Here is a 57,671-nt window from a genome sequence, read left to right on the forward strand (position 1 = left end):
CGTGGCTTTAATACCTATGAGGGCTTTGCCTCGATGATTTGCCTCGTTGCTGGTAAACTCCAACTCGCTGTCCCTAACCCTTTCTAAATACTCCTATCCACTAAAACGGGAGTAGAGCCTAAAATGTGAATATCAATTAAGCAAACGGTCTGCTTCGGCAGGCCGTTTTGCTATATATAGGTTCAGAAAAGAATTTCAAAAAACTTTCAAAAATTTTGCGACCAACGCCGATAAAATCGTACTTATAAGGTGAAAGCGTGTGTACGCCCATCTGCGGCTATGCGGCTGGTCGGCACAAACTTCAAAATACCGATACAGGAGGTGGAATTGGCTATGATGGTGTTTAACACTCTGTATGGGTTCACGCGTTGGTCTGCTTATTTCGCCCTCTGTTTCTGGAGGCTCCGATTGAAAATCAACAGGATTGGCGCATAACCCGTAGAAAAATCGTTTGGTTATGCGCCTGTTCCCTCATACGATTTAATTTTTGGGAGGAATTACAATGAAGTTTTTCGGCAAAAAACTCTTATCAATGTTACTTGCTATAACAATGGTGGTGTCGTTAGGTGTCACCGTATCCGCAGCAGAATCTACGAACGGCAATGACGAGTATATTAAAGTTACCGATGAAATTGTCGAAAGTATTGCTGTTGAGTGGGCAGAATATATTTGCCCTGGTCGGTCTTTCAATGTTTCAGCAATTTATGAATACTATAATCTTGATGATGAACTCATTGGCTACTCAGTCAGCGTGACAAGTAATGGTACACCTTACGGATATATTCTCCTTGATTTCTTCCAGGAGAATATTATCACTGAATTTGTCATTGAAGAAGATGTTGTAAATATTTGTGAAAGTGCTGTGACAGAATTGCAGAGCCATACCAGCACATATGGCCTACGAGGACAAAGTATTGATTCATCATGTGTTAGGCTTCACAAATATCTGCCGTTAGTCCACGCTGTTTCCGTTGAGGTTGGTGGAACCGAAGTATATGCAATCGATGATGAAGTTACTTCTCGTAATGAGTATGAGAAGTTTTGTAATTCAGTTTCCGCAACTCAAACCATTGAAGCAAATGTACGGAGCATTGATGAGCCCTGGGCTATCTATGATAAAAACTCCCAGAACGAAACCGTATATGGACATTGTGCGGACATCATGCTAAAATCAATTCCGACAGGATATACTGTTGTTGATAAGGATACTCGATTGGAAGATCGCTACTCTTTTTCTCAGTCTTGGGCAGAAACTAACACTGATTCGTATGCTTGTGCCATCATTGCCGGCTTGAATATTCTGTATCAGACCGACAGTTTGCTTAACGATAGTTCAGTAGATACCTATGAGTGGCTGTGGGATGAAACAGGTACAAAGGAAACAACTGCAAGCAAAAATGACACAACCAGCGACATTGTCTATGGCTCAACGACTATCGGTAAGATCGCGCCAGCAATCGTTAAACTTGCGAAGGAGCTTGGGAAAACGAACAGTTCCTATTCCAATGTGTCCAGCCCTACATATCAGACTTACAAAACTGCGGTTAACGCAGGAAAGAGTGGTGTCTTGGAATTTGGAGTTACAGTTTCAACAGATGATGGAACTGCGCGTCAAGGCCATACCGTTTCTGTTGTTGGCTTCCGCTCTGACAAAGATTCTAATTCTACGGTTCATCAGTATGTAATTGTTGCAGATGGTTGGGGTTCGTACAGATATATGGAATTATCTGCAATCGACTTCACCGATAAATCCGGTGCTACGATTGTCATTGGCTGACCGTCAGCAGAAATGGAGGAATAAATGAAAGGATTCTTTTGCTTGCTGCTATCAGCTTTACTCCTAATGACAACTGGCTGTTCGGGAAATTCCGACAATGCAAACGAGGGACACAATCAAAATGGTCACTTGTTGTCTGTCAATGTCAAAGTGGTTGAAATAGTGGAAAATAACGATAAACTATTCAAAGTTGAAGCTCTTGAAAATTGCACAGAAAAGATTGCGCAAGGCGATACCATTTTGGTTACTGCGGATTCTGCTGATATTTCAAGCATTTTAGAATCCTATCAGCAAAACAACAGTTTCCGCATATATTTTCCAGTAATAACGGATACAGCAGAAGGCGTAAGCGTTACTTGTTTTGACATCATACAGTATGATTCAACAGGTAAGATTGTCCAGAAATTTGAATAAATGAGAAACGGTCTGCTTCGGCAGGCCGTTTTGCTTTTAAGGAGGTGAACCCCCTATGGCAACCACACGCCTGATGCCCCTGCACACCGGCAAAGGCCGCACGGTAGGACAGGCAATCAGCGACATACTGGACTACTCCCAAAATCCGCAAAAGACGGATAACGGCAGACTGATAACGAGCTGGCAATGTGACAGCAGGATAGCGGATGCCGAATTTCTTTTTACTAAAAATCAGTACATCCAAAAGACCGGTAGAGTGCGCGGTGAGGATGATGTAATTGCTTACCATCTGCGGCAATCCTTTGTCCCCGGCGAGATCACCCCGGAGGAAGCAAACCGCCTGGGCTGTGAGCTTGCCAAGCGGTTTACCAAGGGCAAACACGCCTATATCGTCTGCACCCACATCGACAAAGAGCATATCCATAATCATGTGATTTGGAACTCTACCGCGCTGGATCAGTCACGGAAGTTCCGCAACTTTTGGGGCAGCACCCGCGCCGTGCGGCGGCTCAATGATACCATCTGCATCGAGAACGGATACTCCATCGTGGAAAATCCGAAGCGGCACGGCAAGAGCTATAACAAGTGGCTGGGCGATAAGAAAAAGCCCTCCCACCGTGAACGGATTTGCGCTGCTATTGATGATGCTCTGGCGCAAAAGCCCGAAAGTTTTGAAGCTCTGCTGGAGCTGCTACGGCAGGCCGGTTATGAAATCAAGGGCAAGAAAGTCCCGTCCCTGCTCGGCGGCGAACAGCAGAAATCCATTCGCATGGACACCCTGGGCGCAGGCTACACACCCGAAGATCTCCGCGCGGTGATTGCCGGTGAAAAGGAACACACGCCCCGAAAACGCTGGACGGAAAAGACCGTACCGGAAAAGCGCGGCGGGAATCTGCTGGTGGATATTCAGGCAAAATTGCAGGAGGGCAAAGGTGCCGGTTATGCGCGTTGGGCCACTCTGTTTAATTTGAAGCAGATGGCGCAGACGGTAGCCTATCTGCAAGATCATCAGCTTTTGGATTATAGCGTTCTCTCTGAAAAAGCAGCGGCAGCTTCCACCCGGTTCAATGAACTTTCCGCAAAAATCAAAGCCGCAGAAGCGCGCATGGCGGAGATCGCCGTGATGCGAACTCACATCATCAACTACGCTAATACCCGTGATACCTATGTTGCCTATCGCAAGGCCGGTTACTCCAAGAAGTTTCTTGCAGAGCATGAAAGTGAGATCACGCTCCATAAGGCAGCAAAGAAGTTTTTCGATGACCAGGGCATCCAGAAGCTCCCCACCGTTAAGAGTTTGCAGGCCGAATATGCCGCGCTGATGGCAGAGAAAAAAGTGGCATACGCCGAGTACCGGAAAGCCCGCGAGGATATGAAAGAGTTGCTGACCGCCAAGGCGAACATTGACCGCATTCTGGAGTTGGAAGAAGATTGTCAGGACGAGCGAGAAAAAAATCTAAAAAATTTTTCAAAAAGTTGCGACCAAAGAAAATAAAATCGTACTTATAGGATGAAAGGGAATGTACGCCGCTTGTGCTGTCGGCGTGGGCGGCGCATTTTCCTAAAACTACGATACGGAGGTGAAATCAGCTATGATGGTGTTCAACACTCTGTATGGAATTTTGCGCTGGTCTGCTTATTTCGCTCTCTGTTTCTGGAGGCTGCGATTGAAAATCAGCAGGATCAGCGCATAGCCCATCACAAAAACGGGTTATGCGCCAAATAGTTTTGCAGCAGTCAACAAAAGATTAACTTCAAAATACAGGAGGTACATAATGATGAAATTTACAAAGCGACTTCTTTCTGTTATGCTGTCATTGTGTTTGGTGCTGTGCTGTTCGATTCCTGCCCTCGCCGCTGAAACCACCACAACGGTCGGCACCCTTACAATTTTTTCGTCCAATGACGGCGGCAGTTCCTCTTGGAATCTGTCTGGTCATGCTTTTCTTGCATTTGAAAATACCAGTTCTTCAGACATCACAGTAGGCGGTTTGACGGTTGCCTCCGGAGAAGAAATTACATTTGGAACATGGGGAAATCAGGACGCGCATCATGGTATTTGGTATAACTTGGAATCTTATTTAATCAACAATCAAAACGATTATGCTAATCGTGCTTCTCTTTCGATGAGCGTCACTCAGGATGATGTTGATGAAATTAACACCATTATTGCCAATAATGATGCCTGGGCGTTGCTTAACAACTGTTCATCTTTTGCTGTCCGCGTATGGAACCAGGTATCCTCTATAACATTAAGTGCGGGTAGCCCCAATACCCCTACATCCTTACGCGCCAACATTCGTTCTAAGTCTGGTTATGAAACAGGGCGCAGCGTACAGAATAACACGAACATTGGATATGTCAGCGGTGGAGAGTTTGTCCCTGTTACTGTGAGCACTTCTGCACGATCCGCCGCTCCTATTGTAATGACCGCTTATGGAGTACAGTTTATTGTTCCTATCAACTTAAATCCCAATAGCTGTGATACGGAGGTGTGGCATAAGTGAATAGAAAAAAAGTGATTGTTGTTCTCAATGTTTTCCTGATCTGTGCAATGGTAGTCCATATATGTGTGAAAATATATCTGCATGGACAGCACCCGGAATACAGTTCCCCTGCCTATGTGGAGCTGTTCAATGCGGTGTATTATTTAATCCCTCTGCTCATCATTAACATTGGCAATCTTGTATTGAAAAAGAGATAACAGATTGCCACACAACATCACACATATCCTTTGGGACGCAGAATCCATTTGTGGTTTCTGCGTCCCTTTCATTTTTTATAGCGATTTGAAAAATCGCGTAGCCGCAGGATTTAGCCTGCGTTCCAGAACACAATTTTGTGTTCTGCGGGGATTGGGGCGGAGCCTCAACAAGTATGAAACTGCCGGTTTCCGCAAGAGCGGAAATTGGCAGTTTTCGCAAAGTGGGTACCGCTTTGCATTGCTTGCCGCTTTCTTCGTTCTTTCGTACCCTCCGTCCTCCCGAAAAATATTTTTCCAAAACTTTCAGAAATTTTGCGACCATCGCCGATAAAATCGTACTTATAGGGTAAAAGGGAATGTACGCCCCCTGGCGTCTGTGCCGAAGGGCTATATGAGCTTCAAAATACCGATACAGGAGGTGGAATTAGCTATGGTGGTGTTTAACACTCTGTATGGGTTTACGCGCCGGTCTGCTTACTTCTCCCTCTGTATGTGGAGGTTGAGATTGAAAATTAGCAGGGGTGGCGCATAGCCCATACTGAAAATGATTAGGCTATGCGCATTTGAAGCAATCCAACACTAACATAAAATGAGGTTAATAAAATAAAATTCCGCCAACAAGGCCAAATAACTTCATGGCTTTTATCTGTAAGATCACAAGGAATCTTTCTATAAAAAGGCTGGATTATAATAGGGCGAGAAAACGCACACCTGAATCGTTTGTGTCGTTTACTGAGTTGGAAGATGTTTTGCCGGATAACAACATAGCCGCCGGTGTTGAAAACGCAGAAATTGGTAAGCTGATTAGTGAGTTTCTAAACCACGAGAAACCAGCATCTCGCGCGGTCTTTATCCGTAAATACTGGTTCTTCGATTCTATCAGCGACATTGCAGCGAGATATTCATTTGCTGAAAGTAAAGTCAAGAATATGCTGTATCACTCCCGTAACAAGTTAAGAGAGTATTTGAAGAAAGAAGGTATCGAAGTATGAGAACGCCCAGAATAGTTGATGCAATGAATTATATAGACGATGATCTTGTGTCTTGGGCAGTTGAGTATCGGAGAGTTCCCTTTACTACCCGTCTTTTTCGTAAGCCATTTTTGAAAGCCTGTGCGTGTTTTTTAGTATTCGCCCTCTTATTTGGTGTTGCCTTTTTTCGTGGCAATGACGGCAATGTGGTATCTTCTCCGTTTGTTCTGACTGCCTATGCAGTTTCCCCCGAAAGCTCTGATGTGGTAACAACTGAGCTGGAAAAAGGCGCAAAGGTGCCGATCAGTTCGTTTGCAACGGAATCGGGAGTGTTTGGATTTGTGTTTTCCACGCCTAATACAAATGATGATATGCCTGCATCAATTTCCGTTATTACGAATGGCAATTATGATGCCTATATTCAAGAGATCACAGGAATTACAATCGACCCGGCACAGAACTACTATGTTTTTATTCCCGGAGAAAATGAAGTGCAACCGTACACGGTGTTTATCTCATCCATTGATTTAGGCACAGAGCTTGTATATGAGTACACTCTTTCAATCTCACTGCAGGGAGAGGAATACTATGCAGAGCTGGTGGATTGGTCACAAGAGATGTCATTATGAAATGATAATTAAGAGCAAAAGAAGGTGGTTCCGATGAACAGAGTATCATCCGTCTAATTCGCATTGGTATTTTACAGGAGGATTTTAATGAAACATCTAAATATTCGGAAACATCTGTCTTTTGTTCTTGCGTTGCTTTTATGTATGTCTTTGACAACTACTGCTTTTGCAGCAGAGGAACGAATTGTAAGTGATGCGGAAATCTCTGCTGTTATAGCTGAGATCAACAAAGAATACGGAACAAATATCCACATACTTTCTGCCGAAGAACTTACTTCCCTTGGTTTGCCGGTTTCTGAACCAGCACCTATGACTGCCACTGAACTTGCACAATTAGAGGATACTTTACGCCATATTGCCGAAACACAAATTCCTCAGTTCAAGAAAACAACACAGGAGGCAAATGCTGTTCTTGCCAGTATTGAAGCTGCCCCGGCCAACGCAGCACCATTCGCTGAATTGCAAAGCACAAGTGAACCAATTACAGCAACAAAAGAAATAGATTATGCTACTGCCGGTGCTGTGGCATACACATCTAAAACCATTTTGGGAAAAACAATTTGGGGCGAAATCCAGCATGGTTTCTGCGTTACAGATACCCAGCAGGCTACTTGGTTCCGCGCCACAAATCCGACAGTTACCCGTACCGATAGCAATCGCACATTGTATTGGGTTGGAACCGGCAGCTATTACTCCAATGTAAATGGGACACAGTATTATCTTTATAGTGGAACGCAATATGCATCTATGTCCATTGATGACTATACATAATTGACCGAGCTGTGCCACAGGCGTAAACGGCAAAAAGGCAACGGTGCGTACCGTTGCCTTTCGTATATCAATCTTCTTGGTTTTCACTTTCTGTTGGATCTATGGCGACTGACAGAGCGGCGGCATCCTCCACAATGGATGTAATGAGCTGCCGGAAGTCTGTGGCATTCAGAGAAGTGATAACTGGCCTGCCTGTTTCTGCTTCAAGAGCCTGCCGAGCAATTCCTGCAACCTTTCCACCTCGCCGTGCAATCTGCTGGTTTTCAGAAAAAGTTTGTGGCTGCTCTGCTTTTGAAATGTCTGTTGTGGAGGTTTCGGCAAGCATATTCAAGACAAGCTCCGTTGTTGTCATATTATCCCGAAGATTTTCCTTTTTCAAACCTTTTAGCTTCTTATACTGTCGCGTTGTCATGCCCGACCATGCACGAGTGATCTCGTCAGTCAGAATAGCGTATTCCAATCCTTTTTGTACGCCGCGATCCTGCCATTCATCGGTTAGTTCTTTGCGTACCTGGATTGCCTGTAAACGCTGATTGATCCACTCCCGTGTGTAGCCCTTTCTTGCATAGGTTTCAAGAGCGCGGTCAATGGTCAGTTCGGGATCAATGGTTTCCTCTATGCGCTCTCGCCCGACCTGTGCCAACCATAACTTGAACGGTTCAGCTTTAGGGGACGGTATCGACTGGATGATACGCAAAATACCCTCAATAGTAGCAGCATTTGTACGATAGCGTTTGCCATCCGATGCAGTTAAGGTAGTTAGGGTACAAATTGTACCCCACCTTGCATTAAGTTCTGAATCGCGAGAACGCATTTTTTTAATATACTGCTTCGGATCTGCGCTATCTGTCAGAACAGCAACAACATCTGCAACAGAAAAATACCATTTTTCCTGCACATCGTCCCATGCTGCGCGGATTTCTCTATTTTCAAACAGCTTTATGGCGTTTTGATTTTCTCCCATGGTATGTACCTCTCTTTTGAGCATATATAACATTATACTGCATATATATGAAAATTTCTACCATTTTCAGGTGGGGTACAAAATGTACCCTACCTGAACCGAAAAGCAAAACAACAGCGGATCACTCCGCTGCTGCTTCGTGCTTCTTCTCGATTTCAACGACTTTTTGTGCCGTAGCGGTGACAATCTCCAGTCCGGCATCGCTCATGCTATCCAGCAGAGCATCCAGTTGCCTCCGCTGCGTGTTCTTCTCTGCATCCTTGTTTGGAAAGAAAAACTGATCTACCGATATGGAATAACGGGTAACAAGTTCATAGAAAATCTGTAAGCTCGGCTGTTGCCCCTTGTTTTCGATATTGGCAAGGTAACGCGGAGAAATGTTCATTTCATCGCAGACATCTTTCCGCGATTCTTTCCGCTCCATCCGTGCTGATTTTATAGCCTGCCCAAAAGCGTTGAAATCATAAAGCGGTACTGGTCTTTTTGCCATTTTCATTTCCTCACTCGTCTTTGTTATTCCTACCAGTACATTTTACAGTTCACATTCCTGTTTAGATATGTCTCCACAATTCCTTTAGTTAGCTTAAATAATACAATATGCGGATATGATTTTCTGCTTTTCTGCAAACCTCATTGACAAAGCAGTAATAAGTTACTATAATATAAGCGTAACAAGTTACTGCTATTAGGAGGGCTTATGTGGAAAGAATTATTTAACCAATATGGTGACGATACCGAACACAGGATTCAAGCGATTTTTTCGAGTATTTTTGTCATGCAAAACAGGATGCAAACAGCAGGTGAAAAAATACAAACACAAATTTCAATGAAGCAGTGGCTATTGCTTACCATGACTGCCAGTTGCCCAGAGCCACGCACTTTGACAAATGTGGGAGCGCTAATGGGATGTTCAAGACAAAATGTTAAGAAACTGGCAATGGCATTGGAGAAACAAGGATTTGTTCGATTGGTTCTTGGCTCTAACAACTCTGTAAATATTGAACTTACTGAGAAGGTTGCTGAATACTTGCAGGAAATGGTTGAGCGGCACACTTGCACTTTGAGACTTCTTTTTGCTGACTTTTCAGAAGAAGAAATATCCGCACTATTCACACTCTACCAAAAGCTTTATGCGGGCATTGAACGGGTAGAAAACTATGCAAAGGAATTAGCGTGAGCATGAGAAAGACAGGTAAAAGAAAAATGTATATTTGGATTGGAGCATTGCTCGTTTTGATCGGTGGAATTTTGATTTGGTTTCACATTCCATATTCCCCTGTAAAAAGAGATTTCAAGAATGATGTTGCTGTATTGAAGGACAGTAATCAACTTGTCGAAAATGACAAGCTGTTTAAGTGTGAAGATTTTTCTCACTTACCACTTGCAATTCAGCGATACATCGAAAGCAGTGGATATATTGGTATGCCGAAAATGAATTACATGAAAATGGAATATCATAATGTTGATTTTATGCAAGGGAAAAATGGTCCCGCGCTGAAAATCGACTATACCCAATATAATTTTGTTGCAGCACCGTGCCGTATGGCGTTAATTGACAGCAGTATGTTCGGCGTTCCTTTTGAGGGATACGATTATTACCAAAACGGCATTGGTGGAATGAAAGGTGTTATTGCCAAAGGGATCACATTATTTGACCAAAAAGGCGCGGATATGGATAAAGCGTGTTTGGCGACATTTCTTGCGGAAAGTATGTTTGCACCATCCATTCTGTTGCAGGACTACATCACATTTGAGGAAATCAGCGATTATAAAGTCAAAGCCACGATAACCTTTGCCGGACAGACCGCGAGTGGTATTTTTACATTCAACGAACAATATGAAATGATTTCATTTACAACTAATGACAGAGCTGTGACAAACGGAGATGGTACAATGGAATATATTCCGTGGTCTGCTGTATGCGGTGAATATCAGTTTTCAGAAACCGGAATGAAATATCCTACCAAGTTTCAGGCGGTTTGGCACTACCCGGACGGAGATTTTATCTACTTTGATGGAAAAATCAGCAGTGTGATATACGGCAATATTTAGCTTTGAATATAGCTTATCAGGACTTGTAAACTATATTTTTCTATGATGTTACGCATAGCCGCATTGCCATGCGGTCAATTCTGCCCTGCCGCAAAGGAGCTGTCCAGAATTGCAAAATGCGTAACCGCTTTTTGAATAACAGACCTTTTGTGGCGGCACTCAGGAGGATGCCGCCGTGCTTGTTTTTGGTTTTCTACACAATACCCATGATCTTCACCAGCTAAAAAAAGCGTAGCTCCCCCTCCGGGTAACTCCGACATTGAATATGCACTCTCAAATCATGTAAATACTTCTTTGCGTTCATTTGCGCGCGCTCGTCATTCTGTACGGGCGCGCGCCTTTTGTCGTTTTCACAGCTTTTCTGTTGGCTGTCGTTCTCCGCCGTTTTGGGTTCGGTTCACCACCCACCCAAATCGAAACGGAGGACAAAAAATGTTCAACAAAAAAAGCAACTATGCGCTGAATAAGAAAGATGCCAGTGCCATCGTTTACATAGACGCCAACGACAATATCATCCGTCTGACCCGTGAGGACTTCGCCAGCGAAGAAGAATTTCAGAAATGGAAGTCCTGGTCGGATGAAAACTACCACACCGAGGATAAGTGCGATGTGGTAGAGGGCAAGCACAATAGCCTCCGTCGTTCTGCGTCCCGGCGGTGAGAGCTTGCCGCGCAACGCAGTACGTTTTTGCAAAAGCCGTTGAAGGCGCACCGTTTCTGCCATTCCAAACGCTCAAGTGAGTTTGTCATACGCTCACCCTCTTTCGCGCCCATGTGGGCGGGCATTGATTTCCCCTTTCAATACCCTCTCCCCCGATTTTTTGAAAATGCCAAACGAAACGGCGGTTTTTACGAAAAAAGTTGAAATATTTTTTTACAGCATAGTATTTCCTCCCGTCCAAATCATTGTGTAATGCGGTGGTCTGAACGGAACGCGGCGGGGAACGACAGCGTACTCCGCTTAAAACGGAGAAAAACAAAAAGGCGCACAAACAGGTTTTTAGTCCTGTCTGTGCGCCTTTTACGCATACATGAGCATGGATAAAGAAGCAGACGCGGTTATTTGCAGCGTCCGCTTGAAATTGTCTGCCAGTCAGCCGCACCGAAATGAGGAATTGCGAGAAACAAGCGACGTATTTTCTTTTTACACAAAAAGAAAAGGGGCGCGGGGCTTATTGCCCGCGCCCCGAAAGTTGAGATATTAGGGGTGGATAAGATTTACTTCGGCTTCCTCGCCGTCGCGCCGCCGTTTGAGCAGCGTCAGAACGGCGCAAGCCGCAAGAGAGAACAAGAGCGCGGAAGTCCAAAGTGATGTACTGGCGTCGCCCGTATTCGGAATACCAATCGTCCGTTTCGGGTCTATCCAGCCCATCAAGCCCGTTGCGGTGATACCTTCCTCCAATTCGTTCTTCTCGATGAAGCGGTGGAGCATGGCGGCAAACTCGGCGCGGGTGGCGTAGCCTTTCGGGTCAAGGATATTGTTGTCCTTGCCCTGTATCAGCCCGTAGCCGACCGCCCATTTCATAGCGTCAACCGCCCAATCGGATAGGTCGCCCTTGTCGGTAAAGCGGTCTATGCTGCCCGTTATGGTGGTGTCATAGCCTTTGTACTCGGCATAGCGGAAGAAGAACGCCGCAAGCTGCTCCCGCGTTACCGGGTCATTCGTGCCGAACAAGCCGCCGCCGTAGCCCTCGGCTATCTCGTTTTCAGCCGCCCAAAGGATAGCGTCGGTATACCATTCGCCGTTCTTCACGTCGGTAAAGGGATTGCCGCCCTTCGGCGCGGGGCTGCCCTCCATGCGCCAAATCGTCGTGGCGGTCATGGCGCGGGTAGTCGTGCCGTAGGGGTCAAAGAGCGTATCGCTCACGCCTACCATCAGCTTTTTGACAAAGACGAACATCACATCATCATAAAACCAATCGCTTTCCGAAACGTCGGTAAAGGGATTTTCAAAGCCCGTATTCGGGTTTGTCTTGTCCTCCCACCCGGCATATATGGTGGTGTTGCGGGTCAAGCGGATAGACACTATCTTGTTTTTCAAAGCCTTGTCCGAATACTACCCTGTAAACTCAAAGCCCTCGCGGGTTGGGATATATTTTGAAAGCGTTAAATCAACGGTGGTGTATTCGGATATTCTTGCGGAAGAAATCGCGCTGCCGCCGTTGGTGTCAAAGGTAAGGGTATAGTAATCGGTGGTATCGCCTCCACCGCCGCCTGTGCCGCCTGTTGCCGGAATTGCGGCTGTTTCCATGACATAGCCGCAAGCCGTACACTCCTTGTGCTTGCTGCCGTTTGCGCTTGCCGTAGCGTTGGTATCAATTATCCAATCACCCGCCGTATGTGCGCCGTAGCCGTCCTTTGCGCTGTTATCGGTTACGGGGCAGCCCGCCGTTTCGCACTCATGCCAATGGTGGGTGGCGTTGGTCGTCCAAGCCGTAGCCCATGAATGGGCGTGTGGCGCAACGCCCGCCGCTGTTATTTCAATATCCCCGGTGATTTTACTATTGGGGATTGTCAACTCGCCTGTGCCGCTGTTATAGGTGTAATCCGTTGTGGCGTTCAGCGTATTGCCGCCCACCTTGACGGTGATGCTTGCGGGAAGCGTATAGTTTGTATCGGCGGTCAGCGTTGCGTTGTAGTTCGCCGTTTCGCTCATAAGGCGATAAGCCGCCGTATTGTCGGTGCTGATATTCGTCAGATTGTTTGTTATCGCATAGGCGTTTTTCGTCTGCGACACTTCCACTAATTCGCTTGCATAATCGGTCAGCTTGGTATTATCGTCTGCGCCGCCGTTATACTGCTCGGAAAAGACATAGAGCGTTTTGCTTGTCATATCAATGCCGGAAAGGTCGATGTTCACCGTACCGCTTGCGTCTGCTGCTTCGGTGGTATTTTTCAGTCTGCCATAATGGGTAATATTGCCGCTGTTGTCTTTGATGATTGCGGAAATGTATTCATTCGCGCCTGTCGCCGCGCCGGAGTAGGAAAGGGTCAGCGTGTCGCCAGTTACCGCCGTTGTCGCTGCGGCAAAATTGCGGTCATCGTCTAAAAGCGTCAATTTCCACTCGTTACCGTAGTAATTGCCTATCGCCGTCAACCCGCTGTCCATGCCATTAGCGGATTTGCCGCCTACGGCGGCAGATGTGAAGAGGACAGAGTTCGGATCTAAATTAAAAGCGGGACGCACACCGAGGGTAGAGGCAATACTGTAGAAGTTGTTGTAGCCGTCCTCACGCACGCAAAAGGCATAATAGTCGTAGTTGCTAGAGGAACGGAGCCACCACCACCCGGCACTCCCTTCGGGAGCGTCTATACTTTTTGCTTTCAAAAGATTGTTGCCCCAAACTATGCTTTTCGCTTCACTAAATGACAAAGGAAATAAATATGCGTCAACCGTCGGCGTACTATCATCATACATGCTGTTTCCGGCAAGCGTAGTTTGCATTATTGCGCTTTGCTCCGAGGCCGTAAACAGCGTTGTACCGCTGCCGTTATACAGCCCGTCCATAACATCTTTTAGATTGCTGCTATCCGCTGTGTTGCTGTTCGTGCTGTAATTATAATAGCCCCAATCTTCCCAGTCGCGGAATGATGAGGTGCCTATGGTATATTCGGAGAGTAAAAAACCTCTGTCGTCAAGCGCAATCCACGGTACAACCGTTGTCCCTTTTTGCCCGAAATATACCTTGTTATTTTTTGCTATGCCGCCCGCGCCGGATTGTATTGCGCCCGTCCCCGCCGCAAACGCCGTAGTCGGTAATAATACCGCTACCATGCAAAGGCAAAGCAGTATCGCCATTATTCGCTTCTTCATTGTGTGTCCTCCCGTCCTCATTCACATTTTTTATCTATTACAGGTTTTTCACCTGTGATATTCGTATCGCTCTCGTTTTTAGGTGCTTTTGTTAAAACAAACCCGCTATACACCTTCGTTTTCAGCTTCCATGTATGCTCGTGTTTCAAATGCCCGTTGTAGTTTGCAAGGCTTTGTTTGATTGCGTCAAAGTCCAGTTCACCACTTCGGTATCTCTCCTTAAATGCTTTCAACCTCCGCTTAAACCGCCGCTTGTTGCTTGTCCGCAAGCGGCGTATGACCTTGCCCGTATCGGTCAGGTAAAAATGCCAACCAAGATAATCAACACCTTCCGATATGGGGAATATCTGCGTCTTTTCGTTAAACTCTATTTTCAGTTCCCTTGCCGCCACTTCGGATATTTCGGCGAGGCAGGATTGCAAATGTGCTTTATCCTCATGCAGCAAAATCAAATCGTCCATGTATCGCGTGTAGTATTTAATGCGGTATTTCTCTTTGATGATACGGTCTACCCTGTCAAGATAATAGAGCGCAAACCATTGGCTTGATTGATTGCCCATCGGCAAGCCCTTTCCTGTATCGCCGTTGAAGCTGTCGATTATCTGATAGAGGAAAGTCTTTATATCCTTGTCGGGATAACGGCGCAAAAGATATTTGGGCGCGTTATGGTCTATGCTGTCAAAATATTTTCGCACATCGCATTTGAGAAAGTAGCCCGCCGTTCCGTGTTCTTTGAAAAACTCGCGTAAAAACTCATTCAGCCTGTTCATGGCAAAATGCGTCCCCTTACCTTGACGGCAGGCGGCGCAGTCGTAAATCAACCGCTTTTCAAAGTGCGGTTTCAGCACGTTGTCGCATAAACTGTGCTGCACCACGCGCCCACGAAAAGACAGGGCCTGTATTTCCCGCTTCTTCGGGTCATAGATCATAAAGCGGTGATAAGCAGGCGTTTTATAGCGTCTGTTCTCCAATTCGTCGTGCAGCGTCCAAAGGTTTTCCGCAAGGTCTAATTCAAACTCGATTACCTCCGTCTTGCGCCGCTTGCTACGCGCCGCCATTTTGTAGGCGCGGTACAGACTTTCAAACTGATATATTTTTTCATACTCCGTCATGCGGACTATGCTCCTTATCGCGCCGCCGGGAAAGAACTTGTCAAAGGCCATAACGGGCGGTTCTCTCAAAGAAACCGAAAGCGTCCTGCCGGGCTTGCGTCGCTGCTTGCCCCGTCTGCGTCCAACTTCTCCGGCAGTATGTGTTTTTCCGCGCTCTGCTTCTCCATGACACCCCTGCGCGAAAGGGAATAGGGTTCCTTTGCCTTATGCAAGCAGACCGAAAACGGTCTGCACAGGTTTGCCCCACATGGGACAAACATCGGGCGATAAGGCGACGCGGGACGCACACCGAGGGTATTGTCAATATGGTTGATGTTGTTGTTGCCGTCCTCATTCACGCAAAAGGCATTATTGTTGTTGTTAGAGGAACGGAGCCACCACCACCCGGCGCAAAAAGTTCTTTCAACCCTATCCCTTATATGATATAAAGCCTTGCGGCTTATATCCCCAATCGCTTTCTATCGCTGTTCAGCCATGCGCCGAGCATATTTTGGCAATCAGCGACTTTCTTTGTTATCTGTTCGTATTGCTTCGGCAAAATACAACCTTGTTCCATTGAAAGCTGCGCCATATAGCCGAGCAATTTCAGTTCCGTAAGCGCATGGTGTTGATAGTCCACGCGCTGCGCCGCTTTTTCTTTGTCGCCCACTTTCACAAAAACCTCGTTTGCGCGGTACAGGTTTTCTATCGTGCTCAGCGCATAGCCTTGCAGCTTGGCTACAAGCGTAAAGCGGAAACGCTTGGGCGACTTGTCCGTTACGGTCATAATGTAAGAGCATAAATCCTTTGCCTTTGTTATGACCGCCAAATCACTCTGATAAGCTGCCATATTTTTCCCGCCCTCATTCGGATACAAATATCCACAATAAATTATACCAGAACTCGACGTATTTCTCAACTGCTTGCCGAATTTTATTTGTAACTTTTTAATGACGCAGGATTTTTCTGCGTCATTTCCGTTTTATCAGTCAAAAACTGCCGTTTCATTCGGCATTTTCAAAAAAACGGGGGAGAGGGATATAGAGGGAAAAAGTTTCGTAGCAAGCATAGGAAAGGGGTACCCTTTCCGTATTTTTGCCCGTCCGCGCTGTGCGGCGTCGGCTGAAAATTGCTTGTTGGGAAGTGTCCCAATCCCTCTAAAAAGCGGAAAGGAGCGCAAAGCATGGGCGGCAGAAAACGGACGGTACAAATCAAGTTTCGCGTTACGGAAGATGAACGCGATTTAATCCTTGAAAAAATGAAGCTCATACCCACCCGCAATATGGCGGCGTATCTGCGGAAAATCGCAATCGACGGGTATATCCTGCAAGTAGACCATAGCGACATAAAGGCAATGACAGCAGAGATACAGAAAATCGGGGTCAACGTCAACCAAATTGCAAAGCGGGTCAACGCGACGGGCAGCGTCTACCAAGAGGACATAGAGGAAATAAAGGGGGTGCTTAATGAGATATGGCGGTTACAAAGATTAAGCCTATTAAAAGCACATTGAGCAAAGCTCTTGACTATATCCAAAATCCCGCAAAGACAGACGAAAAAATGCTTGTGTCCTCGTTCGGCTGCTCTTTTGAAACGGCAGATATTGAGTTCGGTTTTACCATTTCGCAAGCGTTGGATAAGGGAAACAATTTAGCCCACCATTTGATACAGTCCTTTGCGCCGGGGGAAGCCGACTATCAGACCGCGCATGAGATAGGGCGGCAGCTTGCCGACGCGGTAACAAAGGGGCAGCATGAGTATGTTTTGACGACGCACATTGACAAGGGGCATATCCATAATCACATTATTTTTTGCGCGGTCAATTTTGTAGACCACCACAAGTACAATTCCAATAAGCGCACCTATTACGGTATACGGAATATGAGCGACAAGCTGTGCAGGGAAAACGGCTTGTCCGTCCTCGTTCCCGGCAAGGGCAGCAAGGGAAAGAGCTATGCGGAATACCAGGCTGAAAAGACAGGCGCAAGTTGGAAAGGCAAGCTGAAAATCGCCGTTGACGCGCTTATACCGCAAGTGTCAACTTTTGAAGAATTGCTACAAAGGCTACAAGCTGCGGGCTATGAGATAAAGCAGGGGAAATACATATCGTGCCGCGCTCCCGGACAGGAACGGTTTACAAGGCTGAAAACACTCGGCGCGGATTATACAGAGGAAGCCCTGACAGAGAGGATAAACGGCAAGCGCACACGCGCCGCAAAAGCTCCCAAGCAGCAGCGCGGCGTCAATCTGCTTATCGACATTGAGAACAGTATCAAGGCGCAAGAGAGTAAAGGCTATGAGCAATGGGCGAAAATCCAAAATCTGAAACAGGCGGCAAAGACGCTTAACTTCTTGACGGAAAACAAGATTGAGCAGTACGCGGATTTGACCGCAAGGATAGCGGAAATCGCGGCAGAAAACGAACGGGCGGCAGACGCATTAAAGACCGTCGAAAAGCGGCTTGCAGATATGGCGGTGCTTATCAAGAATGTTACCGCCTACCAAAAGACAAAGCCCGTCTATGAAGCGTACCGGGCGGCCAAAGACAAGGCGCGTTTCCGTCGTGAAAACGAGAGCAGCCTAATCCTCTTTGAAGCCGCCGCAAAAGCGGTCAAGCCCGCGCTCATCGGCGGCAAGCTACCGAACACCGCCGCGCTGCAAGCGGAATATGCCGCGCTGGGGGAGCAGAAAGAAGCCCTTTATGCGGACTATGGGAAGCTGAAAAGGAAAGTCAAGGAATACGGCATTATCAAGCAGAACATAGACAGCATTTTGAAAATAGAGCGTCAGCAGGAACGGGGCAAGGAAACGGAACGCGGCTAATGCGGTTTATATGGAAATGGGGCAAAAGCTGTGGTATGATAATGCTATCTGATACAGACAGGAGTTTTCCGATATGGAACAATCGAATATGCCAGATTATGAAACCATACGCGCCGCCGTCGCGGGTGAGAAATGGGCGGTCGAAAAGGTGCTTGAATGTTATGCGGACGAAATAGACCAGCTCGCCACTATTGAAAAGGAGCAGCCCGACGGAAGCGTAAAAAAGGAAATCGACGAGGATTTACGTCAAGCCCTTGCGCTGAAGCTCATAGAAGCTATCCCGTCGTTTCCGTTAGACAAGGAGTGATTGAATGACACGCGGGGAGATTTGGAAAGACTTTTTTAAGAGGACGGTTTTACCCGTCCTTATTGCGCTGTTCCTGTTTTCCATGTTCAAGAACGTGTTTACAGAGAACGGGGAAACCAATTACTTTTATATATGGCTGTGCTGCGGTATTCCTTTCGGTATTCGCCGTATGTTCGTGTGGCTTGTGCCGCATGGGTACGACATAGCCGGAACGGTGGGTATCGTCGCCCTCAACTTCATTTTGGGCGGGCTTATCGGCGGCGTCATTCTGATATGGCGGCTGCTCGTCGCCGCATGGTATATTCCTTTGACTGTCTATCGTTTAGCTACCATACAAGGCTTGTTTCCATAACGAGCAGCAATAGTTCGGGGATTTCCATAGCGTCAAGTCCGGCTTGCATGGACGAGAGGGCGGCGTCAACGTCGATATTCGTATCGCCGCCGATCACGCCCGCCGCGTCGGAAACAACGTGCTGCGCCATATCGAACACCGCCATAGTGATAGTAAAGGTGTGGGTAACGAGATACACCGCTATGCGTTCGCACTGCGGACACTGGTAGATACCAGCGAAAGCCAAACACTTTGTTTCCGCCCACTTGAGCCAACAATAAAAATTCAATATGGCCTTGCATGGAAACGGTATCCAATATTCTCTAAGGCGGCAGAGAAATTTATTGAACAGATAAGAGAGTTGATTGATGATCAATAAATATTAAAAAGGAGTTGGCAACCCATGTCAAAATTATCGTCGGGTATGCTCTTGTGTATCGCAGAGAGTAGAATACAGATTGTCAGAACTATGTGAAAATCTAATACTGGTTCTTGCTTTTATGTGGAATTGGGAAGAATCATATAAAGTTCAAAAAATAACGGGCACTTAATTGTTCCGTATAGCGAAAAAGGACAGCAGTATCAAACTGCTATCCCTGCGTTTTATTATAGCCGATAATGTATAAGCGTGGGTTCGTCATGTTTTAATGATATACAAAAAGCTTGCGATATTAATTCAGACATTTGGAAAAGGCAATATGACCTTGCAAATAAAACTGTTCACGCTTCACCCCAAGGTACATTTGGCAGGCTTTGTAATATGGGGACTCATCCCGTGATACCCGTAGGGCGAAGTGACTATGGAATTACAACACCAGGAGAACATTCTGCGATTTCTCTCGCTCAGGTTTCTACTATGTTTTTTACCCTTTTTCCGGAGAGTGATACGATCATTCAAATGCAAAATATCAACCATTGGATAGATGTAATTAGAGAGGCGTATTTCAAAACTCACGATGAAGTTTTTCCAGAAGATGAACCATTGTGGGATGAAAGTTTATTGCAAATAAATGAGCAGGAAAAAAATCAGATTTATGACTAAGAATAAATCGAAAATTATAAGTACTAATTACCTCATTGGGTACAAACGATAAAATTATTGATAGCCTTATTGTGTGGTTGAAGCAGATAGGTGATCTTTTTCATGTGGCTCGCTCACGCCGGCGCTTCTTCTTTTTCGTCATCTTTTTTAGCGCCATCGGACAAAAGAAAAAATGTCAGTCTGCGGCCGGTGTTTTTCGGCCAGGAGGAGGAAACAAAAACAGGGTGATACACAGGCATGTGTTTTTGTTTTGGCCTGCCGGGTGAGGTGACTGCGGCCTCCCTTTTTGGGAAGAAAGGCCCTCTTCGCTAAAAGCGAAGAGGGCCTTTGCAGCTATATGGAAATGATATCGAATTTATTCCTTCAGATTAGATGAGTAGGTAAGTGTAGAGCGGTTAACTTTCGAGTTGTACAGCGCAAGGTCCGCTTTTAGAAAAAGCTGCTCATAGCTGCTGCCATCCTGCGGAAAGACCGCAACTCCCATACTGGTGGTACAGCGAAAGCCGTCTCCCTCGCATCGGATGAGCTTTTGCAGCCGTTGGCCGACCCAGGAAATGTCCCGGACGTCCTCCATGAGCACGATAAATTCGTCTCCTCCGTACCGGCCGGCGATATCGGTGTTGCGAAAGCACTGTTTGAGGGAATCTGCAACCAGTTTGATCACAACGTCCCCGGCAACATGTCCATAGGTGTCGTTAAAGTCCTTAAAATTGTCGATATCCAGCAGAACCAGCGCATGCTTCTGCTGAGGATTTTGCCGCAGCGCTTCCTTGATCATATCAATAGCGGCAGCTTTATTGAAAAGGCCGGTGAACGTATCCAGTTTCGCCGCATGTTCCAATTTTTTTGCCCGCGCTTTTTGTTTTTCGATATTCGTGATGACACCGATCATCCTCACCGGGACATTCTCCTTCATGATGGGGGAGACGTCCAGCTTACACCAGATATAATCGGACCCACCGGCCCTCATGCGGGCCTCATAGGTGGTAGCTTCCCCCCGAAAGATACACTGAAACGCCTGGTCAATGACCGCAAAATCATCCGGGTGTGAAAAATACCGGGATGCCGCCTTTTGGTATTCTTCCGAAGGCAGCTTGCTAAACGGCGCTACATCTGCTAAAATCCTATCCCCCGGCACGCCGAAGATGTCCTCGGAGTTTGCAAAAAAGGTGTAGAGCTGCTTGCGCAGATCCACTTCAAACACACATATCTTCGCAGCCTTTAAAGCAATTTCCAATCTTTTTTGGTACTTCTCTGATTCAGATAAATTTCCCTCATCTAATCCCGGTTTACTTTCAAATATCGACTGCATTCCTGCACTACTCCTTAATTGTTTACCCAAATATCACCCGGTCCTTACCTTCTTTTTTCGCCTGATACATCAGCCGGTCCGCTCGGATCAAAATAGAATCCACCGTATCCTCCGGCTGGATGACAGTAATGCCCACCGACATGGAAATGTTTAAGTTCCCCTGTTCACTGGGAACCTGCGTGTTCCGGATAAGTTTCCAAAACTTATTGCCGATAATGCGAATATCGTCTGGGGAGGTAATGCTGTAAATCCCCACAAACTCTTCTCCTCCCCACCGGCCGATCAAATCGTCCCGGCGCATATTTTTCTGAATCTCGGCCGCAACGCTGCACAATACCTGGTCTCCGGTCTTATGGCCGAAATCATTATTGAAGCTTCTGAAGTTGTCAATGTCTCCAAACAGCACTGCAAACAAGCGGCCAAACCGTTTGTATTCATCGTACTTGTAAGTAAGAAAGCTCTCCAGATACCGGCGGTTGGGAAGCTTGGTAATTGGATCGTGCATAGCGATCCCAGAAAGATGCTCCACCAAACCGTCCTCATATACGGACGGAGATTCTGGCGTAAAGATCTCAAGAGCGCCGATGATTTTCCCATCCTTTTCCATGGGATACACATTAACTAAAATAGGGATGCGGTGTCCTTGCTTATGCCGAACCAGCACATGGGCCTGACGTTCCTTTCCATCCCCGATGGTAGCAAACAGCGGACAGCTGATTTTACACAGCGGCCGGCCTTCTTCATCAATATGATCCAGGTGAGTGTCCGGGCACCGTATTCCTGTGATTTCCTCGGCGGAATACCCGGTGATTCTCTCCGCGGCTTTGTTCCAGAAAAGGATTTTACGGTCCTAATCCACAAGGTAGACCCCATCATGTATATGATTGATAATATTTAAATACAATTCTTCCACACAAAACAACTCCTAAAAAGCGACGGAATAATGCCCGGACAGCTCTTGATATTTCTGATAAAAGTCCTCTGGCGGCACCGTTTGGGAAAAGTAAAATCCCCGTGCAATGGCGCATCCCCTACCCAGCATATGCCGGCATTATTCGTAGATTTCAACCCCTAACCAATGGCGTAAGGTTTTGCATACGCTCTCCAGCAAAAATAAGTCAATCTCCCGGATATTGCTCAATCTTTGCAGATATCCCCCTCAGCTAAGCAGCGAGGTGACAGGGTCGCGCAGCGCTGTATTTATTATAGAATAAAGCGATAGAAAAGATCAAGGTCTTTCTGTTAACGTTTTCGTATCGTATTGATAAAATTTCTCCTTTTGCTTATAACCGATCCATTCGCTTTCTGCTCAAGAGAGCGGAACCATGGAGGAAAATCCCGCACAGCTGGCCGCTCCATATAAAAGCGCCGGCAGAGGAGGACCCGCTGCCGCCGCTTCCTTTATCGTTCGTCCGCCTGCCGGGCGTCTTTTTCCCCGGCGCGGAAGCTTATGCCGCACCCGTCGACAGGAGGTGACGAAAAAGGGCAGCCGTTGGATATTTCTTTCGGATTTTTTGCTTTTTTTACGAATTACAAGGTTTTCTCTTATAAATCTATTGACTAACCCTTTCAAATCCTTCATAATAAGCAGGGGACAGAAATATTAGATAAGGGAATAGATAAGGTATGTTTAAAGATTCACGACTGTTAAAAATTAAAGAAATTTTGTCCAAACAGGGCCAGGTAGAAGTGCAGGTCCTCAGCGGGTTATTAGGGGTCTCCAATGTTACCATTCGAAGCGATCTGATCACTTTGGAGCAGGAGGGATTTTTGTACCGCACCCACGGAGGGGCGGTTTTGCGGGATGCGCCGCTTCTGCATCCTTTGAGTATGGCTCCTCAGGGCAGCGGAATGGAAAATTTGGAGAAAAAAACAGAACTGGCGGTTCTGGCGGGCCAGTATGTCAAAGAAAACAGCTGGGTCTATTTAAGTTCCGGCACCACCTGCAGCGAAGTGGCCAAGGAATTTGCCTCCCACCATCTCAACGTAGTCACCGGCAACTTGGTCGCCGCCCAGATCCTGGCAAAAAGCCACAAGGCTCAGGTGCTTGTGACTGGAGGCAATCTTGTGTGCGGACCGGAGTATATGTTCTTGCGGGGGGATTGGTTTTTGCGTTCTATGGGGGAAATCGTAGTAGAGCAGGCCTTTCTCAGCGTGTCCGGGGTGGATTTTGACGGCTATTCCTGGGGAAACGCCCTGGAGTGTGAAACCCAGATGATGGATACGATTCGCCGGGTTTCCAAGGAGATCGTGGTTCTTGCCGATTCCACCAAATTTAACAAGCGTTCCTTCCTGTGCGCGGAAACGCTGGATTTTGCCGACGTGGTTATCTCCAACAGCGATATCCCACAGGAGTATGTGGAGTATTTTGAGAAGCATAATATTAAGCTTCTGCTTCCTTCTAAATAAATACAGCCCTGGCCGCCGGTGTTCCGGCAGCCGTAAAAACAGCCGCTCTGCGGCTGTTTTTTTATGCGCAAATCAAAGATACCCTGGTGTTTTATCTCCCTGGCAAGGGGGATGTTCCGTTTTTTCCAGCGTTTGGCTGGATGATCCCTTTAAGACGCCTCCCGCCGGACCCGGCAAGGTCCGGCGGGAGGCGTTTGTTTTGGCGCCGGATTTGTTTTTCCTCTTCCCTGGCGCATAAAGACGCAGACCGCAGAAAACCGCGGTCTGCGTCTTATATTGGGGGGTAAGTGTTGTGGTCTATTTCCAAGTTTCTTTGATCCATTTGGAGGGATCAAATCTCTCCTCCTGGTTCGGCTCGCTGGCCGGATAGCCTACTGCAATCAAGCTTACTACCCGGGCATAATCAGGGATACCAAGAATACGGCAAAACTCTTCATAAGATTCCGATCCCTGGCAAATTCCCAGCCATACGGCTCCCAAGCCCATATCATGGGCCGCCAGGAGCATATTTTGGGTGGCGGCAATCCCGCCGTCAATCACAAATTCCACCGGCATGAGCTCTTTTTCCGAGTTCTCGCCTTTGGCGCAGCGGATATCCACACAGGTAACGATAGCAGCCTGGCATTGCCGGAGCATGTTCCACCAAGGGCTTAAGGGGATAAGTTTTTCCAATTTTTCATGGTCACGGATGGTTAATATCCGCCACGGCCGGGTATCATGGGGGGAAGGCGCAAACATTCCCGCCCGGACAATCTTTTCCAGGCCTTTGTCATCCAATACTTGATCGGTAAATTCACGGACGCTTCTCCGGGTCATTAGCCCATCATACAGCTGCATAGTTGTCCTCCTTATTTTTTGAGATAGTCTTCCACCACGGCAATCTGCTCTGCGAACGTTTTGCCGAATTTCTCTTCAAAGAATGCCCCGCCAATGGAAAAGGCCCATACGCCTGCGTTTTTAATCGTATCCAGTTTTTCATAGCTGTCCACGCTTCCCACGCAGCACACAGGTTTTCCTGTTTCTTTGGAAACCGCGTCCACCACAGCCTTAATCAGCTGGGCGGGATCGCCGTCCACATACCGGTAGCCGCACAGGTCAACGCCGGTTACTTTCTTTTTGGCAACCGCGACCGCATCGGCAACGGTATCCTCGATAGTACCATATAGTATACCATTAACTAAGTTCCCAATAAAGGGCAGATATTTAATACCGTGTTTTTCCACAAGTTCGCCGATGCTGTCATAGTACACAGTGCCCATAATTACGTCAAAACCGCACTCAATGGCCAGATGCGCCGCTTTCAGGCCCGCCGGCTCGTCAAACGCCAAACATTCCAGAAATGTAGTTTTCCCTGCGGCTTTCATGGTATTCACCAGATCGATGATTTCTTCCTTGGTGAGCCCCACGTCTTTAAATCCCCAAAATTTTGCCGGAGCGTCCTTTGCCGCCAGGAAAATTTCTTTGGACCCTTCTACGGTTTTATCGTGATGTGTCAGCATGGCAATTAATTCAGGATGTGCCATAATATCCCTCCTAAGTATAAACATTTTTCTGCGAGGGCGCATACTCCCCCTACCCCAGCGAAAATTTACATTTTTACAGCTGCTGGGCCAACTCGTTGAGCGCTCCTGTAAGCAGGAGATATTTTTTCATCAAGTCCTCATAGGCCGGCTTGTTTTCCGCCTTGGGCTGGAAGGTTTTGTCCAGGCGAACAATTTCCAGCGCCGCCTCGGCTACTGACGGCCAAATTCCCGCCGCCACCCCGGCGATGAGCGCCGCGCCTAAGCAGGCGGCGTCCTGGGTATTTTTCATAGTGACCACCGGCTTGCCCAAAGCGTCCGCCTTAATCTGGCACCAAAGTTCGCTTTTGGCTCCGCCGCTTAAAGAGCGGATTTCTTTCACCGGCTCTCCCATCAGCTCTTCCGAAGCTCCCACCATCCGGCAGACAGTCATCGCAACCCCTTCCATAAAAGAACGGATTACATGGGCTTTGGTATGCTGCAGTCCCAGCCCGTACATCATACATTTGGCGTACTGGTTGGTGTCCGGCGGTCCCGCGCCCTGGAAATGGGGCAGAACAACCAAACCTTCGCTTCCCGCAGGGGCCTTCTTCGCCTGTTCGTCCATCAGCTGATAAGCGCTGGGGCCTCCCCGGCCCTCGATGGCGCTCTCCTCGGAACACAAGGCGTCCCGCAGCCATTTGTAAGCGATTCCCCCACTTCCATAAGCGTGGATCATATACTGACCGGGAATCGCGCTGTAAAAACAGGACAGCTCCCCGGTTTCATCAAAGATAATATGATCGGTCATGGTGCATACCACCAGGGCCGCCCCGGTGCTTTCGGAGAAAATTCCCGGGGTCACATTGCCCACTCCGATGGCGCCGCACGCCTGATCCAAGCCCCCCATAACCAACTTAAGGGTTTCCGGCAGTCCCAGTTCCTTTGCGATATGAGGCAGGATGGTCCCAATAGGCGTGCCCGACTCCACCAGCTCAGGAAGCTGATCTATGCTAAGTCCCAGATAATCCACCATGGGGCGCCACCAGCCGTGGGTATTAATATCCCACATAAAGGAGGTGCACCAAAGGGAGCCTTCTCCATAGAACCCGCCGCCCATACGCCAGAAGAAATAATCCTCAATCAGCAGGATTTTATCAATCTTCTCAAAGCGTTGGGGATAGTTGCGTTTAAACCACAGGGTTTTAGGAGCGGGGGAAAGGGGTACCATACAGGTCTGTCCAGTAGCTTTGTGGAGGGTTTTCTGATCGAACGCCTCCATGAGCATTTCGGATTCCTCCTGGGCCCGGTTATCCATCCATACAATAAAATTGTAAAGGGGCTCTCCCCGCTTATCCAAAAACACCAGCGTTTCCCCCTGGGCGGAAACGCTCAGGGCTTCAATTTTGTTTCTGTCCACATTACAGTGGTCCAGCACGTTTGCAAGGGCGGCTTTGAAGGAGTCCCAATAGGTTTGCGGGGTCTGCTCCACCCAAAGGGCCTGGGGCGTCAGCAGCTGGTACTCCTGGGTAGCGGTGCGAACCTTCTGCCCTTTTTCATCAAACAACCCTACTTTAATGGCGGTGGTCCCTAAGTCCACCCCCAGCACATACCGTTTATCCAAAAGCTTGTTCCTCCCTTGTTAAGATCGGATTATTTCAGGCTTTCGTCCAAAACGTCCTCCTCCCGAACTTCATGGACACTTCCCAGAAGTTTGGCGAAAATGACCTTTTGGCAGATATTTTCCAAAAAGTAGGTGTTTTTATAAGCCTCATGCATGGTGGCTCCTACGGTAACCGCTCCGTGGTTGGCCATAATAACGGCGTTGTTTTTGCCAAGGGCCTTGGCCACGTTGTCCGCGATCAGCTGGGATCCGGCCGGGCCGTATTCGGCGCAGCGGATAGCGCCGCCCAAATTCACATAATGTTCCGCCAGCGTCAAAGGCAGGTCCATATGCGCAATCGCGAATACGCTGGACCACTGGGCGTGGGTATGTACAATCGCCTGCACGTCCGGGCGGGCGCGGTAAATTGCCAGATGCATAGGCGCTTCAATGGTTTCTGACGCCCATGGGCTGTAGCTGTTGCCGTCAATATCCAAAATGGCCATGTCCTGAGCCTTGCAGTCCCCGTTGTTTTTATAAGGCCTGGGAATGGAAGAAAGGGCCGCGGAAATATAGATCAGGCCGGTTTCCGGATCGCGCACGCTTACGTCGCCGGAATCTCCGGAAGGGGAAAATCCTTTTTCATACAGCCAGCGGGTCCCCCACGCGGCTTCTTCCTGATAGATCGCTTTAATCCGTTTATCCATTGAAAAATCCTCCTTTTATTCTTTATTTTTTAAAATGAAAACTTTTTCTTATTTACCGTTTGCTTTCTGTTTCTGATTGTAACATTAAACCTTTAAAATTGCAATAATAAATTTACGATTTATTATAAAAATTTGTTTTTTCTTTCAAATCGAAAACTCTCCTATTTCTTTAGTGAAAATCTCTGAATTTTTTGTGTTCTATTCGTGAATTAAGGACAAAATACCAAAAATCATCAGTTAAAGTCTACAAAAAAGCAAGAAAATTATTATCAAACGAAAGTAAATTCCGCGATTGACTCTTTCGTTTTTACATGCAATAATTAAATTAGAAAGAAAACGCAACCTCTAATTTACCGCTTTGCATTTCAAAATTCTATCAGCCCTTCTTTCAAAGGGCAAAGGAGGAAAGCCATGAAGGTATGCCTGCTGTCCTATATGTTCCGCCGTTTCCCGCTGGAAAAGGCCTTTGAGGTATGCAGCGAGCTTGGGTACGACGGGGTGGAGATTTGGGGAGGACGTCCCCACGCTTACCCCTGGGACATGGATGAAAAAAAGATCGACGAAATTCTTGCCCTCAAAGAGCGCTACCGCCTGGAAACCCCGGTGTACTGCGCGGAGGTGTTAAATTACCCCTATAACCCCTGCACCACCGATCCCAAAGAACGCCGGGAGACCATCGATTATTTAAAACAGGCCCTGACCGCCGCTTCCAAGTTCGGCGCGCCCCGGGTCCTGATGGCGTTTGATCACGCGGGCTTCGGCACTACCCGCCGCCAGAACCAGGACAACGTGGTGGGCGTATTAAAAGAGGTGTGCGCCCACGCGGAAAAGGTCGGGGTGGATCTGATGGCGGAACCGGTGACTATTATGGAAAGCAACGTAGGCGCTACCGCCGACGATGTGGCCGAGATTATAGAACGGGTAGGCAGCCCGCGGCTGACGTCCATGCTGGACGTGGCCACCCCCTTTGCTCATTTTGAGCCTTACGGAGAGTTTTTAACCAAGCTCAAAGGCAAGGTTTCCCACGTTCACTTTCAGGACAACGATGGGGTTTCCCCCGCCCATCTGCCCTTAGGAGAGGGGTGCCTTCCTTTGGAGGATCTGGTGGATATTTTAAAAAAATACGGATACGACGGCTATCTGTGCGTAGAGCTTCTGTGGCCGGAACTGCGGGATCCGGAACTCTACGCCCGCAAAACCATCCGCAGCCTGAAAGCGATTTTAAACGACTGACGATTTCTCAAGGAGGCATGGAAAATGATTCGACGTTTTGAACCCAGCGATGAACTGGCCTTTTATGATATGGCCAGGCGGTTTCATTCCAGCGACGCTGTATGCCACGACACCCCCGATCAGCATTTTAAGGACACTTTCCACGCAATTTTAGAGGGCTCCCCTTTAATCGAAGGCTATATATTTTTACTGGATGGAATCCGGGTGGGCTATGGTCTGATTTTTATCACCTATTCCAACGAAGCCGGCGGCCTTATCTACACCTGGGATGAAATCTACGTTCTGCCGGAATACCGAAATCATGGCCTTGGCACTCGCTATCTGGAGTTTTGCGAGGAAACCTATAAGGACAAAGCCGCCCTTTACCGGGTGGAGGTGGAGGAAGAAAATACAGGAGCCATCTCCCTCTACAACCGTCATGGGTACAATATTCTTCCTTACCGTCAGGTAACAAAATTCCTAAAGGCCAAGGGACCCCGCCAGCATACGAAAATTCTTTTTCCAAACGAGAATATCCGTCCTTTCCAGGCAGGGGACCGGGAGATTTTTTTGGAGATGAGCGCACAGTATCACTCCCTTCCCCAGATTGTCACCCATCCGCCGAAAGAAAATTTTGAGCGGACCTTCCAGGCGATTATGGATAAAAGCCCGTATGTAGAAGGGTATCTCATTCAAAAAGACGGCGCGCCGGCAGGGTATGGGCTTGTATGCCACACCTATGCCAACGAAGCGGGGGGCGTATTGCTGTTTGTGGATGAAATATTTATTCTCCCCCAGTACCGGGGACAGGGGCTGGCCATCGGTTTTCTGGAGTACGGCGAAAAGGAATATGAAAACGTTGTTGGGCTGTACCGGCTGGAGCTGCCGGACAGCGATCCCAAATCCATCGCCTATTTTGAAAACCGGGGTTTTGAGCTGTTGGACTACCAGCAGTATGTGAAGCTCCCTAAATGATGCTAATCACCTATAAAGGAGGCCTCTTTTATGCTCAGACCATTTCGCGCGGGAGACGAGCAGGCGTTTTATGATATGGCGCAGGTGTTTCATAATTCCGACGCGGTAATACATAAAACCCCCTTAAAACATTTCCAGGATACCTTTCAGGCGGTCATCGAAGGAAGTCCTTTTGTAAAAGGATATCTTTTGGAACAGGACGGAAAAACCGCGGGTTACGGCCTGGCCTTCGTCACCTATTCCAACGAGGGCGGCGGATTGATGTACACCTGGGATGAAATTTATGTGGACCCGGCGTTTCGCGGACACGGACTGGGAACGGAGTTTATCACCCATATGGAACAGATCACCCGGGAAAGCGCCAGCGTGTTCCGTCTGGAATGCGAGGACAGCAACACCCGTGCGGTACAGCTCTATAAGCGCTTGGGATACCGGCCGGTTCATTACCGCCAGCTGGTAAAATTTATAGAAGATACGCCGGCGCAGCCGGGGGATATTACTATGGTGCGCCCCTTTGCCGCTTATGAGGAAGAAACCTTTTATCGTCTTGCCCGGGAATACCACGCTTCCGGGGTGATGGACCGGGAAGCCCCCTTTTCTCATTTCAAAAACACCTTCCGGGAAGTAGTGAAGGGCAGCCCGTACATCCAGGGATATTTTATTCTTAATGAGGGCGTGCCGGTGGGCTACGCCCTGGTGTGCCCCACCTATTCCAACGAGGCGGGGGGTATGCTTATTACATTGGATGAGCTGTTTATTCTTCCCGCCTTCCGGGGGCGGGGACTGGGAAGCGGATTTATGCGTTATTATGAAAACCGCTATGCCCAAGGGTCCGCCATGTACCGGGTACAGGTGGTCAACAGCGACAAACGTTCCATCGATTATCTCACCAAAAAGGGATACGAGTATCTGGAGTATTTCGAGCTGCTCAAACCGGTGGAAAAATAAACCAGCTCCCAGCAAATTTGTAACATCCGGAGGTGCGCTATGGTTAGAAAGTTTACCCCTGACGACGCCCAGGCCTTTTATCAAATGGCCCGTCAGTTCCATTCGTCCGACGCGGTTATCCATCAAACGCCCGATCAGAATTTTCGGGACACTTTCCGGGAGATTATGAACGGCAGTCCCTCTTTGGAAGGGTATATCATAGAAAAGGACGGCGTCATCGCCGGCTATTCTCTGGTCTTGCTGACCTATTCCAATGAGGTGGGAGGCCTGCTGGCCAACTGGGATGAAATATTTATTAAGCCGGAGTTCCGCGGGCAGGGGCTGGGAAGCGGATTTTTAGCCCTGATGGAAAAGGAATACCAGGGGAAGGCCAAGCTTTACCGTATGGAAGTGGAGAAAGAAAACGACAGAGCCATCGCGCTGTATAAACGAATGGGGTATCGGATGCTGGACTACCGGCAGGCTACCAAAGCCTCCCGGGACACGGTCCCCGATCCTGCTCCCACGCCCCATATCCGGCCCTTTTCGCCTGGCGACCAGGAGGATTTTTTCCATCTGGCCCAGCAGTTTCATGCCAGCGGCCTGATCGATACTCCCGCGCCTCCTTCCCATTTTCGCGATACCTTTCAGACAGTAATTTCCCACGGCCCTCATCAGGATGGATTTATGATCTGCAAAGACGGCAAAAACGTAGGCTACGCCCTGGTTGGGTTCTTTTACGCCAACGAAGCCGGCGGGATGCAGTCTAATCTGGACGAGATGTTTATTCTCCCTCCCTACCGGGGGCAGGGCTTGGGAAAGGAATTTTTACGTTTCTTTGAGCGCAATTACCATGACCGGGTGATTGTCTACCGGATTGAAGTATGTGACAGCCAAACCCGCCTCATTGACAGCTTGTCCCGCAGAGGCTATGATTTGCTGGAATATTGGCAGATGATAAAATCGCCCGAGTCAGCGCGCTGACTAGTTTTGGACCATATCCGGCAGTGGCAGGGCTTTTTGCCCTGCCACTGTTTTCCCTAAATAATATGAGGAGGAATAAAATATGATAAGCGACATTGTATTTCAGGGCGGCAGCGTTTATACCGCCGACAAAAACCGTACTATTGCCCAGGCGGCAGCCGTTAAAAACGGAAAAATCGTTTATGTGGGCGACAGCGCCGGAGCGCAGGAGTATATCGGCGAGGAGACCCAGGTGATCAATCTGCAGGGGAAAACCCTGCTTCCTTCCTTTTTTGAAGGCCACTGTCACTACGCGGCGGCTACCAACGCTGTGGTAGGCGTCAATCTGGCGGGGATGCACACCGCCGAAGAATATGTCCAAGCGTGCAAATCCTATCTGCGGGAACATCCGGGAATCGTCTGCCTGCGGGGACAGGGATATCTGGAGGCCTGTTTTCCAGGGGAAGGGCCCAAAAAGGAACTGCTGGATCAGGTGAGCCGGGACATTCCCATCGTTCTGCTTCCAGAAACTCTGCATTCCCTGTGGGCCAATTCCAAGGCGATCCAGCTGGCGGGGATTACCGCCGACACCCCCGACCCGAAAAACGGAAAGATTGAACGGGATGAAAACGGGCAGCCCAGCGGCTGTTTCCGGGAAGGAGCCCAGCATTTAATTTTAGACGCTCTGCCGGAAATGTCGGTGGAAGAATATAAGAAAGGGATTCTCGCTTACCAGGAAATGGCCCACAGCTTAGGGTTTACCGGAGCGTATGACGCCTGGCTGGACGACGGGGGAAGAAATGTAATTTACGCTCTGCGCCAGCTGGACCAGGAGGGCAAATTAAGCATGCGCCTGCGGGGGGCTTATTGGCTGAATCCGCAAAAGGGGCCCGAACAGATTGACCAGATCGTGGCTTGGCGCCAGGAGGACAACAATGGAAATCTGTTTCAAATCAACTCGGTGAAATTTTTCCTGGACGGGATTTTGGAAAGCTACACCGCCTTGATGCTGGAGCCTTACTGCAACTGTCCCGGTTATCCCCAAGGGTGGAAAGGGGACCGGATCTGGGATGACGATAACCTGCGCGCCTGCCTTTTGGCGGCGGACAAAGCGGGCCTGACCGCTCATTTCCACTGTTACGGCGACGGGGCGGTGCGCCAGGCGCTGGACGCCATTGAATACGTCCAAAATACAAACGGCAAGCGGGACGCCCGCCACTGTATCACCCATGTGTTCCTGGCAAATCCCCAGGATATTCCCCGGTTTAAAGAGCTGGGCGTGGTGGCGATGCTCAACTCCTACTGGGCCCAGATTGACGAAACCTTTTTCCTCAACGGCAAAAATATCGGGGAGCACCGGGAAAGCCATTCTTTCCCAATGGAAAGCTTTTTTAAGGCGGGAGTGGTCACTGCCAACGCCAGCGATTATCCTATCACAGCGGTCCCCAGCCCCTTTATCGGCATGGAGATCGGCATGACCCGCAAAGCCCCGGACAATTATCATCCTTGGATTTTTGACTATGAGAACCCTCTGTATCACCAACCTCTGTGGCCTGAAGAAAGAAGCGGCCTTGAGGATATGATCGACAGCTTTACCATCGCGCCGGCTTACGCCAATTTTGTGGAGGGTCTCAGCGGTTCGATTGAAGTGGGAAAAAATGCGGATCTGGTGTTGGCGGACAAAGATTTGTTCTCTGCGGATGTAGAGGATATCGCCACAATTCAGGTGGAAAAAACACTGTTTTTGGGTAAAATAGTATATGAGCGTTGATTTTGTCTTAAAATTAGGATACTAGAAGGGACTATCGTTTACTTCCTCTTTGTTCCTTTTAGTTCGTCTGATTTTTGCGCTTTATTCCTACTTGTAGTTAAAGGAGGTGGATAATGACGGGATGAACATGTCAGAAGAATGTTTTGTGTGTGATAATTCGTTTAAAAGGCAGGCCCAATACTTAAAGTTATGATGCTCGTTCGGTGTAATAAAGGCTCTGTCCGGCTTGCTTGTATGCCGGATAACTTCATTCTTAAGTGAAAGAAGATGACATTATGTTAGAGCATGCATACGGGTGGTTATCCATTATCCCGCCTCTGATTGCAATTACCTTAGCGATTACTACCAAGGAAGTGCTCGGGTCACTGTTGCTCGGGGTCATTTCCGGCTATGCGATTTATGTAAACTTCGCACCGCCAAGCATCCTAGAAACCCTTGAAATTACAAATCCGGTTTTAGGACCGTTAAACGAAACCATTAACGCAATGCTGGAGGCTGCCGGCGACCGAGACAATCTGGCCCTGCTCTTCTTTTTAGCCATTTTAGGCGGGCTGGTGGCTATTCTCACGGCGGCCGGCGGATCCAAAGCGTTCGCCAAGTGGGCCTCCACTAAAATAAAGACCCGCACAGGCGCTCAGCTGGCGACGTTTGCCTTAGGGTGTATTATTTTTATCGACGACTACTTCAATGCGTTGACCGTTGGCAACGTCATGCGCCCTATCACCGACCGCTACAATATTTCCCGGGCAAAGCTGGCGTATATTATCGACAGCACGGCGGCTCCGGTGACTATTTTATTTCCGGTTTCCAGCTGGGTGGCAACCGTAATCTCCATGATCAATCCTACCTTGCAGCAGTACCATTTTGAACAGATGGGCCTGGGGGCGTTTATGGCGTCAGTGCCTTTTAATTTTTACGCCTGGCTGACTCTGATCATGGTGGTGCTGGTAGCGATTTTGAAGGTGGATTTCGGGCCCATGGCCCGATTTGAAAAGCTGTCCGTGGAAAAGGGCTCGGAAGCGGTCAGCGTGGAGGAAAGTCAAAGCGATGATATCGGTTCCCTGCCGGTTTCCGAAAAAGGCACCGTATGGGATCTGGTGCTTTCCATTGTGGTATTGGTCGCCCTGGCCTTTTTAGCAATGATGTATACCGGCGGCTATTTTGACGGCGGTATTTCCGCAGCGGCCGCCCTTTCCAACTGTGATTCTTCCCTCGCCCTGGTGTATGCAGGGGTGGGAACGATCATTTTCACCTTATTTTTATTTGTGCCCCGCAAACTAATGACAGTAAGTCAGTTTGTAGCCGCTTTTATCCAAGGGATGAAGTCCATGGTTTCCGCTACGCTGATGCTGATTATGGCATGGGCGTTCGGCAGCGTGCTCAGCGAGGGCGTTCTAAGTACCGGCAGCTTTGTGGCCGGTCTGGCGGCAGGCAATCTCCCTGGATTTTTGCTCCCGGTAATTATCTTTTTAATCTCTGCGTTTATCTCGTTTACCACCGGCGTTTCCTGGGGGGCTATGGCGATTATGCTGCCCACCTCTATTGCGGTATGCGCGGCGGTAGCTCCGGGGCATATCTCCGCGGTTATCGGCGCGACGCTGGCAGGATCGGTCTTTGGAGATCATTGTTCCCCTCTGGCTGATACCACCATTCTCTCTTCCGCAGGAGCCAACTGCATTCATTTGGATCATGTGATGTCTCAGCTTCCGTATGCCCTGACAGTGGCAGGCGTGTGCGTGGTCGGTTATCTGCTGGCAGGCGTGTTCAACAGTTGGATTCCTTCCATGGTTGTTTGTTTTATTTTACTGCTGGCAACGATGATTGTTATCCACCGCAGATATGAGAAAAAAGAAATTGAGCGGTTCCAAAAGGAGCATCAGCGAACAATCTGCTGATGTTGCAGCCATGCCCGCCGGGAAATATCCGGCGGGCTGTTTTTATGAGCTTGGTTATGTTATAATAGCCAAAGTAAAAAAGCTCAAAACAGCGGGAGGCAAAACATGAGAAGATCACAAATCACGGCACAGTTTTCCGCGGATATAAAAACTGTGTGGGGGATTGTCACCAACAATAACGATACCTCTTGGCGCTCGGATTTAAAGGAGGTGCTGACCTCCCAGGACGGTTGTCATTTTACTGAAATAACCTGCCGGGGATATAAAACAGACTTCATTATTACTGAAAAGCTCCCTTATGAGCGGTATTCCTTTCAGATGGAAAATAAGCACTTCACCGGCCGGTGGACAGGCGTGTTTTCCATTACGCCTCAGGGGACGGCAAGCGTTGATTTTACAGAAATTATTTATTTTAAAAATCCGGTAATGAAGGCGCTGTCCTATCTGTTGATGGATTTAAAAAAGATGCAGGAAACCTATGTGCGCGACCTGCAAGCGAAACTAACGCAGTAAAACGGTATCCCCTGCGGCAAATGCCGCAGGGGATACCGTTTTTTATCTTTCTAAACGAAAAGCTTAACTTCCTAAACGGAACACTGTGAGGAAAATATCCGTGAAGGTAAATCCCGCCTGGTCGACGATGATCTGCACATTTGCAGGAACGCTCGTCACCTGGAACGGCACGCTGAAAGCAACGGTGGTTACCTCATTGGAGGAGGTAAAGGTATTATGGGATACCGCCCCCGGAAGATTTAAGCCGTTCACATTCAGTCTCACCGACAGCGCCGCAGGAATAGCGGTTCCCGCTCCTACAGAAGCGGAACCATAGAAAGTCGCCTGGTAGATCCCCGGCTGGTTAACTACTACCGTAGCGCCTGGCTGGTGCGTAATAGACGTCCCTGAGATGAGCGTCGTATCGTTAAAGACCAGCGCGCCGCCGGCGGCAGAGGCTTGCTCCGAGGTATCCGTGGCAGCCAAAACCTCCGGCGTACCAGCGCTTGTGCTCTCCCCTCTGGGGATCACAAAGTTAAATACCGCGTTATAATCGTCACCAGAGTTGGTAACTTGCGCATCGGTACCCGGTTCCCCGGTAGTTACGCTTCCCACTCTGATTGTGGCGGCTTTCCCAGTAGGGCCAGTGGGGCCGGTAGCTCCGTTGGTTCCCGCAGCTCCCGTAGGACCGGTAGGGCCAGTGGCGCCGGTGGGTCCCGTAGGTCCGGTGGGGCCGTCCAAGCCAACCGGACCCATCAGTCCGGTAGCGCCGGTAGCGCCGGCAGCACCCGTAACCCCAGTCGCTCCTCTTGGAATGAAAAAGTCAAGAACGTGATCCGGCGAACCAGTAACATCTACTACTGCAGCATCCGTTCCCGGTTCGGTGGATGTGGTATTTCTTACCCGAATGGTTTCCGAAACACCGGTCGCCCCGTCAGAACCAGTAGCGCCGGTAGCACCAGTAGCCCCGGTAGGACCCGTAGGCCCGGTAGCTCCGGTCGCTCCCGTGACTCCCGTGGGACCAGTTGGCCCAGTCGGTCCAGTGGCCCCTGTAGGACCGGTAGGACCCATCGCTCCGTTGGCTCCCGCAGCTCCGGTAGCGCCGGTGGGGCCGGTAGGACCCATCTGTCCATTGGTGCCTGCCGCACCAGTGGCTCCGGTCGGGCCGGTAGCGCCAGTGGGACCGGTAGCTCCCGTAGCGCCGGTAGGACCGGCAGGACCAGTGGCTCCGGTCGGTCCTGTGACACCTATAGTTCCGGTAGAACCGGTAGGCCCTGTTGGGCCGGTGGGGCCGGTAGGTCCCATCTGTCCATTGGCGCCGGCAGGCCCGGTGGGGCCGGTCGGTCCCATTTGACCGTTGGCGCCTGGTGTTCCGGGAAGTCCGGTAGCGCCGGTGGCTCCCGTAGCCCCAGTGGGACCGGTAGCTCCTGTGGGGCCAGTGGCTCCCGTAGGACCGGCCGGACCTCCGGCAGGGCCGGTAGCCCCAGTAGCACCCGTAGGGCCAGCAGGCCCTGGAAGTCCCGGAAGTCCTGGAAATCCCATCGGTCCAGTAGCACCTGTAGGCCCGGTCGGACCTGGAAGTCCCATAGGACCGGTGGGTCCCGTAGGCCCGCAGCATCCCTTGTTGCAGCAGGGATTGCAGCAAGCGGCCCCTGCGGCAGGGGCTGCGCCGGCGCGTCTGTCTCCTGTATAAATATTCATAGCATAATCATCCTTATTCTGTTTTCTGTTAGCGAAGAAAGCTTGTATTTTCCTGCAAGCGATCCCCGCTATGTTCTATTGTATGTTTTCTTCCTTTCCCTGGCTACAAAAAGGAAACCTTTTTCCTCCCGGCCCATACACTTATAGTATGGGAAGGTGGGAGACATCCTTGATTACTCTTAGTTTATGTATGATCGTAAAAAATGAAGAAGCCGTTCTCGCCCGGTGTCTTTCTTCTGTGAAAGAAGTAATGGATGAGATTATTATTGTAGATACCGGCTCCCAGGACAGCACCGTAGAAATTGCCCGGCAATTTACCGATAAAGTATATTCTTTTCCTTGGGTGGATGATTTTTCCGCCGCAAGAAATTTTTCCTTTTCAAAAGCTGCGATGCAATATCTGTTTTGGATGGATGCGGATGATATTCTTCTGCCCCAGGACCGAGAAAACCTATTTTCTCTGAAAGAAACCCTGGATCCTTCCATAGATTTGGTCATGATGAAATATCATGTGGCTTTTGACGGCCAGGGAAACCCGGTATTTTCTTATTACCGGGAGCGCATGCTGCGAAGAGCAAAGCAATATCGCTGGCAGGGGGCTATCCATGAAGCTATTACGCCGGAAGGGAATATTCTTTATTCAGAAATTGCCCTGACTCATCGAAAAATTGGGGCCGGGGACCCGGACAGAAACCTGCGTATTTTTGAAAAAATGATTAAGGAAGGAAAAAAGCTGGTCCCCCGGGAAAATTATTATTACGGCCGGGAGCTGTATTATCACGGCCAATACCAACAGGCAGCTTATATCCTATCCCGATATTTGGATACCCCCGGCGGCTGGATTGAAAACCAAATTACCGCCTGTCAGGATCTGGCAAACTGTTATTATCATCTGGGCAAGCCCCAACAGGCGCTGGACAGCCTGCTGCGAAGTTTCTCTTTCGACACCCCCCGCGCGGAGATCTGCTGTGATATTGGAAAACACTTTTTCCAGCAGGAAAAGTACGCTCAAGCCGCCTTTTGGTATGAAACTGCCGCCAAACGTCCCAAAGAGGAGAGAAACGGCGGTTTTATCCAGCCGGATTGTTATGGTTATCTGCCCTATCTTCAGCTTTGCCTGTGCTATTACCGCCTGGGCGACCTTTCTCTGGCAAAGGAGTATAACGAAAAAGCGGCGCAGTGTAAGCCGGCGGATCCGGCGGTAATATATAACCGAAATTTCTTTTCTTCTTTGGATCTGGAAAAATAAAACTCCCCCGAAAGCAAGACTTTCGGGGGAGTTTTTCTATCTCATCCTTTTCTTTTTTAGTACAAAGCGTCTTGCCCGGCTGCCGCGGCGAAGGCGGCGCAGACGGCGTTCCTTTCAAAATAGTCTCTGGTTTTACCAGCTCGTCCCCCGGGGCAGTCCGGCCGAAAAACGCTCCGTATTTTCACCGGCGGGAAACAAACCTCCCTTTCGCCGTCCTTTCCCACCCATACGTCCTTTTTGCTCCGCGTTTCCTTTTCCTTGGAGCCCCTGGCGGCGGCATCTCTGCCGCCTGGAGGAAAGAGCTCCTATTTCCTTTTGCCTTGTTTGCTCGGTTGAATTGTAAGTCAAAAAGGAGTATACTGATAAAATACGAATTTATAAGAAAAGGTGAGTGTTTTGGAACATACTATGGACGATCGGTTTGCGCATGAGAGCATACCCCGGCTGATTATTTCCCTGTCCACGCCCGCGATTGCCGCGCAGATAATCAACGCTTTATATAATGTGGTGGACCGGATGTACATCGGGCGGATGCCTGATGTTGGCACTACCGCCCTTACCGGCGTAGGGCTTACCTTCCCCATTATTATGATCATTTCCGCCTTCGCCGCCTTGGTTGGGTTCGGCGGCGCGCCCCTGGCTTCCATTAAAATGGGGGAGGGGAACAAAGATGGCGCGGAAAAACTGCTGGGCAACTGCTTTTCTATGCTTGTAATCGTTTCGGTGGTTTTGACGGTTCTTTTGTATGTTATAAAAGAGCCTATTTTAATCATGTTTGGGGCCTCTCCGGACACCCTTCCCTATGCCAACGACTATTTAGGGGTATATCTGTTGGGTACCATCAGCGTGCAGATAGCCCTGGGGCTCAACCAGTTTATCTCCGCCCAAGGGTTCGCCAAAACCGCTATGATTACCGTATGCGTAGGGGCGGGGCTGAATATCGCTTTAGACCCTTTGTTTATCTTTGTATTTGATATGGGAGTAAAAGGCGCGGCCTGGGCTACTATCATTTCTCAAACAGTATCCACCTTGTGGGTGCTGTGGTTTGTGACAGGAAAGAAAACCCTGCTCAAACTGCGGGTAAAAAACATGCCTCTGGAGCGAACGGTTATTTTAAGCGCTATGGCTTTGGGACTTTCCCCCTTTATCATGCAGTCCACCGAAAGCCTGGTGCAGATCGCTTTCAATAAATCCCTGGCGTATTACGGCGGAGATTTGTATGTAGGCGCGGTGGTCATCCTCACCAGCGTTATGCAGTTTTTCATGATGCCGATTATGGGATTCGCCCAAGGTTCACAGCCGATTATCGGATATAATTACGGCTCCGGGGATCATGGACGGGTAAAATCCGCCATTGGGTACTGTGTGCTTTTCTGTGCGGCTTTTGGGGCGCTGCTGTGGTGTATCACTATCTTTTTCCCTCAGATCCCCATCAGTCTGTTTACCGACGATCCCCAGCTGATGGCGCTTACTATGAAAGCCATGCGGCTGTTTTTCCTGGGAATGATCGTTTTTGGGTTCCAGATGGCATTCCAAAATATTTTTATCGCTTTGGGCCAGGCCAAGATATCCATGTTTGTAGCGGTTCTTCGCAAACTTATCCTTTTGATCCCATTGGTTTTAATTTTACCTCTGTTTATCCGTCCTCAAACCTTCGCGGTCTTTTTAGCGGAGCCCATCTCAGACGTCGCTTCAGCGCTTACTTGTACGCTGCTGTTTTTGTTTAAAGTGAAAAAACTGCTCAACGCTCCCAAAAAAGAAACAGAAAATTAAAAAAAGCCTCCAAAGCCCAAATAGGCTTTGGAGGCTTTTATTTGCGAAGCTATACGTTTGCATGTTCCTTCATCCGGGCATACTTTTCCCTTGTTGCGATACCGCCGCGGATATGACGTTCGGATTTGTTTTGCTCCAGGACCTGTTTTACCTGCTCATAGATCCGAGGATTGATTTTTTTCAGTCTATCTGTAACGTCCTTATGTACAGTAGATTTAGAAATATTGAATTTTTTTGCGGTACTGCGTACCGTCGCGTCATTTTCGATGATGTAAAGAGCAAGCGTAACCGCCCGCTCTTCCGGCAGTCCCTTCAAACGAACCCCTCCCTGCGTCTATATCTCTTAGGACATATATATGCGCCTGAGAACAGGGAATATTCTGGGGCGGCCAAAAAATATCGCCCAATATAAAAATTCGCGGTTTTCCCCTTTCTTTCCGGTCCCAAGGGATCACTCGGATTTTTTCTCCCGCGTCTGGACAACAAGCCCGCCAGGGGAATTTCCCTTTGCGCTTTTTCCTTGCAGGAGGCCGGCGTTCCATGCTATACTGAAATAAAATCGGCGCCGGAGGGGATTGTATGGTATCACAGTCTAGGGAGGACGCAGCGCTCGCCCGCTCCCAAAAGAAAATTATCGCCGCGTGTTATTACGCTTTCCTGGTCAACGGATTTTTATCCCTGATGATGGGGTCCGTGCTTCCCATGCTGCGGGAGCAGTACAGCCTGCCGTATCAGATCAGCGGCAGTTTGCTTTCCGCCCATTCCGTGGGCAATCTGATCTCCAGTTTCGCCGCCGGCACCCTGCCGGTCTACATGGGGAGGAAAAACGCCATTATGCTTCTTTGTCTGGGAGGCGTTTTGGGATATTTTTTGATGACCGCCACCGGCAACCCCATATTTTTGCTGCTGGCTTTTTTCCTGATCGGCATCACCCGGGGCGGGATCACCAATTTAAACAATACCGTGGTCAGCGACCTGTCCGGCGGGAAATCCAGCGCGTTGAATTTTCTTCATGCGGTATTCGCGGTAGGTGCGTTTCTTTGCCCCTTTGCGGCCATGATCTTTACCAGCCGGTTTGAAAACGGTTGGAAGTATGCCGCTGTTTTTGTAAGCGTTCTGTGCGCTTTTATCATTTTGTTTTTCGGGGCGTCCCCATTGGATAATCAGCCGCGGCTCAAAAAGGAGAACCGCAAATTTTCCTATGCTTTTTTAAAGGATAAAACCTTTGTCATCTCCACCGGCCTTCTGTTTTTCTATCTTTGTACGGAATCATGCGTCAACGGGCTTTTGGTCACCTATTTCGCGGACAGCGGAATCGTAAGTCCCTCCTATGCGCAAGGACTGCTTTCTTTGCTGTGGCTGGTAATTATGCTGGGGCGCCTGACAGTAGCCGCCTTATCAGAAAAATTGGGGAAACGCCGGATCTTAATCGCAACCTGTTTTGGCGCGGCCCTGTTTTACGTCCTGCTGATGCTCTCCCGCACCGCCCTGAGCGTAACTGTCTGCTTGGTGGGCTTTGGCTACTGCCTGGCTGGGATTTACCCCACCACCATCGCCAATGTCAGCCAATATACCTCGGCCTATCCCATGGCCATGGGGACGATTACCACCATCGCGGGGCTGGGGTCCATCACCATGCCTGTTGTCGCGGGAGCGGTGGCTGACCGTACCAATATCTGGGGCGGTATGGCCTTGGTTACCGTGGCGGTTGTTCTCATGACTGGGTGCGCTATATCCAACTACTTTCTTAAAAGAGAGAAGGCCTCTTCCACCTAAAAATAAAGTTTTTTCCTTGCTTAGAAGCAAAAAACCAATTTTATCCCCGAGTGCGGGGCCGGCTTTGTTTTATCCGGGGGATGTCTTTTTCCGAACCCCCGGTTTCTTTTCCTTGACAGCCAGGAGAGGGGAGAATATAATAAAGCTATCGATGAGTAATCGATTACCCAAGAGGTAAACTATTGCTGGAGAGGTCGTATGGAAAAAGAACCGATTTCAATTAAAAAAATCTCCCAACTGGCCGGGGTGTCCGTGGCCACTGTCTCCCGGGTGCTGAATAAAAACGGGCGGTTTTCCAAGCAGACGGAACAAAGGGTGATGGACATTGTCCGCAAATACAACTATATCCCTAACCAGGTAGCCCGGGGGCTGCGCACCAGCCGGATAAAAAGTATCGGCATCGTGGTGCCGGATGTGACCAATGAATTTTTTTCTAAAATTATCCTGGCGGTGCAAAACGCCCTTTTCCAGTCGGAATATTCCGCTGTTATCTGCAACACCAACGAGGACGCCAAGCTGGAAAAAAAAGCATCCAGCTGCTCGGCGCCCAAAAGGTCAGCGGAATTATCTACATCCGGGGCCGGGACAACCCCAATCTTTCCCTTCCCAAAGACATTCCCACTGTATTTATCGACAGGGAACCTCCTGGGCAGGCCGGAAAAAATACTCTTTTTATCGAATCTGATCATTTCCAAGGGGGATATCTTGCCGCTCAGGAAATGATTTTTAAGGGTTGTAAAACCATTGCCGTAATGACAGGGAAACGGGAGACGTCCGCGGCAAAAAAACGGCTGGAAGGCTGCCGGAAAGCCTGTGAGGAACAGGGGCTTTCCCTGGGGCCGGTGTTCTATCCCGCCGCCGCTAAGTTTGAGGAGGCTTTTGCAGAGCTGTGCGCCCGTTTGTCCCAGGGCGCGGTGTTCGACGGAATCCTATGCGAAAACGACTGGGTCGCTTTAGGGGCTCTGCGGGCTCTGGCTGTTCATGGCAGGCAGGTGCCTTCCCAAGTAAAGGTATGCGGTTTTGACGACGTCTCTATCGCCTGTGTCAGCTCGATCCCCCTGACTACTGTCCGGCAGGATACCGACGCTTTGGGAAAGCAGGCGGCCCGGGGAATTTTAGAACTGATCCGCGGGGAAGTTCCGGAAACCAGGCGGATTGTCCTGCCGGTGAGCCTGCTGCGGCGGGCGTCCACTTAATTTAGAAGCGTTTGTCCTGTCGGCGGCTGTCCCGCGGCAGACATTCACATAATTTAACAGCGAAGGCTTGAAAGGAGTACTTATGAAACCTCAATTTGCCGTATCCCTTATGTGCATGGACCTGATGGACATAAAAAACCAGCTGGAGACTTTAAATCAGCGGGCGGATTACTACCACATTGATATTATGGACGGTCATTTTTGCAAAAACATCACTCTGTCCCCGGATTTTACCAAGGCCTGTTCCAAGGTGGCCTCCCTGCCTATGGACGCCCATCTCATGACCACCAATCCGGGGGATTGGCTGGAACCGCTGGCGGCTGCCGGGGCATCCTATCTTTCCCCCCATGCGGAGACGATCAACACCGACGCTTTTCGCACATTGAACCGGATTGAACAGCTGGGATGCAAAACCGGCGTAGTATTAAATCCCGCTACTCCTCTGGATTATATCCGTCATTATATCGAGCGCATCGACCTGCTTACGATTATGACAGTAGACGTGGGTTATTCCGGACAGCCGTTTATTCCCCAGATGCTTCAGAAGATTGAGCAGGCGGCGGAATTAAAGGCGAAAAAAGGCTATACCTATCAAATTCAGATTGACGGAAGCTGCAACAAGGACACTTTCCAGCGGCTGAACAACGCAGGCGCGGAAATTTATGTAGTCGGAAACACCGGTCTGTTCCGCCTGGACCCGGATCTGAACAAAGCGTACGATAGGATGCTGGCGGACTTTGAACAGGCCGCTAAGGGGGGTTAGGAAAACACATGGACGGGGATAAAATTATTTTAGGTATGGATATCGGCGGCACCAACATGCGTTTTGGATTGATCGATAAGGACTGCCGCCTTTCTGCGTTTACCATTAAAAAGACCCGATTGATTTTGGACTGCAGCGATCCGGTGCTAACCCTCGCCGGCTGTGTAAAGGACTATTGCCGGGAGCATCTGGGAAGCCGGCTTCCTGATGCGGTGGCCTTGGGTTTTCCCTCCGCAATCGACCGAAGCCGCCGGATTGTATGTTCCACCCCCAATATTAAGGGGCTGGGGGATAATCTGCCGGTCGCGGACATTATGGAGCGGGAACTGGGCGTTCCCACTTATATCAACCGGGACGTAAACTTTCTGCTGTTTTATGACACCTATTTTCACGGCCTTCCCTCCCATGCGACTGTACTGGGTTTTTATGTGGGCACTGGGTTCGGCAACGCCGTATCCGTGGATGGGAAGCTTTTGTTGGGGAAAAATGGGGTGGCCGCTGAACTGGGACATATCCCGGTTTTAGGCAAAGACACCCCCTGCGGCTGCGGAAACCGGGGATGCGTGGAGTATTACGCATCCGGGCTGGGGCTGGAGCGGATCCAAGCCCACAGCTTTCCTCATACCCCGGTGGGCCGTCTGTTTAAGGAGCACGGGGACGCCCTGGAGCTTTTAGAGTATATTGATTGGCTTTCCATCCCCATCGCCACGGAGATCAATATTTTTGATCCGGATTATATTGTTTTAGGCGGAGGGGTCCTGCAGATGGAGGCGTTTCCCCAAAAGCTGCTGGAAAAACGGATTCTTGAGCACACCCGCAAGCCCTATCCCGCGGCAAACCTGTCGGTGCTGTATTCCTCTCCCCACCAGGAAAACGGTGTCATCGGCGCAGGGATTTATGCTCTGCGGCGGTTGGCCGACCCTTCCTATTGCTGATCTCTTTCCTGTTGTAACTTTTTCACTTTCTCTCAAAAACGGCCCGCTGTATGGCGGGCCGTTTTTCTTTCTGCAAAAAAAAGCGCCCAAAAATGGGGGCGCTTTTTTTGCCAGTTTCTATAATAAAGTTAATTTTGGCTCTTTTTCTCTTTGCGGGCCGTCCGTCCCTGGCGGATGCGTTCTTTTAACTGTTCCAGAGAGGCCGGATAGCGCATAGAACGCATGGTTGGAAACGCATCCAGCATACGCCGGTGGAGGATGTTGCTTCTTGCCGCCTGGTGAAGCTGCTCCTTGAGGCGCAAACTTTCTCCCTTTTCAAGCAGGGCTTCCAACCGCTGGGGCGTGCTCATCTGACGAAACGCCTCCAGCTCCATCTTCGCCGCCAGCCGGGCGGCCTCGGTTTTCTCCTTGATCTCCCCAAGAACCCCCTGCATCTTCTGCAGTTTCTCATCCAGCTGCAGGGCGGTGCGTACAGACAGATACAAATCTACCAAAATCAAGGCTAGAAATCCTCCGGTGAAAAGATAGGTGGAGGGCATGGAAAGCTTTTCCACCCTTTGTGAAACAAACGGATGGATTCCCTTCATCACAATAACCCCCAAGGCTCCGAACATAAGGGAATTGAGCAGGCATACCCGCCCATGAATATTAAATTTGTAGTGGGAATAATCCCACCACTTGGTATGAAAGAGGACTTCCAGCAGCCAGCTGGTTACATATTCCAGCACGCTGGTAACCCCCATCCCGCATATATACAGCAAAAACAGACTGTTCTCCACCGGGGTAAGGCAATAAATAACCAGCAGGGCTCCAAATCCATATACCGGGCACAAAGGTCCATTTAAAAATCCCCGGTTAATAAACCGTTTGGCAGGAATGGAACAATAAATACATTCGCATATCCATCCCAAAAAGCTGTAAGACAGAAAGCATAAGAAAATTCTGCAGGCTTCCAAACTGTCCATTTTCTCACCCTTTTTCCTTTCTGGTGTCCGCCGTTTATATAAACTGCAGCTGCTTTTCTGACGATTGTTCCTGAGGCTGTTTTGCCTGTGCGATGGCCGCAGCGTTGGCCAGCATCAATTTAATACGGTTTTCCTGATTGATCTTTGTCGCTCCCGGATCGTAATCCACCGCTACAATGTTGGAATCCGGATTTTTTTGTTTGATCAGCCGCATCATACCTTTGCCCACAATATGATTAGGCAGGCATCCAAACGGCTGGGTGCATACAATATTGGGCACTCCCTGTTCAATCAGCTCCAGCATTTCCGCTGTAAGCAGCCAGCCTTCGCCCATCTTCACCCCATGGCTTAAATACCCTTTTACCAAAGAGACGGTATGGGGGAAATATCCCGGCGCCCGAAAGGTTCCCTGCTCTTTGATGATACGGATTACATCCCCCTGTTTTCTCACCAGCATCCTGTACACCCTGCGAAACGCCGCCACTTTAAAGCGGCCCATGCCGTACAGCTTGTAATCCATCAGGATATTATAGATACAGTATAAGCAGAAGTCCAACAGTCCCGGGACTACCACCTCCGCCCCTTCGCTCAGCAGAAACTCTTCCAGGTTGTTGTTGCCCAGAGGGGAAAATTTCACATAAATTTCCCCAACAACCCCCACCTTGACCTTTTCCTGTTTGGCCCGGGCAATGTCCGCGAAATCGCTTAGTATCCGCCGATAGTTTTCCTTGACCTTTTTATAGCTTAAAATCCCCCGGCCTTTCATCTCCTGGGTCAAGCGCTCGGCCCATCTGTCTACCAGCTGATCGGTTTCCCCTTTGTGCACTTCATACGGACGGCACTGGTTGGCCAAAAGCATAAGCAGGTCAGCGTAAAACAGGGCGTAAAAAATCCGGTTCATCATCTGGGGAGTAATCTTAAACCCTGGGTTTTTTTCCATTCCCAAGCTTAGAGACACCACAGGAATATGTCCATAACCGCTTTTTTTCAGGGCCTTGCGCAAAAGATTAATATAGTTGGAGGCCCGGCATCCGCCGCCGGTCTGAGTGATCAGCAGGGCTACCTTGTTTATATCATACTTGCCGCTTTCCAGCGCGTCGATCATCTGTCCAATGACCAGAAGCGCCGGATAGCAGGTATCGTTGTGAACGTTGCGCAGGCCGCTGTCCACCACATTTTTACCTGCGTTTTCCAACAGCTCCACCTTGTATCCATACTCCCGAAAAATATGGATCATCAGTTTAAAATGGATCGGGAGCATTGTGGGCACCAGGATGGTATAGTCTTTTTTCATCTGTTTGGTAAAAAGCACTCTATCTTCAGACGCCATTGTTTCTTTCCCTTTCATTGACCGCTTCCAAAAGGCTGCGGATTCGAATTTTCACCGCGCCCAGGTTGGTGATCTCATCGATCTTCAGCTGGGTGTACAGCTTCCCGCGGCTCTCCAAAATTTCTCTCACTTCATCTGTGGTGATCGCGTCGATCCCGCAGCCAAAGGACACCAGCTGCACCAGCTGCATATCCGGCTGGGTGCATACGTATTTGGCCGCGTTATACAGCCGGGCGTGATAGGTCCATTGGTTGAGCACCTGTACCTTTGCCGGCTCCACCAGGTCCGCTACGCAATCTTCGCTGACCACTACAATCCCAAAAGAGGAGATCAGCTCGTCGATTCCGTGGTTGATCTCCGGGTCGATATGATACGGCCGGCCGGATAAAACCACAATCTTTTTCCCCATTTCCCGGGCAATATCGATGGCTCTGCGGCCTTCGGCCTTCACATCAGCCATCCACTGCTCATAGGCTTCATAAGCCGCCTCTGTCGCCTGCCTGCATTCCCGCAGGGTGAGTTCAGGGAAAAAGGCAAGCAGCTCTTCCCGGATTTTTTTAGCAAAGGTATTTCTTTTATGGATTCCGATATGAGGATAAATAAAGTTTACGTTATTAAGCCCCTCCACATTGGCGTGGAGCAGCTCAGGATAATAGGCGACTACCGGGCAGTTATAGTGGTTATCGCCGGTTTTTTCGTCAAAATTATAAGTCATGCAGGGGTAAAAAATATTTTTGATTCCCTGTTCCAGCAAGGTCTCAATATGGCCATGGAGCAGCTTGGCCGGATAGCATACCGTATCCGAAGGAATAGAGAACTGTCCTTTAATATACATGGACCGGGTGGAAATCCCCGAAAGGATCACCTCAAATCCCAGTTTGGTAAAAAACGCAAACCAAAAGGGCAGGTTTTCCAGCATATTCAGCCCCAAGGGTATCCCAATTTTCCCCCGCCAGCCTTCCACCGGGACAAGGGCCTTGATTTTCTCCAGCTTGTACCGGTACAGATTTGGCAAAGGCTCGCTTTGCTGCCGCCCCAAAGGACGCTCGCACCGGTTGCCGGAAATATACCGCTTTCCGCCGCCGAAACTGTTCACCGTCAGGTTGCAGTGGTTGCCGCACAAACCGCACACGGTGGATTTGGAGGTATGGGCAAACTGACTTAACTGCTCTATGGTAATCAGGGAAGAGCGGGAGAGTCCCAGCTCCCGGGCGTACAGCGCCGCCCCATAAGCCCCCATCAGCCCCGCAATGCGGGGGCGCACCACCGGGCGTCCAAGCTCCATTTCAAAGGCGCGCAGTACCGCGTCGTTTAAAAAGGTACCGCCCTGAACCACAATATTTTCTCCCAGTTCCTGGGCGGAGGATGCCCGTATCACCTTATATACCGCGTTTTTGACCACACTGATAGAGATCCCGGCGGAAATGTCCTCTACCGTAGCACCCTCCTTCTGGGCCTGCTTCACGGAAGAGTTCATAAATACCGTGCATCGGGAACCTAAATCCACCGGATATTTGGAAAACAGTCCCAATTTGGCAAATTCTTCCACATCATACCCCATCGATTGGGCGAAGGTGCTGATAAACGAACCGCATCCGGAAGAACACGCTTCGTTTAACATAATGCTGTCAATGGAATCGTTGCGCACCTTAAAACACTTAATGTCCTGTCCGCCGATATCCAAAATGAAATCCACCTTGGGATTAAAGCTGCGGGCGGCCTTAAAATGGCTCATAGTTTCCACCAGACCGGCGTCGATATTAAACGCATGCTTAATCAGGTCCTCCCCGTATCCAGTGGCCGCGCTTGCTTTAATCGTGATGCGTCCCTGACATAGAGGGAGCAAAGTTTCCAGCTGCCGACGCACGATCTCTACCGGGTTGCCTTTATTTGCGCTGTAATAATCATAAAGTATGGACCCATCCTGGGCCATAAGCACCAGTTTTGTGGTGGTGGAGCCGCAGTCCACGCCTAAATAAGCGTCTCCCTGGTAGTCCTCCAGGCTGGCCAGCGGCACCGACGCCTTGGCATGCCGGTCGCAAAACGCTTCGTATTCTTCCTCTTTCTCAAACAGAGGCGTCAGCCGCCGGGTCTGGGGCGCTTGTGTGGCAGCCCGCTGCAAGCGTTCCACCAATTGATCATAAGTAAGCTGGGGGCCGCTCTGCTGGGAGTACAAGGCCGCGCCAATGGCAACGGCGTACCTTCCCATTTCCGGGAATACGGCGGTTTCTTCCGTAAGCCCCAAAGACTTTACAAACTGGCGCTGCAAACCTTTAAAGTAATACAGCGGTCCGCCTAAAAACAGAACTTTCCCTTCAATGCGCCTTCCCTGCGCCAGGCCTGTGATGGTTTGATCCACCACCGCCTGGAAAATGGAAGCGGCAATATCCTCTTTTCTCGCCCCCTGGTTTAAAAGAGGCTGAATATCCGATTTGGCAAATACGCCGCATCGGGAAGCGATGGTATAAATTTTTTCGCTGCGCAGGCTTAGTTCATCCAGTTCCCCAGGGGTAACGTCCAAAAGGGTGGCCATCTGATCGATAAACGCGCCCGTTCCCCCCGCGCAGGAGCCGTTCATCCGCTCCTCCAGGCCGCCGGTAAAAAAGATAATTTTTGCGTCTTCGCCTCCCAGCTCAATCACAACATCCGTATCCGGGACGCTTTTTTTGACCACTTCGCCGGTAGCGAACACCTCTTGGATAAACGGCAGGTCCGCCGCCTTGGCAACACCCAGCCCGGCGGAGCCGGACACCGCGATATGAAAAGGGTCCCCGCCGATTTGCTCCTTTGCCTGCTGGATCAGTTCCAGGGTTTTTGAGCGCACCTGGGAAAGGTGCCGCTCGTACCATGTTTGTACAACCTGCCCCTCTTTGATTACCACCAGTTTTACGGTGGTAGAACCTATATCAATTCCTAATGTCATTTTCATATGATACTTACCCCTGTATTTATAGCTACACAAAATTATTCTAACATTGTTTTAACAAAGGGTCAATTTGTTTTAAAGCCAAAATTACGAATTTTCCAACAAATTTTGAGTAAATTTTCACAATCTTCTCCTTCATTTCCCCAATTTGGATTGCTGTTTTTGTATGTTTTGCCAGCTAATTTTTACGCTTTCTTTATACCTTTTTAAAAATCCCCGTTTTTTCAAAAATCCGGCGATTATTTTTTTACAGATGCGGGTATACTACCACGTGAAAATGAATTGTTAAAAACCCGCCCCAGTATATTGCGTTATCATCTGACGATACTTACAAAGGGCAATGTATCAATGTAAAGGAGTAAAATTATGAAAAAATTTACCAAGCTACTTTCAGTAATTTGTATGCTGGCCGTGGTAATTTCCATGTTTTCAGCATGCTCTAAAAAGAACGAGAACCCAGGCTCTTCTTCTGGCTCCTCCTCTGCGGGCGGCAATACTGCCGGATCGGTAAAAGAGCTGTATATCTATAACTCTAAAGGAGAAAATGCCGAACAGTTTACCGCCATGTGCAAAGCCTATGAGCAGGCCACCGGAATTAAAGTGCGCTCTTTTTCTATCGGCTCCGGTCAGGACCATATGGAAACCCTGCGCGCGGAGATGCAGGGCGCGGCGGACGCTCAGCCGGCAATTTTTACTATTCAAGGCTTGAAAGAGCTGATTGAATGGAAGGACAGCGGCGCGGCTTTGGATTTAAGTTCGGTTACGGATAATACAGAATTTAAAGCGCTGGTAGACGCCATTCCCGAGGGGCTCCGCCTAACCACAGACGGTACCAACAGCTACGGTATTCCTTATAACGTGGAAGGCTACGGCTATATTATGGATACCCAGATGCTGGCGGACCTGATCGACGGAGATATGCAGGCTGCCTACAACGATTTGGTATTCTGTTCTTATGAAGAGTTCGAGGCTTTTGTCAAAGCGGTGGACGCTTATATCAAGGCTCCATCCGCCGCCACTGTTACCTTAAACGGCAACACCTATACCTTTAAAGGGCAAAAAACCGGCCTGGCCGAAAATTTGACCGGCGTATTCGCCGTAGCCGCTTCGGAAAAATGGACCTATGGAGATCATATGCTCAATGTGGCGATCAATGCTGTTTTCCCCAATGTAGCGGCGGCAAACTCCGCTACACAGGAGCAGCTTGACCAGCTCAAAGGCCCCTTTTCCGCCTTTGCCAGGGCTCTTGACTTAAAAACCTCCTATGCCGCCGGCGATACGGCAGGCGCCAAACGAGGCAACGATTTTATTGTCGCTACCAACTATGGTTATGACTCCACCCTTCAGCGGTTTGTCGACGGAAAAGCATTATTTATGAAAAACGGCAACTGGGTAGCGCCTCAGGTGTCCGCGCTGGACGAAGAAAAAGCCTCCCGCCTTACCTTTGTGCCGGTAAAAATCCCCCTGACCCAGGAGGATATTGTTGCTGGAGATTGGACGGTGGAGGAGTTTAACAGCACCATCCCGGTGTTTGTCCCCATGTATTATGCCATCAATGCCAATAAGGATACCCAAACCATTGCCGCGGCGGAAAACTTTTTAATTTGGCTGAACACCACAGAAGAAGGCAAGCGCTATGTGACAGAGGACTTCCAGTTCATCCCATATAACGCAGATCCCGCTACTACCACCTTATCCAATTCTTTGGGACAAAGCATTCTGAACTTTATGAAGGCGGGCAAAACCCTTTCCGCGCCTTATAACGGAGCTCCTGCCTCCTGGGGCGGCGATACGGTAGGGCTGGAAATTATGGAAAAATATTTGACCAAGGAAACCTGGACGGAAGAAGACTATGGTTCTATCGCGGATTATGCTATCTCCAAATGGAAAGAAATGATGAATCAATAGCCGTCCGTTTTCTTTACGGCGGGCCGCGCGTTCGGCGTACGGCCCGCTTTTCCCTGGAATGTCTGCGTTTACTTTGAGGAGGACACTCATGACCGGTTATTATAAAAAATGGTTTTATCCGCTGGTGCTTCCGGCGCTGATCCTATTCGCCATGGTGATACTCATCCCCTTCCTTTTGGGGATTTTATATTCTTTTACCGGCTGGCGGGGAACATATTTTGCCGGCGGCGGGGAGTGGTATGAATCTTTTGTCGGCCTGCAAAACTATGTAAAAGCCTTTAAAAACCCAAAATTTATGTCCAGTCTGTGGTATACCCTTCGCTACACGGTGGTCGCGGTAATTGCTATTAATGCCGCGGGACTGGCACTGGGGCTCATGGTCACGGGAATTTCCAAAGGCTCCGGGGCTTACCGCACGATCTTTTTTATGCCAAATTTGTTAGGCGGTCTGGCTTTAGGTTATATTTGGCAGATTATTTTTAATTCTCTGTATACCGATTTGTTGTTTGGACCCAACGGGATATTTCCGGTGGACTTTTTTTCCTATATGCTGCAGGATCAAACCAAGGCTCTTTTTGCCCTGGTGATCATGATGGTATGGCAGACGGCAGGATATATGATGATTGTATATGTCACAGGGCTCAACAACATCCCAGGGGATTTATATGAAGCGGCGCAAATTGACGGCACTACCCTTTGGCAGCGGTTCAAAAACATCACCCTGCCTATGCTCATGCCGTCGATTACCATCTGCGTATTTTTAACCCTGGCCAATTCTTTTAAACTGCTGGATCAAAACATTGCCCTCACCAACGGAGATTTCAACACCCGGATGCTGGCCATGCAGATTCTGCGCACTACCAAAGATACCACCCCTCCGGATTATGGTCTTGCCCAGGCGCAGGCGGTCATCTTCTTTATTATGATCGCGATAATTACCTTAACTCAGGTGACCGTGACAAAAAAACAGGAGGTTGAGCTGTAATGGAGCAAAAAGCCCAGGCCACTACCCGCCGGTTTCATGGGAGCAAAGTCGTACTTTACATAGTACTGACCTTGCTGGCGGCTTATACCTTAGCGCCTCTTTATTTTCTTCTGGTAAACTCCTTTAAAAGCCAGTCGGAGATCGTGCGCAATCCGCTGTCCCTCCCTTCCCTTTGGGATTTTTCCTATTTGTCCAATGCGGCGGAAAAAATTAACTTTTTTCGTTCTTTGGGTATTACCTTTTTAATCACCCTGGCCTCCTTAATCCTTATTGTCGTGGTTTCTTCTTTAGCCGCCTGGATTATGGTAAGAAATAAAACCAAAACAAGCGGCGTTATCTTTCTGTTTTTTGTATCTGCGATGCTGATCCCTTTTCAGTCGATCATGTATCCTTTGCTTAATTTTATGGATATGCTGGGGCTGAAAAATATGGGCGGGCTGGTTATTATGTACGGCGGTTTTGGTCTTTCCATGAGTGTGTTTTTATACCATGGATTTATTAAAAGCGTCCCCCAAGGGATTGAAGAAGCGGCGGTAATTGACGGGGCCAACATTTTACAGGTGTTTTTCAGGATCGTATTTCCGCTGCTTCGATCCACCACCGTTACCGTTATTATCTTAAATGGCATGTGGATCTGGAACGACTACCTGCTGCCATTTTTGGTAATCGGCAATTCCAGCGGAGTAAAAACCCTTACTTTGGAACTTTATTTCGCTAAAATTCTGTCCGGACAGTACGGCAGTCCTTGGGAGCTGATCTTCCCGGCGGTATTGATCTCTATCCTGCCGATTGTGGTGGTGTTTTTGTCCTTGCAAAAATACTTTATCAAAGGAATTTCAGAAGGGGCCGTTAAAACCTGATGGCTGACGGGCGGCCCCCGGCAGCCGCTTCGCGGCTGAACCGGGCCGCGCCCGGATGCGGCTTTTGCCGCCTGGGGGCCGCCGAACCCTCCCGGGCAAATAAAAATTTCCTGGCGGGGGCTTTATTTTTAAAAAAGTGAAAAAGGAGGGGACGCCCATGGAAAAAGCATGGTGGAAAGAAGCGGAGGTTTATCAGATTTATCCCCGCAGCTTCTGTGATCAAAATGGGGATGGAATCGGAGATCTCCCTGGAATTTTAACCAAGCTGGATTATCTGAAGGACCTGGGGGTAGACGTTCTCTGGCTTTCCCCGGTATATCAGTCTCCCAACGACGACAATGGCTATGATATTTCCGATTATAAAAAAATTATGGAGGAATTCGGCAGTTTAGAAGATTGGGACCAGCTGCTTAAACAAACTCATGCCCGCGGTATGCGCTTGATTATGGATCTGGTGGTAAATCATACTTCCGATGAGCACCCTTGGTTTATCGAAAGCCAAAAATCCCGGGACAATCCTTATCGGGATTATTACATCTGGCGGGACAGTGTAAACGGCGGGCCTCCCAACAATTGGGAATCGATCTTTTCCGGATCAGCCTGGCAGTATGATCCCCCTACCGACCAATATTACCTGCATTTGTTCAGTAAAAAACAGCCGGATTTAAATTGGTCCAACCCTAAGGTGCGGGAGGAAATATACAATTTAATGGAGTTTTGGTTTGCCCGGGGAATTGATGGATTTCGGATAGATGTAATGAACATGTATGCCAAAGATATGTCCTTTCCCAACGCCCCGGTAAAAAATGACCGTCCTTTTCAAAAAGGATTTAAATATCATGTCAATCTCCCAAAAAACCATGAGTACCTCCATGAAATGTATCAACGTGTCCTGTCCCGTTATGATTGTATGACTGTAGGGGAGGCTTCTTTTACTTCCCCCCAGGAAGGAATAAAATATACCGATCCTTCCCGGCAGGAGTTAAATATGATCATCCAGTTTGAACATATGGGAATTGATACCGAGGGGGAGGACAAATACATTTCCGGCGCCTATCGTCCCCTGGATTTAAAACGGGCGCTCACCCGCTGGCAGTACGCTTTAAACGGCAAAGGCTGGAACTGCAATTATCTTTCCAACCATGACCAGCCTCGCCAGGTATCCCGGTTTGGAGATGATAAAAACTACCGGTATGAAAGCGCCTGTATGCTGGGCGCCTTAACTCATACTCTTCAGGGAACTCCTTTTATTTATCAAGGGGAGGAACTGGGGATGACGAATATTAAAATGGAACGGTTTGAGGATTTTCGGGATGTGGAATTGCTTAACTGGCTGCGGGTCCATTCCAAACTGCCGGGATTTGATCTGCACAAGGCGCTGGAACGGGCCAATTATATCAGCCGGGATCACGCCCGCACCCCCATGCAGTGGACGGACAGCGAAAACGCCGGTTTTACCTCAGGGACTCCCTGGATAAAACTCAATCCCAATTACCGCCAGATCAACGCCCGGGAACAGCTTCAAAATCCTCATTCTGTATTATCCTTTTACAAAAAACTAATTGCCCTTCGCAAAAACAGCGAAACGCTGATTTACGGGGAATTTGAAGATCTTCTTCCAGACCATGAGGATATTTATTATTATAAACGCGCCTTAAATGGAGAGGAGATTTATATTATTCTCAACCTAACGGATAAACTAATTAAAATGGATCCTTATCCACCCAAGGGAAAAGTCCTTCTGTCCAACTACTGCGGCAAACCCATTTGGGAGGAGGGACAGCTCCATCCTTTCGAGGCGCAGATTTTCCGTAAAGAGTAAAGGGCATGCCGGCAAAATTGCCTTTTGTCCCCGGACCCTGTCCGGGGCGGTTTCGCAGTATCGCGAAACCCCGTCCTTCCCTTTGCAGCCTGCGCCTCAAAACCCCAAGGGGTTTTCCCGCCAAAGGCGGGGGCAAATCATTGATTTGCCAAAACGCGGCTAGAAAGACATGCCGGCAAAATTGCCTTTTGTCCCCGGACCCTGTCCGGGGCGGTTTCGCAGCACCGCGAAACCCTGCTCTGCCCTTTGCAACCTGCGCCTCAAAACCCCAAGGGCCTTTCCCGCCAAAGGCGGGGGCAAATCATTGATTTGCCAAAACGCAGCTGGAAAAAATCACCGCCTTTCGTTTCTATCGAAAGGCGGTGATTTTTTATTTTTTCATAATAGCACGCATACGCTGGGCATGGTCTAAAATCTGTTTGCGGATACGGATATTTTTTGGGGTAACCTCCAGCAGTTCGTCCTCTCCTAAAAACTCAAGCGCTTCTTCCAAAGAAAATTTTCTGGGCGGAGTCAGGCGCAAAGCTTCGTCGCTTCCGGAGGCGCGCATATTGGTGACATGCTTCTTTTTGCATACATTCACCGCTATATCCTCCGCTTTTGGGGACATTCCCACTACCATTCCCGCATAAACAGCTTCCCCCGGATCAATAAACAAAGTGCCCCTCTCCTGGGCATTATACAGCCCATAGGTCACCGCTTCACCAGTTTCAAAAGCAATCAGGGAACCATAGTTGCGCCGGGGAATTTCCCCCTTAAAAGGAGCATAGCCATGGAACAGGGTATTTAATATGCCCTCCCCTTTGGTATCGGTTAAAAATTCGTTTTTATAACCGAACAGCCCTCTTTCCGGAATAATAAATACCATTCTCATCCGGCTGCCCATAGGGTCCATGGATTGCAGTTCTCCTTTTCTGGGGCCCATTTTTTCCATCACTGCCCCGGACATCTCCGCCGGAACGTCAATGGTCAATTCTTCGTACGGCTCGCACTTCTGGCCGTCAATATCCCTCATCAATACCTTCGGGGTGCTTACCTGAAATTCATACCCTTCCCGGCGCATATTTTCAATCAAAATAGAAAGGTGCATTTCTCCCCGGCCGCATACGATAAAACTGTCCGCGCTGTCCCCATCGGATACCCGAAGGGAAACATCCCGCAGCAGCTCCCGATACAGCCGTTCCCGCAGCTGGCGGGAGGTGACAAATTTGCCTTCTCTGCCTGCAAAAGGACTGTTGTTTACCGAAAAGGTCATCTCTACCGTAGGCTCGGAAATTTTTACAAAAGGAATTGGTTCCACCAGCTCGGGGGAGCATACCGTGTTGCCGATATTGACATTTTCAATACCGGAAAACATAACAATATCCCCTACGGTAGCGCTGTCCACCTGGGTGCGGTTAACCCCGCTGAACTGATAAATAGCAGTAATCTTCGCCTTGCTTTTTAAATCCGGATCATGGTAGTCGCACACCACTACTTCCTGGTTTTGTTTTAAGGTGCCTCTTTCAATGCGTCCTACCGCTATACGCCCTACATATTCATTGTAATCAATAGAAGATACCAGCACAGAAGTAGGACCCTGCGGATCTCCCTGAGGCGCTTTAATATAATCCACAATCGTATCCAGAAGCGGTTTTAAATCTGTGCCTTCCTTATCCGGGGAATAGGAGGCGGTGCCGTCCCGTCCGGAGCAGAACACCATGGGGCTGTCCAATTGTTCATCTGAAGCGCCCAAATCCATGAGCAGTTCCAGCACTTCATCAATCACTTCATATACCCGAGCGTCCGGCCGGTCAATTTTATTGACCACAATAATGACCGCCAAATCCAGCTCCAGGGCCTTGCTTAATACAAACCGGGTTTGAGGCATCGGCCCTTCCGCCGCGTCCACCAACAGGAGCACCCCGTTGACCATTTTTAAAACCCGTTCCACTTCTCCCCCAAAATCCGCGTGTCCTGGGGTATCAACAATGTTGATCTTTACATCGCCATACTGACAGGAGGCGTTTTTGGCCAGAATGGTAATTC

At 49.0% G+C, this 57,671-nt stretch carries 54 protein-coding genes and 3 pseudogenes (1 of these 57 running past the window's edge); 36 read left to right on the plus strand and 21 right to left on the minus strand.

Annotation, left to right across the window (positions count from 1 at the left end; genetic code table 11):
- Positions 1-502: 502 nt before the first annotated feature.
- The 8 genes from H8705_RS11630 (at position 503) to H8705_RS11665 (ending at position 7,266) form a co-directional block, all read left to right on the plus strand.
- The gene (locus H8705_RS11630; RefSeq protein ID WP_262395954.1) at positions 503-1,777 is read left to right on the plus strand and encodes a hypothetical protein; all 1,275 of its coding nucleotides are present in this window, start codon (positions 503-505) and stop codon (positions 1,775-1,777) included.
- A 24-nt stretch (positions 1,778-1,801) separates the two neighbouring features.
- Positions 1,802-2,191 (plus strand): hypothetical protein, encoded by a 390-nt coding sequence (locus H8705_RS11635; RefSeq protein ID WP_262395955.1) that lies wholly within the window; start codon positions 1,802-1,804, stop codon positions 2,189-2,191.
- A gap of 55 nt (positions 2,192-2,246) precedes the next feature.
- The gene (locus H8705_RS11640; RefSeq protein WP_262395956.1) at positions 2,247-3,686 is read left to right on the plus strand and encodes a relaxase/mobilization nuclease domain-containing protein; all 1,440 of its coding nucleotides are present in this window, start codon (positions 2,247-2,249) and stop codon (positions 3,684-3,686) included.
- Positions 3,687-3,966: 280 nt separating this feature from the next.
- Positions 3,967-4,698: a hypothetical protein gene (locus H8705_RS11645; protein ID WP_262395957.1), complete on the plus strand. Its 732-nt coding sequence runs from the start codon at positions 3,967-3,969 to the stop codon at positions 4,696-4,698.
- A complete protein-coding gene (locus tag H8705_RS11650) occupies positions 4,695-4,895 on the plus strand; it encodes a hypothetical protein (RefSeq protein ID WP_262395959.1) in 201 nt (66 codons plus the stop codon). Before H8705_RS11645 ends, H8705_RS11650 begins: the two co-directional genes overlap by 4 nt.
- Before the next feature lie 635 nt (positions 4,896-5,530).
- Positions 5,531-5,887, plus strand: a complete 357-nt coding sequence (locus tag H8705_RS11655; RefSeq protein ID WP_262395960.1) for an RNA polymerase sigma factor — start codon at positions 5,531-5,533, stop codon at positions 5,885-5,887.
- Positions 5,884-6,495 (plus strand): hypothetical protein, encoded by a 612-nt coding sequence (locus H8705_RS11660; RefSeq protein WP_262395961.1) that lies wholly within the window; start codon positions 5,884-5,886, stop codon positions 6,493-6,495. The genes H8705_RS11655 and H8705_RS11660 overlap by 4 nt, the downstream gene beginning before the upstream one ends.
- An 87-nt stretch (positions 6,496-6,582) precedes the next feature.
- Positions 6,583-7,266: a hypothetical protein gene (locus tag H8705_RS11665; RefSeq protein ID WP_262395962.1), complete on the plus strand. Its 684-nt coding sequence runs from the start codon at positions 6,583-6,585 to the stop codon at positions 7,264-7,266.
- Between the two features lie 67 nt (positions 7,267-7,333).
- On the opposite strand, the gene H8705_RS11670 is transcribed toward H8705_RS11665, so the two are convergent.
- Both H8705_RS11670 and H8705_RS11675 read right to left on the minus strand, forming a co-directional pair.
- Entirely contained in the window at positions 7,334-8,230 is an 897-nt protein-coding gene (locus H8705_RS11670; protein WP_262395963.1) for a BRO family protein, read from the minus strand.
- Between the two features lie 121 nt (positions 8,231-8,351).
- Positions 8,352-8,720 carry a helix-turn-helix domain-containing protein gene (locus H8705_RS11675; protein WP_392392096.1) on the minus strand — a complete coding sequence of 123 codons (369 nt, stop codon included), beginning with the start codon at positions 8,718-8,720 and terminating at the stop codon, positions 8,352-8,354.
- Between the two features lie 207 nt (positions 8,721-8,927).
- Here H8705_RS11675 and H8705_RS11680 point away from each other — a divergent pair, with 207 nt between their 5' ends.
- The 3 genes from H8705_RS11680 (at position 8,928) to H8705_RS11690 (ending at position 10,942) form a co-directional block, all read left to right on the plus strand.
- On the plus strand, positions 8,928-9,407 hold the full coding sequence (locus tag H8705_RS11680) for a MarR family winged helix-turn-helix transcriptional regulator (protein WP_262395965.1): 480 nt from the start codon (positions 8,928-8,930) through the stop codon (positions 9,405-9,407).
- 2 nt (positions 9,408-9,409) lie between these two features.
- Entirely contained in the window at positions 9,410-10,282 is an 873-nt protein-coding gene (locus tag H8705_RS11685) for a DUF6544 family protein (RefSeq protein ID WP_262395966.1), read from the plus strand.
- Between the two features lie 432 nt (positions 10,283-10,714).
- Positions 10,715-10,942, plus strand: a complete 228-nt coding sequence (locus H8705_RS11690) for a hypothetical protein (RefSeq protein WP_262395967.1) — start codon at positions 10,715-10,717, stop codon at positions 10,940-10,942.
- Positions 10,943-11,482: 540 nt separating this feature from the next.
- Here H8705_RS11690 and H8705_RS11695 read toward each other — a convergent pair.
- The 5 genes from H8705_RS11695 to H8705_RS11710 all read right to left on the minus strand — a co-directional run bounded on the left by H8705_RS11695 (position 11,483) and on the right by H8705_RS11710 (position 16,036).
- Entirely contained in the window at positions 11,483-12,322 is an 840-nt protein-coding gene (locus H8705_RS11695; protein ID WP_262395968.1) for an S-layer homology domain-containing protein, read from the minus strand.
- A gap of 15 nt (positions 12,323-12,337) precedes the next feature.
- Complete coding sequence (locus tag H8705_RS11700; RefSeq protein ID WP_262395969.1) at positions 12,338-14,095, minus strand: DUF6273 domain-containing protein; 1,758 nt, start codon at positions 14,093-14,095, stop codon at positions 12,338-12,340.
- Positions 14,096-14,112: 17 nt separating this feature from the next.
- Positions 14,113-15,207, minus strand: coding sequence for an RNA-directed DNA polymerase (locus tag H8705_RS11705; protein ID WP_262395970.1), 1,095 nt, complete (start codon positions 15,205-15,207; stop codon positions 14,113-14,115).
- A 65-nt stretch (positions 15,208-15,272) separates the two neighbouring features.
- Positions 15,273-15,659 (minus strand): DUF6273 domain-containing protein, encoded by a 387-nt coding sequence (locus H8705_RS13735; protein ID WP_392392099.1) that lies wholly within the window; start codon positions 15,657-15,659, stop codon positions 15,273-15,275.
- Positions 15,647-16,036: a four helix bundle protein gene (locus H8705_RS11710; protein WP_262395971.1), complete on the minus strand. Its 390-nt coding sequence runs from the start codon at positions 16,034-16,036 to the stop codon at positions 15,647-15,649. Before H8705_RS11710 ends, H8705_RS13735 begins: the two co-directional genes overlap by 13 nt.
- 333 nt (positions 16,037-16,369) lie before the next feature.
- Here H8705_RS11710 and H8705_RS11715 point away from each other — a divergent pair, with 333 nt between their 5' ends.
- The 4 genes from H8705_RS11715 (at position 16,370) to H8705_RS11730 (ending at position 18,668) form a co-directional block, all read left to right on the plus strand.
- Positions 16,370-16,699, plus strand: a complete 330-nt coding sequence (locus tag H8705_RS11715) for a MobC family plasmid mobilization relaxosome protein (RefSeq protein WP_262395972.1) — start codon at positions 16,370-16,372, stop codon at positions 16,697-16,699.
- Positions 16,660-18,009 (plus strand): relaxase/mobilization nuclease domain-containing protein, encoded by a 1,350-nt coding sequence (locus H8705_RS11720; RefSeq protein WP_262395973.1) that lies wholly within the window; start codon positions 16,660-16,662, stop codon positions 18,007-18,009. Before H8705_RS11715 ends, H8705_RS11720 begins: the two co-directional genes overlap by 40 nt.
- Before the next feature lie 73 nt (positions 18,010-18,082).
- The gene (locus H8705_RS11725; protein ID WP_262395974.1) at positions 18,083-18,316 is read left to right on the plus strand and encodes a helix-turn-helix domain-containing protein; all 234 of its coding nucleotides are present in this window, start codon (positions 18,083-18,085) and stop codon (positions 18,314-18,316) included.
- A gap of 4 nt (positions 18,317-18,320) precedes the next feature.
- A complete protein-coding gene (locus tag H8705_RS11730) occupies positions 18,321-18,668 on the plus strand; it encodes a DUF6050 family protein (protein WP_262395975.1) in 348 nt (115 codons plus the stop codon).
- Here H8705_RS11730 and H8705_RS11735 read toward each other — a convergent pair.
- Complete coding sequence (locus H8705_RS11735; RefSeq protein ID WP_449355774.1) at positions 18,643-18,936, minus strand: VirB6/TrbL-like conjugal transfer protein, CD1112 family; 294 nt, start codon at positions 18,934-18,936, stop codon at positions 18,643-18,645. The genes H8705_RS11730 and H8705_RS11735 overlap by 26 nt on opposite strands.
- 139 nt (positions 18,937-19,075) lie before the next feature.
- Between H8705_RS11735 and H8705_RS13740 the strand changes: the two are divergent.
- A pseudogene (locus tag H8705_RS13740) lies at positions 19,076-19,198 on the plus strand (hypothetical protein); the annotation flags it as partial.
- Between the two features lie 209 nt (positions 19,199-19,407).
- Positions 19,408-19,689 (plus strand): hypothetical protein, encoded by a 282-nt coding sequence (locus H8705_RS11740; RefSeq protein WP_262395976.1) that lies wholly within the window; start codon positions 19,408-19,410, stop codon positions 19,687-19,689.
- A gap of 355 nt (positions 19,690-20,044) precedes the next feature.
- On the opposite strand, the gene H8705_RS11745 is transcribed toward H8705_RS11740, so the two are convergent.
- The 3 genes and pseudogenes from H8705_RS11745 to H8705_RS13745 all read right to left on the minus strand — a co-directional run.
- Complete coding sequence (locus tag H8705_RS11745) at positions 20,045-21,001, minus strand: sensor domain-containing diguanylate cyclase (protein WP_262395977.1); 957 nt, start codon at positions 20,999-21,001, stop codon at positions 20,045-20,047.
- 22 nt (positions 21,002-21,023) lie between these two features.
- Complete coding sequence (locus H8705_RS11750) at positions 21,024-21,608, minus strand: GGDEF domain-containing protein (RefSeq protein WP_262395978.1); 585 nt, start codon at positions 21,606-21,608, stop codon at positions 21,024-21,026.
- A gap of 15 nt (positions 21,609-21,623) precedes the next feature.
- Positions 21,624-21,842, minus strand: a pseudogene (locus tag H8705_RS13745) (PAS domain-containing protein); the annotation flags it as partial.
- Between the two features lie 785 nt (positions 21,843-22,627).
- Here H8705_RS13745 and H8705_RS11760 point away from each other — a divergent pair.
- Entirely contained in the window at positions 22,628-23,410 is a 783-nt protein-coding gene (locus H8705_RS11760) for a DeoR/GlpR family DNA-binding transcription regulator (RefSeq protein WP_262395980.1), read from the plus strand.
- Between the two features lie 297 nt (positions 23,411-23,707).
- Here H8705_RS11760 and H8705_RS11765 read toward each other — a convergent pair whose 3' ends face one another.
- The 4 genes from H8705_RS11765 to H8705_RS11780 all read right to left on the minus strand — a co-directional run bounded on the left by H8705_RS11765 (position 23,708) and on the right by H8705_RS11780 (position 27,219).
- Positions 23,708-24,247, minus strand: coding sequence for a nitroreductase family protein (locus H8705_RS11765; protein ID WP_262395981.1), 540 nt, complete (start codon positions 24,245-24,247; stop codon positions 23,708-23,710).
- Positions 24,248-24,258: 11 nt separating this feature from the next.
- Positions 24,259-24,933 carry a hypothetical protein gene (locus H8705_RS11770; protein ID WP_262395982.1) on the minus strand — a complete coding sequence of 225 codons (675 nt, stop codon included), beginning with the start codon at positions 24,931-24,933 and terminating at the stop codon, positions 24,259-24,261.
- Positions 24,934-25,006: 73 nt separating this feature from the next.
- Positions 25,007-26,533, minus strand: a complete 1,527-nt coding sequence (locus H8705_RS11775) for a xylulokinase (RefSeq protein WP_262395983.1) — start codon at positions 26,531-26,533, stop codon at positions 25,007-25,009.
- 29 nt (positions 26,534-26,562) lie between these two features.
- Positions 26,563-27,219, minus strand: coding sequence for a class II aldolase/adducin family protein (locus tag H8705_RS11780; RefSeq protein WP_262395984.1), 657 nt, complete (start codon positions 27,217-27,219; stop codon positions 26,563-26,565).
- Positions 27,220-27,630: 411 nt separating this feature from the next.
- Here H8705_RS11780 and H8705_RS11785 point away from each other — a divergent pair, with 411 nt between their 5' ends.
- The 7 genes from H8705_RS11785 to H8705_RS11815 all read left to right on the plus strand — a co-directional run bounded on the left by H8705_RS11785 (position 27,631) and on the right by H8705_RS11815 (position 35,475).
- Positions 27,631-28,452: a TIM barrel protein gene (locus tag H8705_RS11785; RefSeq protein ID WP_262395985.1), complete on the plus strand. Its 822-nt coding sequence runs from the start codon at positions 27,631-27,633 to the stop codon at positions 28,450-28,452.
- Between the two features lie 24 nt (positions 28,453-28,476).
- The gene (locus H8705_RS11790) at positions 28,477-29,406 is read left to right on the plus strand and encodes a GNAT family N-acetyltransferase (RefSeq protein WP_262395986.1); all 930 of its coding nucleotides are present in this window, start codon (positions 28,477-28,479) and stop codon (positions 29,404-29,406) included.
- Positions 29,407-29,436: 30 nt separating this feature from the next.
- Positions 29,437-30,354 (plus strand): GNAT family N-acetyltransferase, encoded by a 918-nt coding sequence (locus H8705_RS11795; protein WP_262395987.1) that lies wholly within the window; start codon positions 29,437-29,439, stop codon positions 30,352-30,354.
- A 39-nt stretch (positions 30,355-30,393) separates the two neighbouring features.
- Positions 30,394-31,317 carry a GNAT family N-acetyltransferase gene (locus H8705_RS11800; protein ID WP_262395988.1) on the plus strand — a complete coding sequence of 308 codons (924 nt, stop codon included), beginning with the start codon at positions 30,394-30,396 and terminating at the stop codon, positions 31,315-31,317.
- Between the two features lie 82 nt (positions 31,318-31,399).
- Entirely contained in the window at positions 31,400-33,067 is a 1,668-nt protein-coding gene (locus tag H8705_RS11805; RefSeq protein ID WP_262395990.1) for an amidohydrolase, read from the plus strand.
- Between the two features lie 275 nt (positions 33,068-33,342).
- Positions 33,343-34,962 (plus strand): Na+/H+ antiporter NhaC family protein, encoded by a 1,620-nt coding sequence (locus H8705_RS11810; RefSeq protein WP_262395991.1) that lies wholly within the window; start codon positions 33,343-33,345, stop codon positions 34,960-34,962.
- 105 nt (positions 34,963-35,067) lie between these two features.
- Complete coding sequence (locus H8705_RS11815) at positions 35,068-35,475, plus strand: hypothetical protein (protein ID WP_262395992.1); 408 nt, start codon at positions 35,068-35,070, stop codon at positions 35,473-35,475.
- A gap of 63 nt (positions 35,476-35,538) precedes the next feature.
- On the opposite strand, the gene H8705_RS11820 is transcribed toward H8705_RS11815, so the two are convergent.
- The gene (locus tag H8705_RS11820; RefSeq protein WP_262395993.1) at positions 35,539-37,155 is read right to left on the minus strand and encodes a collagen-like protein; all 1,617 of its coding nucleotides are present in this window, start codon (positions 37,153-37,155) and stop codon (positions 35,539-35,541) included.
- A 169-nt stretch (positions 37,156-37,324) separates the two neighbouring features.
- On the opposite strand from H8705_RS11820, the gene H8705_RS11825 reads away from it, so the two are divergent.
- Together H8705_RS11825 and H8705_RS11830 are read left to right on the plus strand one after the other, a co-directional pair.
- Positions 37,325-38,404, plus strand: a complete 1,080-nt coding sequence (locus H8705_RS11825; RefSeq protein WP_262395994.1) for a tetratricopeptide repeat-containing glycosyltransferase family 2 protein — start codon at positions 37,325-37,327, stop codon at positions 38,402-38,404.
- A 408-nt stretch (positions 38,405-38,812) separates the two neighbouring features.
- Complete coding sequence (locus tag H8705_RS11830; protein WP_262396054.1) at positions 38,813-40,177, plus strand: MATE family efflux transporter; 1,365 nt, start codon at positions 38,813-38,815, stop codon at positions 40,175-40,177.
- Positions 40,178-40,226: 49 nt separating this feature from the next.
- Here the strand turns inward: H8705_RS11830 and spoIIID are convergent, their stop codons facing one another.
- Positions 40,227-40,493, minus strand: coding sequence for a sporulation transcriptional regulator SpoIIID (gene spoIIID / locus H8705_RS11835; protein ID WP_262395995.1), 267 nt, complete (start codon positions 40,491-40,493; stop codon positions 40,227-40,229).
- Between the two features lie 263 nt (positions 40,494-40,756).
- On the opposite strand from spoIIID, the gene H8705_RS11840 reads away from it, so the two are divergent.
- The 5 genes and pseudogenes from H8705_RS11840 to alsK all read left to right on the plus strand — a co-directional run bounded on the left by H8705_RS11840 (position 40,757) and on the right by alsK (position 44,847).
- Entirely contained in the window at positions 40,757-41,953 is a 1,197-nt protein-coding gene (locus tag H8705_RS11840) for an MFS transporter (RefSeq protein WP_262395996.1), read from the plus strand.
- A gap of 198 nt (positions 41,954-42,151) precedes the next feature.
- Positions 42,152-42,295: pseudogene (locus H8705_RS13750) on the plus strand (LacI family DNA-binding transcriptional regulator); the annotation flags it as partial.
- Between the two features lie 194 nt (positions 42,296-42,489).
- On the plus strand, positions 42,490-43,149 hold the full coding sequence (locus tag H8705_RS11845) for a substrate-binding domain-containing protein (RefSeq protein WP_392392100.1): 660 nt from the start codon (positions 42,490-42,492) through the stop codon (positions 43,147-43,149).
- A gap of 82 nt (positions 43,150-43,231) precedes the next feature.
- The gene (gene alsE, locus H8705_RS11850) at positions 43,232-43,912 is read left to right on the plus strand and encodes a D-allulose 6-phosphate 3-epimerase (protein ID WP_262395997.1); all 681 of its coding nucleotides are present in this window, start codon (positions 43,232-43,234) and stop codon (positions 43,910-43,912) included.
- Between the two features lie 8 nt (positions 43,913-43,920).
- Entirely contained in the window at positions 43,921-44,847 is a 927-nt protein-coding gene (gene alsK / locus H8705_RS11855; RefSeq protein ID WP_262395998.1) for an allose kinase, read from the plus strand.
- 128 nt (positions 44,848-44,975) lie between these two features.
- Here the strand turns inward: alsK and H8705_RS11860 are convergent, their stop codons facing one another.
- Genes H8705_RS11860 through H8705_RS11870 form a run of 3 tightly spaced genes read right to left on the minus strand, consistent with a single transcriptional unit; the run spans position 44,976 to position 50,071 of the window.
- Entirely contained in the window at positions 44,976-45,812 is an 837-nt protein-coding gene (locus H8705_RS11860; protein ID WP_262395999.1) for a putative ABC transporter permease, read from the minus strand.
- Positions 45,813-45,846: 34 nt separating this feature from the next.
- Positions 45,847-47,160: a 2-hydroxyacyl-CoA dehydratase gene (locus H8705_RS11865; protein WP_262396000.1), complete on the minus strand. Its 1,314-nt coding sequence runs from the start codon at positions 47,158-47,160 to the stop codon at positions 45,847-45,849.
- A complete protein-coding gene (locus H8705_RS11870; protein WP_262396001.1) occupies positions 47,132-50,071 on the minus strand; it encodes an acyl-CoA dehydratase activase in 2,940 nt (979 codons plus the stop codon). Before H8705_RS11870 ends, H8705_RS11865 begins: the two co-directional genes overlap by 29 nt.
- A gap of 363 nt (positions 50,072-50,434) precedes the next feature.
- Here H8705_RS11870 and H8705_RS11875 point away from each other — a divergent pair, with 363 nt between their 5' ends.
- The 4 genes from H8705_RS11875 to H8705_RS11890 all read left to right on the plus strand — a co-directional run bounded on the left by H8705_RS11875 (position 50,435) and on the right by H8705_RS11890 (position 55,643).
- The gene (locus tag H8705_RS11875) at positions 50,435-51,976 is read left to right on the plus strand and encodes a carbohydrate ABC transporter substrate-binding protein (protein ID WP_262396002.1); all 1,542 of its coding nucleotides are present in this window, start codon (positions 50,435-50,437) and stop codon (positions 51,974-51,976) included.
- An 88-nt stretch (positions 51,977-52,064) separates the two neighbouring features.
- Positions 52,065-52,961 (plus strand): carbohydrate ABC transporter permease, encoded by an 897-nt coding sequence (locus H8705_RS11880; protein WP_262396003.1) that lies wholly within the window; start codon positions 52,065-52,067, stop codon positions 52,959-52,961.
- Positions 52,961-53,821 carry a carbohydrate ABC transporter permease gene (locus H8705_RS11885; protein ID WP_262396005.1) on the plus strand — a complete coding sequence of 287 codons (861 nt, stop codon included), beginning with the start codon at positions 52,961-52,963 and terminating at the stop codon, positions 53,819-53,821. The genes H8705_RS11880 and H8705_RS11885 overlap by 1 nt, the downstream gene beginning before the upstream one ends.
- 157 nt (positions 53,822-53,978) lie before the next feature.
- Positions 53,979-55,643 (plus strand): glycoside hydrolase family 13 protein, encoded by a 1,665-nt coding sequence (locus tag H8705_RS11890; RefSeq protein ID WP_262396007.1) that lies wholly within the window; start codon positions 53,979-53,981, stop codon positions 55,641-55,643.
- A 370-nt stretch (positions 55,644-56,013) separates the two neighbouring features.
- On the opposite strand, the gene typA is transcribed toward H8705_RS11890, so the two are convergent.
- Positions 56,014-57,671: the 3' portion of a translational GTPase TypA gene (gene typA / locus H8705_RS11895; protein WP_262396008.1), read on the minus strand. Its footprint extends 166 nt past the window's final position; the window shows 1,658 of its 1,824 coding nt (coding positions 167-1,824); its start codon lies beyond the right edge, outside the window; the stop codon is at positions 56,014-56,016.

The organism is Youxingia wuxianensis (assembly GCF_014385085.1).
Taxonomy (GTDB): domain Bacteria; phylum Bacillota; class Clostridia; order Oscillospirales; family Ruminococcaceae; genus Youxingia; species Youxingia wuxianensis.

Bases quoted from the DNA above. Each gene is read 5' to 3' on its own strand.
- H8705_RS11690 (WP_262395967.1), top strand. From the start codon at position 10,715: ATGTTCAACAAAAAAAGCAACTATGCGCTGAATAAGAAAGATGCCAGT.
- H8705_RS11815 (WP_262395992.1), top strand. From the start codon at position 35,068: ATGAGAAGATCACAAATCACGGCACAGTTTTCCGCGGATATAAAAACT.
- H8705_RS11795 (WP_262395987.1), top strand. From the start codon at position 29,437: ATGCTCAGACCATTTCGCGCGGGAGACGAGCAGGCGTTTTATGATATG.
- H8705_RS11840 (WP_262395996.1), top strand. From the start codon at position 40,757: ATGGTATCACAGTCTAGGGAGGACGCAGCGCTCGCCCGCTCCCAAAAG.
- H8705_RS11635 (WP_262395955.1), top strand. From the start codon at position 1,802: ATGAAAGGATTCTTTTGCTTGCTGCTATCAGCTTTACTCCTAATGACA.
- H8705_RS11725 (WP_262395974.1), top strand. From the start codon at position 18,083: ATGGAACAATCGAATATGCCAGATTATGAAACCATACGCGCCGCCGTC.
- H8705_RS11630 (WP_262395954.1), top strand. From the start codon at position 503: ATGAAGTTTTTCGGCAAAAAACTCTTATCAATGTTACTTGCTATAACA.
- H8705_RS11745 (WP_262395977.1), bottom strand. From the start codon at position 21,001: ATGCAGTCGATATTTGAAAGTAAACCGGGATTAGATGAGGGAAATTTA.
- H8705_RS11760 (WP_262395980.1), top strand. From the start codon at position 22,628: ATGTTTAAAGATTCACGACTGTTAAAAATTAAAGAAATTTTGTCCAAA.
- H8705_RS11720 (WP_262395973.1), top strand. From the start codon at position 16,660: ATGGCGGTTACAAAGATTAAGCCTATTAAAAGCACATTGAGCAAAGCT.
- H8705_RS11655 (WP_262395960.1), top strand. From the start codon at position 5,531: ATGGCTTTTATCTGTAAGATCACAAGGAATCTTTCTATAAAAAGGCTG.
- H8705_RS11770 (WP_262395982.1), bottom strand. From the start codon at position 24,933: ATGGCACATCCTGAATTAATTGCCATGCTGACACATCACGATAAAACC.
- H8705_RS11705 (WP_262395970.1), bottom strand. From the start codon at position 15,207: ATGACGGAGTATGAAAAAATATATCAGTTTGAAAGTCTGTACCGCGCC.
- H8705_RS11780 (WP_262395984.1), bottom strand. From the start codon at position 27,219: ATGGATAAACGGATTAAAGCGATCTATCAGGAAGAAGCCGCGTGGGGG.
- H8705_RS11730 (WP_262395975.1), top strand. From the start codon at position 18,321: ATGACACGCGGGGAGATTTGGAAAGACTTTTTTAAGAGGACGGTTTTA.
- alsK (WP_262395998.1), top strand. From the start codon at position 43,921: ATGGACGGGGATAAAATTATTTTAGGTATGGATATCGGCGGCACCAAC.
- H8705_RS11700 (WP_262395969.1), bottom strand. From the start codon at position 14,095: ATGAAGAAGCGAATAATGGCGATACTGCTTTGCCTTTGCATGGTAGCG.
- H8705_RS11715 (WP_262395972.1), top strand. From the start codon at position 16,370: ATGGGCGGCAGAAAACGGACGGTACAAATCAAGTTTCGCGTTACGGAA.
- H8705_RS11740 (WP_262395976.1), top strand. From the start codon at position 19,408: ATGGGGACTCATCCCGTGATACCCGTAGGGCGAAGTGACTATGGAATT.
- H8705_RS11870 (WP_262396001.1), bottom strand. From the start codon at position 50,071: ATGAAAATGACATTAGGAATTGATATAGGTTCTACCACCGTAAAACTG.
- H8705_RS11765 (WP_262395981.1), bottom strand. From the start codon at position 24,247: ATGCAGCTGTATGATGGGCTAATGACCCGGAGAAGCGTCCGTGAATTT.
- H8705_RS11645 (WP_262395957.1), top strand. From the start codon at position 3,967: ATGATGAAATTTACAAAGCGACTTCTTTCTGTTATGCTGTCATTGTGT.
- H8705_RS11660 (WP_262395961.1), top strand. From the start codon at position 5,884: ATGAGAACGCCCAGAATAGTTGATGCAATGAATTATATAGACGATGAT.
- H8705_RS11640 (WP_262395956.1), top strand. From the start codon at position 2,247: ATGGCAACCACACGCCTGATGCCCCTGCACACCGGCAAAGGCCGCACG.
- H8705_RS11805 (WP_262395990.1), top strand. From the start codon at position 31,400: ATGATAAGCGACATTGTATTTCAGGGCGGCAGCGTTTATACCGCCGAC.
- H8705_RS11680 (WP_262395965.1), top strand. From the start codon at position 8,928: ATGTGGAAAGAATTATTTAACCAATATGGTGACGATACCGAACACAGG.
- H8705_RS11800 (WP_262395988.1), top strand. From the start codon at position 30,394: ATGGTTAGAAAGTTTACCCCTGACGACGCCCAGGCCTTTTATCAAATG.
- H8705_RS11890 (WP_262396007.1), top strand. From the start codon at position 53,979: ATGGAAAAAGCATGGTGGAAAGAAGCGGAGGTTTATCAGATTTATCCC.
- H8705_RS11670 (WP_262395963.1), bottom strand. From the start codon at position 8,230: ATGGGAGAAAATCAAAACGCCATAAAGCTGTTTGAAAATAGAGAAATC.
- H8705_RS11750 (WP_262395978.1), bottom strand. From the start codon at position 21,608: ATGGAAAAGGATGGGAAAATCATCGGCGCTCTTGAGATCTTTACGCCA.
- H8705_RS11665 (WP_262395962.1), top strand. From the start codon at position 6,583: ATGAAACATCTAAATATTCGGAAACATCTGTCTTTTGTTCTTGCGTTG.
- H8705_RS11785 (WP_262395985.1), top strand. From the start codon at position 27,631: ATGAAGGTATGCCTGCTGTCCTATATGTTCCGCCGTTTCCCGCTGGAA.
- H8705_RS11710 (WP_262395971.1), bottom strand. From the start codon at position 16,036: ATGGCAGCTTATCAGAGTGATTTGGCGGTCATAACAAAGGCAAAGGAT.
- H8705_RS11880 (WP_262396003.1), top strand. From the start codon at position 52,065: ATGACCGGTTATTATAAAAAATGGTTTTATCCGCTGGTGCTTCCGGCG.
- H8705_RS11830 (WP_262396054.1), top strand. From the start codon at position 38,813: ATGGACGATCGGTTTGCGCATGAGAGCATACCCCGGCTGATTATTTCC.
- H8705_RS11820 (WP_262395993.1), bottom strand. From the start codon at position 37,155: ATGAATATTTATACAGGAGACAGACGCGCCGGCGCAGCCCCTGCCGCA.
- H8705_RS11790 (WP_262395986.1), top strand. From the start codon at position 28,477: ATGATTCGACGTTTTGAACCCAGCGATGAACTGGCCTTTTATGATATG.
- H8705_RS11810 (WP_262395991.1), top strand. From the start codon at position 33,343: ATGTTAGAGCATGCATACGGGTGGTTATCCATTATCCCGCCTCTGATT.
- H8705_RS11875 (WP_262396002.1), top strand. From the start codon at position 50,435: ATGAAAAAATTTACCAAGCTACTTTCAGTAATTTGTATGCTGGCCGTG.
- H8705_RS11685 (WP_262395966.1), top strand. From the start codon at position 9,410: ATGAGAAAGACAGGTAAAAGAAAAATGTATATTTGGATTGGAGCATTG.
- H8705_RS11885 (WP_262396005.1), top strand. From the start codon at position 52,961: ATGGAGCAAAAAGCCCAGGCCACTACCCGCCGGTTTCATGGGAGCAAA.
- alsE (WP_262395997.1), top strand. From the start codon at position 43,232: ATGAAACCTCAATTTGCCGTATCCCTTATGTGCATGGACCTGATGGAC.
- H8705_RS11675 (WP_392392096.1), bottom strand. From the start codon at position 8,720: ATGGCAAAAAGACCAGTACCGCTTTATGATTTCAACGCTTTTGGGCAG.
- H8705_RS11860 (WP_262395999.1), bottom strand. From the start codon at position 45,812: ATGGACAGTTTGGAAGCCTGCAGAATTTTCTTATGCTTTCTGTCTTAC.
- H8705_RS11865 (WP_262396000.1), bottom strand. From the start codon at position 47,160: ATGAAAGGGAAAGAAACAATGGCGTCTGAAGATAGAGTGCTTTTTACC.